Source organism: Rhizobacter fulvus (assembly GCF_964020785.1).
In genome coordinates this window covers 4,784,521-4,842,191 of record NZ_OZ224516.1, presented here as the reverse complement: position 1 = coordinate 4,842,191, position 57,671 = coordinate 4,784,521, and the positions used below count along the sequence as shown (strand labels likewise).

At 65.9% G+C, this 57,671-nt stretch carries 49 protein-coding genes and 1 riboswitch (2 of these 50 only partly in view); of the genes, 23 read left to right on the top strand and 26 right to left on the bottom strand.

Features of this window, described 5'->3' with window-relative positions; all coding sequences use genetic code 11:
- The 3 genes from ACWH49_RS22955 to ACWH49_RS22945 all read right to left on the bottom strand — a co-directional run.
- Nucleotides 1-541: the 5' portion of a hypothetical protein gene (locus ACWH49_RS22955; protein WP_448173555.1), read on the bottom strand. The gene continues 212 nt to the left of window position 1, outside the view; 541 of the gene's 753 nt are visible here — the first part of the coding sequence; its start codon is at nt 539-541; its stop codon lies beyond the left edge, outside the window.
- Nucleotides 542-951: 410 nt separating this feature from the next.
- Nucleotides 952-3,057, bottom strand: coding sequence for a UvrD-helicase domain-containing protein (locus ACWH49_RS22950; RefSeq protein WP_448173554.1), 2,106 nt, complete (start codon nt 3,055-3,057; stop codon nt 952-954).
- Nucleotides 3,054-4,943 carry a DUF1998 domain-containing protein gene (locus tag ACWH49_RS22945; RefSeq protein ID WP_448173553.1) on the bottom strand — a complete coding sequence of 630 codons (1,890 nt, stop codon included), beginning with the start codon at nt 4,941-4,943 and terminating at the stop codon, nt 3,054-3,056. Before ACWH49_RS22945 ends, ACWH49_RS22950 begins: the two co-directional genes overlap by 4 nt.
- Nucleotides 4,944-5,003: 60 nt before the next feature.
- Between ACWH49_RS22945 and istA the strand changes: the two genes are divergently transcribed.
- The 5 genes from istA to ACWH49_RS22920 all read left to right on the top strand — a co-directional run bounded on the left by istA (nt 5,004) and on the right by ACWH49_RS22920 (nt 10,595).
- A complete protein-coding gene (gene istA, locus ACWH49_RS22940) occupies nt 5,004-6,569 on the top strand; it encodes an IS21 family transposase (RefSeq protein WP_448170694.1) in 1,566 nt (521 codons plus the stop codon).
- Nucleotides 6,559-7,356, top strand: a complete 798-nt coding sequence (gene istB / locus ACWH49_RS22935; RefSeq protein ID WP_448170693.1) for an IS21-like element helper ATPase IstB — start codon at nt 6,559-6,561, stop codon at nt 7,354-7,356. The genes istA and istB overlap by 11 nt, the downstream gene beginning before the upstream one ends.
- 245 nt (nt 7,357-7,601) lie before the next feature.
- Complete coding sequence (locus ACWH49_RS22930; protein WP_448173552.1) at nt 7,602-7,883, top strand: hypothetical protein; 282 nt, start codon at nt 7,602-7,604, stop codon at nt 7,881-7,883.
- Nucleotides 7,884-8,109: 226 nt separating this feature from the next.
- Complete coding sequence (locus ACWH49_RS22925) at nt 8,110-9,081, top strand: TniB family NTP-binding protein (protein ID WP_448173551.1); 972 nt, start codon at nt 8,110-8,112, stop codon at nt 9,079-9,081.
- On the top strand, nt 9,078-10,595 hold the full coding sequence (locus ACWH49_RS22920) for a TniQ family protein (RefSeq protein WP_448173550.1): 1,518 nt from the start codon (nt 9,078-9,080) through the stop codon (nt 10,593-10,595). The genes ACWH49_RS22925 and ACWH49_RS22920 overlap by 4 nt, the downstream gene beginning before the upstream one ends.
- Nucleotides 10,596-10,869: 274 nt before the next feature.
- Here the strand turns inward: ACWH49_RS22920 and ACWH49_RS22915 are convergent, their stop codons facing one another.
- The gene (locus tag ACWH49_RS22915) at nt 10,870-11,451 is read right to left on the bottom strand and encodes a hypothetical protein (RefSeq protein WP_448173549.1); all 582 of its coding nucleotides are present in this window, start codon (nt 11,449-11,451) and stop codon (nt 10,870-10,872) included.
- A gap of 413 nt (nt 11,452-11,864) precedes the next feature.
- Nucleotides 11,865-11,947, top strand: a riboswitch (cyclic di-GMP riboswitch).
- Nucleotides 11,948-12,133: 186 nt separating this feature from the next.
- Here ACWH49_RS22915 and ACWH49_RS22910 point away from each other — a divergent pair.
- Nucleotides 12,134-15,049, top strand: a complete 2,916-nt coding sequence (locus tag ACWH49_RS22910) for a diguanylate cyclase (protein ID WP_448173548.1) — start codon at nt 12,134-12,136, stop codon at nt 15,047-15,049.
- A gap of 451 nt (nt 15,050-15,500) precedes the next feature.
- Nucleotides 15,501-15,773, top strand: a complete 273-nt coding sequence (locus ACWH49_RS22905; RefSeq protein WP_448173547.1) for a hypothetical protein — start codon at nt 15,501-15,503, stop codon at nt 15,771-15,773.
- Nucleotides 15,774-16,245: 472 nt separating this feature from the next.
- Here ACWH49_RS22905 and ACWH49_RS22900 read toward each other — a convergent pair whose 3' ends face one another.
- Complete coding sequence (locus ACWH49_RS22900; RefSeq protein ID WP_448173546.1) at nt 16,246-16,839, bottom strand: PEP-CTERM sorting domain-containing protein; 594 nt, start codon at nt 16,837-16,839, stop codon at nt 16,246-16,248.
- 148 nt (nt 16,840-16,987) lie between these two features.
- Entirely contained in the window at nt 16,988-17,398 is a 411-nt protein-coding gene (locus ACWH49_RS22895; protein ID WP_448173545.1) for an MAPEG family protein, read from the bottom strand.
- 139 nt (nt 17,399-17,537) lie between these two features.
- Here ACWH49_RS22895 and ACWH49_RS22890 point away from each other — a divergent pair, with 139 nt between their 5' ends.
- Nucleotides 17,538-18,707: a DUF3466 family protein gene (locus ACWH49_RS22890; protein ID WP_448173544.1), complete on the top strand. Its 1,170-nt coding sequence runs from the start codon at nt 17,538-17,540 to the stop codon at nt 18,705-18,707.
- A gap of 307 nt (nt 18,708-19,014) precedes the next feature.
- Here the strand turns inward: ACWH49_RS22890 and ACWH49_RS22885 are convergent, their stop codons facing one another.
- Both ACWH49_RS22885 and ACWH49_RS22880 read right to left on the bottom strand, forming a co-directional pair.
- A complete protein-coding gene (locus tag ACWH49_RS22885; RefSeq protein ID WP_448173543.1) occupies nt 19,015-19,140 on the bottom strand; it encodes a hypothetical protein in 126 nt (41 codons plus the stop codon).
- Nucleotides 19,141-19,146: 6 nt separating this feature from the next.
- Entirely contained in the window at nt 19,147-19,455 is a 309-nt protein-coding gene (locus ACWH49_RS22880; protein ID WP_448173542.1) for a hypothetical protein, read from the bottom strand.
- 154 nt (nt 19,456-19,609) lie between these two features.
- Between ACWH49_RS22880 and ACWH49_RS22875 the strand changes: the two genes are divergently transcribed.
- From ACWH49_RS22875 to ACWH49_RS22865, 3 genes are all read left to right on the top strand, one after another.
- The gene (locus tag ACWH49_RS22875) at nt 19,610-19,837 is read left to right on the top strand and encodes a DUF3606 domain-containing protein (protein ID WP_448173541.1); all 228 of its coding nucleotides are present in this window, start codon (nt 19,610-19,612) and stop codon (nt 19,835-19,837) included.
- A gap of 24 nt (nt 19,838-19,861) precedes the next feature.
- Nucleotides 19,862-20,044 (top strand): hypothetical protein, encoded by a 183-nt coding sequence (locus ACWH49_RS22870; protein WP_448173540.1) that lies wholly within the window; start codon nt 19,862-19,864, stop codon nt 20,042-20,044.
- A gap of 383 nt (nt 20,045-20,427) precedes the next feature.
- Nucleotides 20,428-20,703 (top strand): hypothetical protein, encoded by a 276-nt coding sequence (locus tag ACWH49_RS22865; protein ID WP_448173539.1) that lies wholly within the window; start codon nt 20,428-20,430, stop codon nt 20,701-20,703.
- A gap of 54 nt (nt 20,704-20,757) precedes the next feature.
- Here ACWH49_RS22865 and ACWH49_RS22860 read toward each other — a convergent pair whose 3' ends face one another.
- From ACWH49_RS22860 to ACWH49_RS22845, 4 genes are all read right to left on the bottom strand, one after another.
- Nucleotides 20,758-21,210 (bottom strand): hypothetical protein, encoded by a 453-nt coding sequence (locus ACWH49_RS22860; RefSeq protein ID WP_448173538.1) that lies wholly within the window; start codon nt 21,208-21,210, stop codon nt 20,758-20,760.
- Nucleotides 21,211-21,512: 302 nt separating this feature from the next.
- Nucleotides 21,513-22,421: a hypothetical protein gene (locus ACWH49_RS22855; protein WP_448173537.1), complete on the bottom strand. Its 909-nt coding sequence runs from the start codon at nt 22,419-22,421 to the stop codon at nt 21,513-21,515.
- Nucleotides 22,422-22,518: 97 nt separating this feature from the next.
- Nucleotides 22,519-22,698 (bottom strand): DUF3606 domain-containing protein, encoded by a 180-nt coding sequence (locus tag ACWH49_RS22850; protein WP_448173536.1) that lies wholly within the window; start codon nt 22,696-22,698, stop codon nt 22,519-22,521.
- 8 nt (nt 22,699-22,706) lie between these two features.
- Complete coding sequence (locus ACWH49_RS22845) at nt 22,707-22,949, bottom strand: hypothetical protein (protein WP_448173535.1); 243 nt, start codon at nt 22,947-22,949, stop codon at nt 22,707-22,709.
- A 21-nt stretch (nt 22,950-22,970) separates the two neighbouring features.
- On the opposite strand from ACWH49_RS22845, the gene ACWH49_RS22840 reads away from it, so the two are divergent.
- Nucleotides 22,971-23,276 carry a diguanylate cyclase domain-containing protein gene (locus ACWH49_RS22840; RefSeq protein ID WP_448173534.1) on the top strand — a complete coding sequence of 102 codons (306 nt, stop codon included), beginning with the start codon at nt 22,971-22,973 and terminating at the stop codon, nt 23,274-23,276.
- Here ACWH49_RS22840 and ACWH49_RS22835 read toward each other — a convergent pair.
- Together ACWH49_RS22835 and ACWH49_RS22830 are read right to left on the bottom strand one after the other, a co-directional pair.
- Nucleotides 23,221-23,583, bottom strand: coding sequence for a hypothetical protein (locus tag ACWH49_RS22835; protein WP_448173533.1), 363 nt, complete (start codon nt 23,581-23,583; stop codon nt 23,221-23,223). The genes ACWH49_RS22840 and ACWH49_RS22835 overlap by 56 nt on opposite strands.
- A 97-nt stretch (nt 23,584-23,680) precedes the next feature.
- A complete protein-coding gene (locus ACWH49_RS22830) occupies nt 23,681-24,040 on the bottom strand; it encodes a hypothetical protein (protein WP_448173532.1) in 360 nt (119 codons plus the stop codon).
- Between the two features lie 134 nt (nt 24,041-24,174).
- Between ACWH49_RS22830 and ACWH49_RS22825 the strand changes: the two genes are divergently transcribed.
- A complete protein-coding gene (locus tag ACWH49_RS22825) occupies nt 24,175-24,360 on the top strand; it encodes a hypothetical protein (protein WP_448173531.1) in 186 nt (61 codons plus the stop codon).
- Between the two features lie 45 nt (nt 24,361-24,405).
- Here ACWH49_RS22825 and ACWH49_RS22820 read toward each other — a convergent pair whose 3' ends face one another.
- The 7 genes from ACWH49_RS22820 to ACWH49_RS22790 form a co-directional block, all read right to left on the bottom strand.
- Nucleotides 24,406-24,753: a hypothetical protein gene (locus ACWH49_RS22820; RefSeq protein WP_448173530.1), complete on the bottom strand. Its 348-nt coding sequence runs from the start codon at nt 24,751-24,753 to the stop codon at nt 24,406-24,408.
- Nucleotides 24,754-24,896: 143 nt separating this feature from the next.
- Nucleotides 24,897-25,379 carry a membrane protein insertion efficiency factor YidD gene (gene yidD / locus ACWH49_RS22815; RefSeq protein ID WP_448173529.1) on the bottom strand — a complete coding sequence of 161 codons (483 nt, stop codon included), beginning with the start codon at nt 25,377-25,379 and terminating at the stop codon, nt 24,897-24,899.
- 107 nt (nt 25,380-25,486) lie between these two features.
- Nucleotides 25,487-25,693 (bottom strand): YkvA family protein, encoded by a 207-nt coding sequence (locus ACWH49_RS22810; protein WP_448173528.1) that lies wholly within the window; start codon nt 25,691-25,693, stop codon nt 25,487-25,489.
- Between the two features lie 217 nt (nt 25,694-25,910).
- Nucleotides 25,911-27,539 carry a hypothetical protein gene (locus tag ACWH49_RS22805; protein WP_448173527.1) on the bottom strand — a complete coding sequence of 543 codons (1,629 nt, stop codon included), beginning with the start codon at nt 27,537-27,539 and terminating at the stop codon, nt 25,911-25,913.
- 13 nt (nt 27,540-27,552) lie between these two features.
- On the bottom strand, nt 27,553-31,899 hold the full coding sequence (locus ACWH49_RS22800; RefSeq protein ID WP_448173526.1) for a hypothetical protein: 4,347 nt from the start codon (nt 31,897-31,899) through the stop codon (nt 27,553-27,555).
- Nucleotides 31,896-34,283 (bottom strand): hypothetical protein, encoded by a 2,388-nt coding sequence (locus ACWH49_RS22795; protein WP_448173525.1) that lies wholly within the window; start codon nt 34,281-34,283, stop codon nt 31,896-31,898. The genes ACWH49_RS22800 and ACWH49_RS22795 overlap by 4 nt, the downstream gene beginning before the upstream one ends.
- Nucleotides 34,280-40,765, bottom strand: a complete 6,486-nt coding sequence (locus ACWH49_RS22790) for a DUF6603 domain-containing protein (protein WP_448173524.1) — start codon at nt 40,763-40,765, stop codon at nt 34,280-34,282. Before ACWH49_RS22790 ends, ACWH49_RS22795 begins: the two co-directional genes overlap by 4 nt.
- A 606-nt stretch (nt 40,766-41,371) precedes the next feature.
- On the opposite strand from ACWH49_RS22790, the gene ACWH49_RS22785 reads away from it, so the two are divergent.
- The 10 genes from ACWH49_RS22785 to ACWH49_RS22740 all read left to right on the top strand — a co-directional run bounded on the left by ACWH49_RS22785 (nt 41,372) and on the right by ACWH49_RS22740 (nt 50,793).
- Entirely contained in the window at nt 41,372-42,844 is a 1,473-nt protein-coding gene (locus tag ACWH49_RS22785) for an aminotransferase-like domain-containing protein (RefSeq protein WP_448173523.1), read from the top strand.
- A gap of 114 nt (nt 42,845-42,958) precedes the next feature.
- Nucleotides 42,959-43,102 (top strand): hypothetical protein, encoded by a 144-nt coding sequence (locus ACWH49_RS22780; RefSeq protein WP_448173522.1) that lies wholly within the window; start codon nt 42,959-42,961, stop codon nt 43,100-43,102.
- Entirely contained in the window at nt 43,099-43,413 is a 315-nt protein-coding gene (locus ACWH49_RS22775) for a PAS domain-containing protein (protein WP_448173521.1), read from the top strand. The genes ACWH49_RS22780 and ACWH49_RS22775 overlap by 4 nt, the downstream gene beginning before the upstream one ends.
- Nucleotides 43,414-43,523: 110 nt before the next feature.
- Nucleotides 43,524-44,108 (top strand): sensor histidine kinase, encoded by a 585-nt coding sequence (locus tag ACWH49_RS22770; protein ID WP_448173520.1) that lies wholly within the window; start codon nt 43,524-43,526, stop codon nt 44,106-44,108.
- Nucleotides 44,109-44,171: 63 nt separating this feature from the next.
- Nucleotides 44,172-47,099 (top strand): EAL domain-containing protein, encoded by a 2,928-nt coding sequence (locus ACWH49_RS22765; protein ID WP_448173519.1) that lies wholly within the window; start codon nt 44,172-44,174, stop codon nt 47,097-47,099.
- Entirely contained in the window at nt 47,096-47,236 is a 141-nt protein-coding gene (locus ACWH49_RS22760; RefSeq protein WP_448173518.1) for a hypothetical protein, read from the top strand. Before ACWH49_RS22765 ends, ACWH49_RS22760 begins: the two co-directional genes overlap by 4 nt.
- Nucleotides 47,233-48,087 (top strand): HDOD domain-containing protein, encoded by an 855-nt coding sequence (locus ACWH49_RS22755; protein WP_448173517.1) that lies wholly within the window; start codon nt 47,233-47,235, stop codon nt 48,085-48,087. Before ACWH49_RS22760 ends, ACWH49_RS22755 begins: the two co-directional genes overlap by 4 nt.
- 5 nt (nt 48,088-48,092) lie before the next feature.
- Nucleotides 48,093-48,989 (top strand): ATP-binding protein, encoded by an 897-nt coding sequence (locus ACWH49_RS22750; protein WP_448173516.1) that lies wholly within the window; start codon nt 48,093-48,095, stop codon nt 48,987-48,989.
- Nucleotides 48,986-50,281, top strand: a complete 1,296-nt coding sequence (locus ACWH49_RS22745; protein WP_448173515.1) for an HD domain-containing phosphohydrolase — start codon at nt 48,986-48,988, stop codon at nt 50,279-50,281. The genes ACWH49_RS22750 and ACWH49_RS22745 overlap by 4 nt, the downstream gene beginning before the upstream one ends.
- Complete coding sequence (locus tag ACWH49_RS22740; protein WP_448173514.1) at nt 50,278-50,793, top strand: response regulator; 516 nt, start codon at nt 50,278-50,280, stop codon at nt 50,791-50,793. Before ACWH49_RS22745 ends, ACWH49_RS22740 begins: the two co-directional genes overlap by 4 nt.
- A 61-nt stretch (nt 50,794-50,854) precedes the next feature.
- Here the strand turns inward: ACWH49_RS22740 and ACWH49_RS22735 are convergent, their stop codons facing one another.
- The 5 genes in view from ACWH49_RS22735 to kaiC are tightly spaced (at most 8 nt apart) and all read right to left on the bottom strand, a layout consistent with a single transcriptional unit that may run on beyond the window.
- The gene (locus ACWH49_RS22735; RefSeq protein WP_448173513.1) at nt 50,855-51,835 is read right to left on the bottom strand and encodes a response regulator; all 981 of its coding nucleotides are present in this window, start codon (nt 51,833-51,835) and stop codon (nt 50,855-50,857) included.
- An 8-nt stretch (nt 51,836-51,843) separates the two neighbouring features.
- The gene (locus tag ACWH49_RS22730) at nt 51,844-53,142 is read right to left on the bottom strand and encodes an EAL domain-containing response regulator (RefSeq protein WP_448173512.1); all 1,299 of its coding nucleotides are present in this window, start codon (nt 53,140-53,142) and stop codon (nt 51,844-51,846) included.
- Nucleotides 53,143-53,149: 7 nt separating this feature from the next.
- Entirely contained in the window at nt 53,150-57,247 is a 4,098-nt protein-coding gene (locus tag ACWH49_RS22725; protein ID WP_448173511.1) for a PAS domain-containing protein, read from the bottom strand.
- Nucleotides 57,244-57,558, bottom strand: coding sequence for a circadian clock KaiB family protein (locus tag ACWH49_RS22720; RefSeq protein ID WP_448173510.1), 315 nt, complete (start codon nt 57,556-57,558; stop codon nt 57,244-57,246). Before ACWH49_RS22720 ends, ACWH49_RS22725 begins: the two co-directional genes overlap by 4 nt.
- Nucleotide 57,559: 1 nt before the next feature.
- Nucleotides 57,560-57,671, bottom strand: partial view of a circadian clock protein KaiC gene (kaiC, locus tag ACWH49_RS22715; protein ID WP_448173509.1) — the final stretch only. Its footprint extends 1,616 nt past the window's final position; 112 of the gene's 1,728 nt are visible here — the last part of the coding sequence; its start codon lies beyond the right edge, outside the window — the gene reads right to left on this strand; its stop codon occupies nt 57,560-57,562.

Sequence of the window (57,671 nt, the reverse complement as noted above, 5' to 3'; positions counted from 1 at the left end):
CCACTCTCGGAGAAATTGCTTTCAACGCCTGCTTGAAAAGGTCGAACAATTCGCGGGCGGGTGGCGCAAAAACTTCCGCTTTCCAATGTTTGCTGAGAACTTCGGACTGGCGGGTGTGCCGCATCAGGAACATGTCCAGATACTCGGGCTCAGCCCCAACTTCCTTAGCGAAGTCCTGAAGCGGCTTGTAGTACCGGGGGTACTCGAGGGGTGCCTTTTCCTCTTGAGCCACCAAAGAAGCTACATTGGCTTTGAGAGCCGCGTCGTCTCTCGTTGACTCCCACCGAAGCTCATCGGGGACCCGCCTGCCGGGCTTGGCCGCGGTCAGACCTGACGAGTCGTCGGGTTCCTCGTCATGGACCATGGACGGATTCATCCCGACAATCAGCAGTTGCGGCGCAATCCGAAACGCTCCTCGCACCATTGGCATGAGGTGCATGCCCGGTAAGGTTCGATGTTGGTCGGCATGCGCTTTCCAGATGGCGATGGCCTGAGCGTTGCAGACCTCATGCAGCGCGGCAGTAGGAACAAGTTGAGTCATGCAAGCTGCCCTGGAATTCTGGACACACGAGAATAGCGGACGGCGCCCCATTGATGCTTCGGATTGGCGGCAACCCTGGTTCAAAATCCATGGTCAACGGGTTCACGGTTGCTTTGCATTTACGGCCGCTGAAGCGGACTGCAGGGTGCCGTATCGCCGGCACATGCGAGCCTGCCACCGAATGCTGTCGCGGGCTTTTCTTATGGAAGTCGACAGTCCCAATGTCGGAAGCCGAACCTATGGGTTTCGATGTCGCTCATCTCCCATTGACTGTTTCACAGGTTCTGTCGGAGTCTCACAAAAATCATCAAGTTGCACGCCTTGCGACCAGGCTGCCTTCTCGGTGACCATAAGGGCTACTTTCCCCTTCTCACTGAGCACAGGGAGTGCAAAGCATTCTGCCCAGTTCTTTAGACAAGCCGAACCAGTGCAGCCGCGCGCTTCGCCCTCGTCAGCGCGACGTACATCAGCTTGCGCTGGTTCCCGGTCTCCTCCGGCGCCCCGAAAAAGGACTCCGGCGCCACCACAACAACTGCATCGAACTCCAGCCCCTTGGCTCGATGCATGGTCGCGAAATGCACCACATCACGGCTGTCGGAGTAGTTGGCCTGTGCGGTGATGGTCACGCACGAGAGGCCGGCACCCTGAACCTGCTTCGCGAATGCCTCGCGGTTCTTCTCGCTGGAAGCGATGACGCACACCGAGGGTGCTTCGCTATCGCCCTTGCCTTGACGGAAGTCCTTGATGAACGCGATGACTTGCACCGCAGCAGCCTCGAGGCCGTCCGCCGCAACAACACTTGGCTCAGGCCCGTGCGACAGCGACTTGTAGCGCCGGGTTTCGTCATGCCCATCGTCGAGGTCGTCCACCTCGCAGCCCTCCAGCAGAGCCACCGCCTGCCGGCGAATCTCGTCAGTCGTTCGGTAGTTCAGGTACAGCTTGCGAGCTCGGCCACGGATGTCGATGCCGCATTTGCTCATAGCGGCACGGTGCCGGCTGTAGATGCGCTGATGACCGTCGCCGACGAAGAACAGGTCGTTGGAGCCCGATGGAATCATCGCGCGGAGCAGGCGCAGCGCCTGTGGCCCGAAATCCTGCGTCTCGTCGATGACGATGGCGCTGTACTCTGCCGCCTGCTTGTCCTCGGCGAGCAGTAAGTCGGCGACCTCGCGGTAGGCGTCGTCGACCTCTTTGAGCTTGCGTGAGCTCAGCTGGCCCCGGTACTCCTCGAACACCGGCCAGACGGCATCGCGCTTGGCGCGGCTCAGCACACTTTCGCGGCCGGTGCGGCGCGCCGTGCGGTACTGGTCTCGCGTCGTGATGCCCTGCGCAAGAACGACTTGCTCCAACTCCAGCTCATAGAAGTTGTCCGGCAGGTCTAGCGTGGTGTCGCGCACGGCCATGGCGGCCTGCCAGGCCTGCAAGGCGGCGTCCTGCTTGCGGTCATAGACGATGCGATGCTCAAGCTTGCGGCTGCGCATGAATCCGTGGACCCAGGCATCCAGGTTTCGCACCTCCAGCTTGGCCAAGGTGGCACTACCGCATAACGTGCGCAGGTTCTGCTCGATGTCACTCGCCAGGTTCTTGGTGAAGGTCGTGAACAGCACCTTCTTACCGTCCGGCGTACGGTTCTCTGCCACCCACTTTGCGCGGTGCATGGCCAACACGGTCTTGCCCGTGCCCGCACCACCAAGCACACGTACCGGGCCGCTGCGGTCTCCGGAGGCGAGCTTGTGCTGGGTCGGGTGCAGGAACACCCGCCACTGGGCCAGCGGCGCGTTCATGATGGCCAGCATGGCCTCGTCGTCGCTCACGATGACAAAGCGCGACTGCGATTCAGGCGTCACCAGAGCCGCCGCGAAGTCTGCGGTGTCGACCTTGCGGTCCACCCGGGTCTCGCGCGCATTCAGCACTTGGCTGACGGTGTCGCCGGCCGCGACGAGGAACAGGCCCTCGTAGCCTTCGACTGGTAGGCGGCTCTGGAGACCGTCCAACTGCTGTTCGGAAGAAAGGACACGCACCTCGGGCAGCATCTCTTCGGGGACACCCAGGCTCAGCAGCTCGCGGTCCCCCAGCCCGCCGAATAGCGGCAGCTGTAGGTCGACCTTCTGCTCTTGACTGGATTGCCCCACCGGGGTAGGTGGCGCCGACGGAGCCTCAACCGCCGCCACGCTCTCGACGACCACCAGCTGCATCGCCCCCGTCACCGGGTTGATGGCCAGTTTGCGGTTCTCGGCCCAACGGTACGCATCGTCGTGGTGGTCCACGTACAGCAGCACGTAGACGTCCCCGCTGCTCGGCTTGAAGACGATGCCGCGCCAGTCGCGGTCGAGCCGCACCGACTTCAGGTTCGCGTCACGGGCGCCGTTGATGTTCTCGTAGTTGATGCCGGGGCTGGTCGGGTCCGACTGAAACTGGATGGCCCACTTCATCACTTTTGAGTGAACGCTGGCAGGAACCTTCGACAGCTGCAGGAGAAAGTCCTGCGACAGTGCCACTTTGGGTTTAAGGCTCACGCTGCCCCTCCTTCATTCAAGTTGAGTTCCAGCCCGAGGCTGGCTGCCGCAGCGGCGGCCCACGGTGCACCTGCGACCAAGTGCATGGTCTCATCCAGCAGAAAGACCTTCCAGTGCTCCGCACCCCACACTTCGGCGAGGTCGGCCTGGTCGGGCCGCAGGACCACGACCTTTTCCTGCACCCATGCCAACTCGCAGTCTGCCGAGACGCGTCCCTTGGCGTCCACCAGCTCTAGGCCTACCTCCGGCAGCGTGGAACCGGACTTGGCCAGTTGCTTAAGCCCAGGCACCAGCACTTCCAACGCCTGCTCAACGACCGCTTGCCAGGCCGCGTTAAGCGCAGCCTGCTCCGCCGGCTGCGCGGGCGCCATACCCGCTGTAACTGGGCCGAGTCCCTCGTAATCGTGCGCTGCCAAGCCATCGCCTGTCACGAGCAACGTGCCGCGCATGAACTGCAGCGCGTTGAACAACTGCAACCAGCGACGCCAAGCCCGATGCAGGGAGTCCTCGTCCGCGGCAGCTGACGCGTCGAGCAACACCACACCAGGGGCCGACCAATCTTGATGTGAAGGGAGACCCTTGGCGAGGAGCAGCGGCCACCACCCCAGCACCGATGCAGGGCCATTGGCCTTGGACATCACCGGAGCGAAGCCAGGCCCAGGTTCGCGGACGTGCAGTGGAAGCTGCGGAAGCCAAGGAGCCCGCTGTCCGTCAGCCGTTGCCTTGTCATCCAAGGTTGGCGGAACCATCAGGAACTCTAACCACGCCGCGCTGCGCTGTTGTGTTTCCACAGCGCCGTCCAGCTCTGCCGCGCCAGCAGGAACTGCCAGCCAGTGCAGTAGTCGCGCGACCGCATGCTGCGTGAAGGCCTTCTCCTGGGCCCTGGGCACGGTCGGCGAAGCCTTGCTGCCGTCGTGCCGGTTGAGCGCCACCGTCGCCGGGTCCAGGTCCGAGTCGCCATTGCCGTCGATGGCGGCCGAGACATCCTGATGCGTGACCGACCATGTCCAGAACTTCCCGCTGGCGACGATGGCGCTGCGCTTGCGCGCGTCCTCACGCATGCAGTCCTTGTGGTATGCCCAGCCGTCGCAAAAAACAGCCACCGGACGGCGTTTGGCTCCCGAAGCCCAGGGCCAGATGACGAAGTCAGGCTTGCTCGCCACAGGCACTCCAGCGTCGCCGTTTAGGTCGCACTGCGGCTCGATGCGGTACCGCTGGCTACCCACCTCCAGCACGTAGCCGGACTTGCCATGGACTACGTCCTGCACCAGCTTGACGGACGGGAGCCCAGCCACGCCACTCATCTTCTTCAAGCTCTCGATGAATCGGGCCTCGAGCACCGAATCGAAGTTCGGGTTGATGTAGATGTCCGAGATGGTCTTGACGCGCTCCAGCGAGGGCAAGGAACCGACCAGCTCAGTGAGAACGGCCCTGGCGTTGTCACGCGAGACCAGCTCCATGCTGCGCCCGAGCCGGTACTGGTACAGGCAGCGATAGCACCCGTCCTTCTCCGGGTCTTGGTTGCACGAGCAGTCGCTAAGCGCGTCCAGCGCCATGCGAAGTACATCGGCCAGCGTCTTGGCGTCGTGGGCCAACAGCTGATGCAAGTAGCCCGTGCCACCCGGCACCGAGTCGTAGAGCATCACGAAGTGCTTGCGCGGCCCGCCGTCCTTGCCAGGCTCGTCCTGCAGCACCATTCGCAGATGGTCCACCTTGCCGCCGAAGCGGCGCTTCAGACCGAGTTGCACGGCCGCCATGAACGACTGCACCACCCTCTCGTCAACGCCGTTCTTGGTGTACGGCACCAGGATGCGCAGCGCTTCTGATTCGAACTCGCGGTGTTGATTTCCATCCAGAAGTGATCCACTGACCCCGCTGATTTCCATTTAAAACTGACCCACGCAAGAACCCTAACCTGCTGCTTTGAGTGGCAGGGAGCAGTAGGAGTGATTGACGTGGCGACACTGAGTGTCATCAGGCGGTGGGCCCTGCGCGAGCAGCTGTCCATCCGCGAGATAGCCCGACGCACCGGCCTGTCTCGCAACACCATCAGGAAGTACCTTCGGGCCGGTACGGTCGAGCCCCGGTACGCGAAGCGCGCGAGCCCGAGCAAGCTCGACTCGTATGCCGACAAACTCTCGGGCTGGCTCAAGGCCGAGGCGACCAAGTCGCGCAAGCAGCGGCGAACGTTGAAGCAGATGCACGCCGACCTCGTCGTGCTCGGCTACGCGGGTTCCTACAACCGCGTCGCTGCCTTCGCCAGAGCTTGGACCGCGCAGCGGCACGAGGTCGAGCAGACCACTGGACGCGGCACCTTCGTGCCCCTGACCTTCGGCGCGGGTGAGGCCTTCCAGTTCGACTGGAGCGAGGACTGGGCCGTCATTGCCGGCGAGCGCACCAAGCTGCAGGTTGCGCACTTCAAGCTCAGCCACAGCCGGGCGTTCCTGCTGCGGGCCTACCCGCTGCAGACCCACGAGATGCTGTTCGACGCGCACAACCACGCCTTCGAGGTGCTGGGCGGCGTCCCGCGCCGCGGCATCTACGACAACATGCGCACCGCCGTCGACAAGGTTCGACGCGGCAAGGAGCGCGACATCAACGCGCGCTTCCAGGCCATGGTCAGCCACTACCTGTTCGAGGCCGAGTTCTGCAACCCCGCCTCCGGTTGGGAGAAGGGCCAGGTCGAGAAGAACGTGCGCGACGCTCGGCACAGGCTGTGGCAACCGACGCCTGCGTTCCCGACGCTGGACGCCTTGAACGACTGGCTCGAGCAACGCTGCAAGGCGCTGTGGGCCGAGATCAGCCACGGCAGGCTGCCCGGCACCGTTGCCGACGTGTGGGCGCAAGAGAAGGCGTTCCTGATGGAGCGGCCTCGCGCCTTCGACGGCTTCGTCGAGCACACCAAGCGTGTCTCGCCGACATGCCTCGTGCACTTTGAGCGCAACCGCTACAGCGTGCCGGCGTCGTATGCCAACCGCCCGGTGAGCCTGCGGGCCTATGCCGACCGGCTCGTGGTCGCGGCCGAGGGCCAGATCGTGTGCGAGCACGTTCGCATCATCGACCGGCGCCACGACACGAGCGGCCAGACCGTCTACGACTGGCGCCACTACCTGGCGGTGCTGCAGAGGAAGCCGGGAGCGCTGCGCAACGGCGCGCCGTTCGCCGAGCTGCCCGAGGGCTTCCGGCGGCTGCAAGGCTCGTTGCTCAGACAACCCGGCGGCGACCGGGAGATGGTGGAGATCCTGGCGCTGGTGCTGCACCATGACGAGCAGGCCGTGCTCGCCGCGGTGGAGCTGGCGCTGGAAGCCGGCGTGCCGACGAAGACGCATGTGCTCAACGTGCTTCACCGGCTGCTCGACGGCAAGCCGCCCGCGCCGCCGGTGACCGCGCCGCAGGCTCTGCGCCTGGTCAACGAGCCGCAGGCCAACGTGCTGCGCTACGACGCGCTGCGGGGCAAGGCCCAGGCCGCTGTGCACGCCTACGCGGCCAAGGAGAACTGCCATGCGTCATGACCCTGCGAGCGCGGCGATCGTGATCATGCTGCGCGAACTCAAGATGCACGGCATGGCGCACGCGGTAGCGGAACTGGCCGAACAAGGTGCACCCGCCTTCGAAGACGCGCAGCCGGTCCTGTCGCAGCTGCTCAAGGCGGAGACGGCGGAGCGCGAGGTGCGCTCGGTGGCCTACCAGTTGAAGCTGGCGCGCTTGCCCGTCTACCGCGACCTCGCAGGCTTCGACTTCGGGCAGAGCGAGGTCAACGAAGCACTGGTGCGTCAGCTGCACCGATGCGAGTTCCTAGAGGATGCGCAGAACGTGGTGCTCGTCGGCGGGCCGGGCACGGGCAAGACGCACCTGGCCACTGCGCTCGGGGTGCAGGCCGTCGAGCATCATCATCGGCGCGTAAGGTTCTTCTCCACGGTCGAGCTGGTCAATGCGCTGGAGCTCGAGAAGGCCACGGGCAAGGCCGGTCAGATCGCGCACCGGTTGATGTACGCCGACCTGGTCATCCTCGACGAGCTGGGCTACCTGCCGTTCAGCGCGTCAGGCGGGGCGTTGCTGTTCCATCTGCTGTCCAAGCTCTACGAGCGGACCAGCGTGGTGATAACGACCAACCTGAGCTTCAGCGAGTGGGCCAGCGTGTTCGGCGATGCGAAGATGACGACGGCGCTGCTGGACCGGCTCACGCATCATTGCCACATCCTGGAGACCGGCAACGACAGCTACCGCTTCAAGAACAGTTCAGCCCAACCAACCCAACCCAAGAAGGAGTCCAAGACCAAGAAGTTATCCACAACGTGAGCCCGCGGGGCTCAAATACGGGTGGGTCACTATTGAATGGAAAAGGCGGGTCAGGATTACGTGGAACTCAACACCTTGCATACCAGAACGAGCATCTGCAGCGGTTGTGGAATCGCGTTCCAGTCGGTACTCGTCTGACGCTGAAGATAAACCCGCTGAATCTTCAAACAGTCCGCGTGTTGCACCCCGCGACGTCTGAAGTCATCACAGTCGACTGCACGGCCGACCTGCGATGGCCATTGAGCATGAGCATGCACACCGCAGTACGCGGCCATGCACGCGAACTCAATCTCAATCCCGATGACATGAAGCAGTTGGTGAGAGCCGAAGAATCGTTCATGAAGAAGATGAACGAATTCGAGCTCGACAACAAGGCGGCACTCCGTCGCGTGCAGGCGACGTTCCTGCGTGAAGCTCAGACGCGGGATGCCAAGGAGGTGGAGGACGTTGGTAGCCGAGTCGCGTTCGACGCCACCGGGACAGAGACCCTCGATGCGGTGCTTGCTCAGCTGGGTGGTGAATCATGAGCGCACCCCTATTGCAACGCGAGCAGCACTCGCAAGATGCGCTCTTCGCAATGCCACTCCCACTGCATGAGTGCTTTGTGACGACGCCGCGGCACCGTGCAACCCTCGTTGTCTTCCAACGCCAGTTCATCGTTGCTTTAATTCCGACTGCACGCGGCGAAAGCCATCCGCGCATTGGGCAGCCTAGCTGCGGAAAGGCATGGCCGATGCATCTGGGAGATGAACTGTGAACGCGCCGTTGCCGCCGTACCCACAGTTCACGGAGGGTCCGCTGAGCAAGGCCTACAGAGCTCTACACAAGGTCTATGTCGAGACGAGCGTGCACCGCGAGGCGAACGATGCTATTCGACGCTTGTTCACATCGGCTGATGTCTTTGGCAGCCACCGTCGCCTCGCGCTCATCGGGCCGTCGGGTTCCGGAAAGACATCCGCGGTTCGCAACGCGGAGCGTTGGCTGAGAGCGCAGGCCTGCCTACAGCCGGAGGCGCCGACGCCGCTGCCGATGGCCGAAATCACTTCTGGAACCACCGCAAAGGGCCTGGCCGCCATGGTTCTCAGCATGGGCCATGACGCGTTTGCCGACCGCGGAACGCTAGACCAGCGCACGAACCGTATCGCGACGCTGGCACCGAATCTAAATTTCCTGGGAATCGCGTTCGACGAGTTTCATCACAGCTACGAACATCGGACCAAGAACGAAGCTGGAAAGATTAAGACGATGCTCAAAGCCATCGTCAACAACATCGCGCGTCCCATCATCCTGATGGGCACCGAGGGCGTCGACGCCTATCTCGACGACGAAACGGGCGAACTGCGCAGCAGGTTCAGGCGCATTTGCTACATGCGTAATCCCAGCATCACCAGCCTTGAGGACCTCAAGGACATTCAGGCGGTTCTGAATGCAATGAAAGCGGTCCTGCCCTGCGCGCCCGACTGTGACATCACCGGGCACGAAATGATGTTGCGGCTGCTGCTGGCCGCTGAGAGCCAGTTCGGCTTCTTGGTCGACCTCGTGCGTCGAGCGTGCGAGATTGGAGCCAACCAGGGAGCGCCATTTCTCCAACTGGCGCACCTTGTCGCAGCGTACCGGGAATCCGCGCGCCGAGCCGACAGAGTGGACGACCGGAACCCGTTTCTGATAGCCATCGAGATTGTCAAGAGCCGCCTGATGCAACTTCGGACGCCGGTGGTCGCATGACGCCATCTCCCCCGAAGCTGCTCGTGTGTCTACCGATTCTCCCGAACGAGAGCATCGCGAGTTTCGTGCAACGCCATTGCGCTGCCAACGCAGTCCTCAAGGTGGGTGACGTCCTGCGGCTAATGTCCGTCAGTGCGCGGAAGCCTGTTCGAAGCCTGTCTGCGTTGGTGCGCGATGACGTTGCCTTGTCTGCGCTTGAGGAACTTACCCGGTCAACCAAGGGCGCTCTGCAGGGCCGACTGCTGAGGCCCCTAGACGGCGCGCTCGGCCCCTTGGTCCGGCAAGATGAACACGAGTGGTCCGAAGACGCACGTATTTCTCCACATCAGGCCATTTGTCCGTTCTGCCTCGGCGACGAAGGCTACGGGCGCGAAGAATGGGAGTTCGTCCAGGCGCCTGTGTGCTCGGTGCACCGTGTCGCGTTGGTCGACCGGTGTCACATTTGCTCGTCCGGCATCAATGCGCTGAGAACTTCGCCTCTGCATTGCGGCGGGTGTGGTGCGTCGCTGGCAGAGGCTCCTACGTACGAGGTCACAGTTGCCACACTGCGCGCTGCGCAGCTCGTTCAGTCGACCATCACTTCGGGGCTCGGGCTGCCGGGCCATACATCGCCCATCACCCCTAGGGACTTGTCTGAACTGCTGCGGCTGTGTCTGCTGCCTCCCGAGGGCGCCAGAGCAACTTTTGGCCTACAGGGTGCGCTCCATCAGTTCCCGATAAAAATGCGGCTTGCCGCGCTTGAAGCGGTCGGGAACGCACTGACGGGCCGCAGCATCGATGCAATGGTCCTGCGCCGCTTTCTGTTGAAGCGTTGGCCGCACGCGCCGCTGCTGAGTCCAAGCCAGCAGCGGAGGCTGCTAGTTGTCGCGTGCCAAGAGGTTGGGATGTTGCGCGACGTCACCAACCTCGTTTGCGACGGACGGGACGACTTGGAGCCTGAGACGGCCGTTCGTCTCTTTGGCTTGCGCGTACCAAGCTTGCAAACCCGGCGGGAAGTAGCTGCGTTCCTGCGCGTCGCTGAGGCGGTTTTGACCCGTATGGAACAACTCGGCGTCTTCCTCACTCGTCCCTTGCCTGGATACGGCTACGACATGGACGAAATTCTCTCGCTGCGACGGGCGCTCGATGATGCGCATTTACCAAAGGACGTCGACGGAATACTGGGCATTCCCGGGCTAGCGGAAAGACTGATACACGCGGAGGTCTTGCAGTCCATTCGCATGGGTCAGGGGATGCGCATTCATGCGGATAGCGTCACTTCGCTCTTCAATGGCTTTTACCGGGCCGGTTCTGGCGTGGCCGCCGACACGGTGAAGGTTCGGTTCGGCGATTGGGCAGAGAGGTGCGGGTCGCTGGAACTGGTGACTGCCGCCGTCATTTGGTTGTTGGGCGGAAGCTTAGGCGTCGCCGCGTGGGATGCGCCATTCAGACTTGTCGACCTGTGGGTTGACCAAGCTCGGTTAGCCGAGCTCGACGCCAAAAGAGCAGCGAGTCACAAGCAGAATGCTGCGTAGGACGACGAGTCACTTGTGCCGCTATTCGAAACCATCGACTGGAGAAGGGCCTGATAGTGAGCACCAAAGTAACCATCAAATGGCGAAACCAGAGCTTCGGACGTCACGGATTTCACCTGTACGACGACGTGCTTGACAGTCTCGGCACTGACGATGAAACCGAACCCCTGTCTATCTTTGCTTGGACGGAGTTGCGGCCACGCTACAAACTCTGAACAGCGGCGGTGTCTCTGTGACTGTGGTCTTGCCGCGCGGAGTTGCTCGCGAACTCGGTCTACTGCCGACCGGACCTGGCACAAGCCGGACAGCAGATTCCGTTCGCTGACTTCGAACGAATTTTCCAATGAATCAAGGACTTCTCCCCTCGCAGCCCTTCGCCCTCGAACCGCCCCACGATAAGCCTTCCGCTCTGGGCCAAGACGATGCGCCCACCGTCGACCTCGGCCCACTCCCAGTTCGGCAAGGCGACGACGTCTTCCGTGCGCGCGTTGAAGAGCTGGTGCTCATCGAAGTAACACCCCTTACCCACCGGTTGATGCACCGTGACGTGAGCGAGCTTTCGCAGGCGCCAGTGCGTATTGATGCGTCGCTCGAACAGCGTCAGCATGCCGCCGGCGCTGTCGGGCGCCGTGTACTTCATCGTCCACCCATCGAGCCGCAGGCGCACGTAAGAGACCCCCGGGCACTCGCCGCCGTGCTGCTCGTGCCACGGATACGGCGCCGTGCGCTCAATGCCCCGTCCGTCCTTGAAAACTCCTTTTCCGTCGCTGTCGTTGACCCAGAGCTCCTTGCTCGACGCGAACGGGCCCCCACCATGCCAGCAGTCGCCCTTTGCAAGCAGCGTGAGCGCTTTCAAGTATGGAGCCTCCGAGACGGCCATCCAAGCGCCTCGCGCCCGAGAATCCCAGCGGCCATTCATGGCGAAGTAGACGCGGTGATTGCCGTCGGGCGACAGGTCGCAGCGTCGCTGGTAGATGCGTCTGTACTCCTTAGACCGAATCCGTGAAGTTCGTAGAGCGCAACTTCGCGATGATTCATCAGAACGGCAGCTAGGCCGGCAGCCTCTGGCCTTGCACGTGTTGTGTCGCGGCGCCATCACGCGCGCCAACGCGGACAACTGTCCGCGTCGCGAAACAATCCAGCCATAGAACAGCTACGGGTGACACCATCGAGCCCTGGTTGGCGTCTTCCGCTGATGCCTGACCTTGCTTCGATACGGAATACGTAGTGATTTGGCCAAGTTGAAAACCGCTACAAGTTGTAGACTGAAGGGAATCAGGGCACACCCGCGCGAAAGCCGGGGCCGCAAAGCCACCGACCAGCCCGACAGGGATGGCAGCGGGGCTGCCACCCACCTCATTTCGTGCGGACTGCACAGGAGGCGGTGTTAGTGACTATCGTTGTCACGCGGAACCGTTTCGTGTCGCGATTGCCCTCGCTCAGGAGCGCGCAGTGACACGTCTGAATTCGGTCCACCTTCCCTTCCCTCGCCGGTGTCTCGCCCCGTCCCAGGCCGCGTGCGGCTGTCGAGGCGCGCGATGAACCAACCCACCGATTGGCTACCGCCGTCAACGCCGTCAGGTTCATTCGACGAGATTGATGTGGCCTTGGCGTCTGGCGCGATACAGACTGCGCAACGCTTGGCAGAGGCGGTGGTCCGAGGTCAGGACATCGACGGCATGGTCGAGGGAGGCGCGTTGCTGCGCCTCGGGTACTGCGACTTAGCGATGTCAAAGGTTGAACGAGCCCGCCGCGGCGCCCGCCGTGCGGCGGGGCTATTTCGGGAGGCATGCGCGCTCACCGAAGAGGTCGAAGCGTTGGCGCTGTGGGCACGGGCCGCGAGCGTTCTTGGACGGAGCGTCGAGGCGGTGGAAACAGCGCTGTTGGCCACACAGTTGGTCCGCGACCTTCCTGAAGGAATCTGGACCGTTCGTGCTCACCTGAGTCTGGCCATTGCGCACAGTTGGGCGCAATCGTTCGTGCATTCCATGGCAGCGTTCGACGATGCCTTCGAGGTCGTTGCTCGGTTGGCCACACCGGGGGTGCAACTCGAACTCCATGCCGAACGCGCTTGGGTGCAGATTTTGCGCTGGGCCTTCGAACGCGAGGACGTTGGCGCGGCGACCGAGCTCTCGGATGTGGGCATGCTGTCCATAATTGCGCTCGACCCGCCCTCCGCCATTGAGTCGCTGACACCGGGTGCCGCGGCGAGTCTCCCCGACTTCGTCCGAACCGTGTGGGCACTCATGTCGTTGTGGGAAGGGTGCCGAGACGCTGCGCGTCGGATTCCGGTTCGGGCCGCCACCGAGCTGAACGCTCCGAGCACCGCGGGATGGCTGTTGGCCGCGCAATCTTGGGTTGCAGCCGAACTGGCCTACCGGGACGGTGACCTTGTCGCCGCGGGGATGCACGCCAGTCGCATGACCACTTGGGCCCGGGAGGTGGAGAACCTTCCGTTGACTGCGTTGGGCCACCGCATCGCTGGGGCCATCTACGAACATCAAGGTCGTGCGGACTTGGCTGTGATGGAGCTGCGCCGGCAACTTGCATGCGAAGGGACGATGCAAGCTCTTCATTTGGAAGGGCGAGCAGACCTGATGAAACAACTAATCGCAGCCCGTCAAGGCGCGCTGCACATCGAGGACCTGGCCGCCAAATCCATCAAGTTCGAGAAGTGGGCGCACGAAGACACACTGACGGGCATCCCGAATCTCAGACGATTCAACCAGTGCCTGAACGAGTGGTCCATCCTCGCGGCGAACACTGACAGGACGCTGTGCGTCGCATTGATTGATGTCGACCGGTTCCGTGACATCAACAACAATTTCTCGTACGAAATCGGCAATGAGGCGCTGCGCGGAATTGCCCAAGAGATGGTGGCGCACGTCCGACCTTCGGACCTTCCGGCGCGCTGGGGAGGCGATGAGTTCGCCATCCTCTTCAGGGACATCGACCTCGACGCCGCGCTCCAAATCGCGGTGCGCATCCAAGACGCGGTGCTCAAGCGGGATTGGTCCACGGTCGCGCCGGGCTTGAAGGTCAGCATCTCGGTCGGCGTCACGGCGGCACAACCCGGCGACGACAAGAACGCGCTTATCGCCCGCAGCGAACTGACGATGTACGAGCAAAAGCTCGCACGCAGACGCAAAGCGCTCGACGGTGTTGTCCAACCCGCCGTGCTCCGCAAGGTCGCGTCTTGGCTTCATTCGGCCAAGCGGGTCGTCATCTTTGTCGGTTCAGGCACCGGCGAGAGCGTCAACGCCATCGAGACCGGCAACCTGGGCGCCTGGAGCGCGACAGACCGGTTGGCTTTCGGACACGTGCAGGGCTTCCGAGAAAATCCAACCGCGTTTCGCCGTTTTTGGGCGAACTGGCGGGCTGCGAATGGCAACACCGCACCGTGTGCATTTCACACGGCGCTCGTCGCATTTTCCCGCCAGTTCCCCCAGGTCACGGTCGTCACCGAGCGAGTGGATGGAATCCTCCAGCGCGCAGGCGCCGACAACGTCGTGGAGCTCTACGGAAACGCTCATTTCGACCGATGCGATGCCTGCGGCAGCTTCCAGCAGCACTCGACGAGCAACTGCCTGTCCTGCAAGGCTTCTGCCGTGGCCATGCGTCCCGACATCGCACTGCTGGGCGCCGAATACAACTACCTCGAGTCGGCTGAGGTTGAGATGAAGTTCAAGCGAGCCGACGTGGTGCTGGTGGTCGACAGTGATGCGACCACCTACCCTGGCTCCGGCATGTTGGAAAAGGCCCGTTCCCGCGGGGGCCGAATCGTCATGTTGGGCGCGGGCGAGCGCACTCGCAGGTCAGCGGCCGACGTGCTGATTGATGCCCCGCCCGAGAGCGCGCTTATGCAACTCGGGCAAGCGCTGCAGTCCGCCGCCAGGGGCGAGACGGCCGAGGCCGAGCTCACCGACGACTGCTTCGACGTACTGTGCTTCCTGACCGGCCAGAGAACCGACAACTTCGGCTTCTCGTTTGAGCAGGCCATGACATGGAAGGATTGGGAAATCGAGCGTCACCTCGGCACGATTCCCTGGATTTTCCCTCTCACCACTGTCAGCAAAATGAATCCCGACGCGCCGATGCCGTCGCGGTCAGACTTCGAATTTTTGGCGCGTGATGAACGTGTTCGAAGCAAGGTGCACGAAGCCTACCTCCGCATGCTCGGGTTCTATGGTTTCGAGTGGCGTGATGGAAAGGTCCAACGGTCACCAAGCTGGCAAAACGGCTTCGCGACATGGGTGGTGACGGCGTCGCACCATGACTTGTTCATCTCGCGTATTCTGGGCTCGCTGAGATTGTTTGGCCTCAGGAGCGAAGCGCTCGCGTTCTTGGAGGCGGTCGAAGTCGAGGTTCGGGAGTACCGCGGCGGCAACGCGCAGCAGCCGCTGTGGCACTGGCGGCTCGCCGTCTACGGTAACGCTGGTTTCACTGGCCCCTAGCGACATGCACCACCACGGGGCTGGGGTATAACCTTCTCTCCGAAGCACGAAAACGACCGCACGATTGGGCGGCGTAGCGTCAAACGCCACAGGGAACCCGTCACCCAGTGCTTCGAAAGACCGTCATCGTTCGCCCGCAGGCCCTCGTTGTCCGGAAGCCGAGCCCGCCACCAGATTCTGGTCGCGGGCTTTTCTTATGTCTCCAATTACCGTCTTTCCGCGACGCGTTGCACCGAGCCCCCTTCGCGAGTTCAGGTCGAACGGATGGAGCTGACATCGCATGCAAAAGCTCTGCAACTCGCGCGGAGGTCAATAACCTCTTCAACTATCACCCTGAGTAACGGTGGGTGGTGGGTCCTCCAGATTTTGGCGCCTCTTTAGCCACTCCTGCTGTTGTGGCTTTATGTCCAGATTGGTGAAGCGCTCGTCGCCTGACGCCCCGGAACCCAGCATGTTTGCACTGCTGCTGGCAGCCATGCGATTGTCCGGACTTCTCCTGTCGACCCGCCCATCGGGTTCGAGCCGTCCGCTGCGCGTCCTCTTCGGGACGGTGCGGAACATTCGCATGAGGCTCCTCAAGATGCACCCGAACCGACGTCGTGCGCGCGACTTTGACCTTCGTCAAAATTCCGGCGAGTCGTCGCGCGACTGTCATGAGGCAGGCGTACAAACGCCGTCGGAGAACCCATGGTCGTGTGAGGTGAGCGATGACAGAAGAATCTGACGAGAACGCACGCTGGTGCGTTGCCTTCGCAGCAATTCTTGTGGACGAGACACACGTTCCCCCGTGCGATGCGGCCTTCTTGGCCGAGCAGGCGCGTGTGCTGTCACATGGCCTGCCGCCGAGCTATGCCGCGCGACGCGCCCTGTCGGACTCCCAATTGCGCGCTGAGCGCGTAGTGGCTGGACGCTTGTGGTCGCCCCCTCACCGCTCGCGACTACTCGCCACCGACGAAATAGGAGCAGTGGGCTGGTAGCAGACAGCCTTGGCCTGACGCCTCTCAGGAACTCAGTCGCGCCGACCGGCACGCGGCGACGGCCCTGTGGACCTGCAACCAGCGGCGACTCGGCTCTAGCCGGGACACACTGCGAGTGCGCCCTGCCGTAGCTCCGATAAAACGGGGAAGGCGGCATACGCCGAATTGCCCACTGGTATTCGAAGTGTTTGACATCGGCGCTCTCGCCCCGAAAGAGGGCTAGGTCGCGACTTTGTGTTGCACAACGAAAGTCGATGTGATGAGCCGCCGACGTGACAAGCCAGCACCAGCGAGCAGCCCCGCCGCCATCAACGCGTACGTGCTCGGCTCCGGCACTGCGCCGACGGCGCCGTCCGCGAAAATTCTCGGGCCGTGGTGACCGTCGGCGACAGAGTAGCTTGCCGCCAGGCCGTCGATGTGCAGCTTCTGCGTTGCGCCGACGAGCGAGTTGTCGAAGTAGCTGATGCTGGTGACTGCCCCACCCAAGATGGTGACCGAGGCCGGAAGGTAGGTGGGTACGCCGTTGTCCAAGTTGAACCCCGCGCTGAAGCTGCTGACCAGGTTCGACTCGAGGTCGATGGAGGCAAGGCCCGCGCCGCCAAGATAGGTGCCGTCGGCATCGCTGCTGGTGACCAATGTTAGCGTCCCGGTCCACAACACCGGCACCGGCGTGCAGTAGGGGTTGTCCACCGGGCACGTCGGGAAACCGTTCGGCTGGAATGTGCCTTGACCTTGCAAGCCGAGAACGAACGTGGACTGCGAAAAAGCGGCGCAGGGCAGCGCCAAGAGCAGAGCAGAGATGGGGACCTTCATGTACTACGGACCTCGAGTTACGACAGAGCGCCGCAGCTTAGGCGTGCGGCGTGTTGGTACAACCCCCTAACCCGATGTCAGGCGCCGCTAGGTCTGAAATATCGAGCGCGACGTGGTGCGCCAGCAGACGGTCGTTGTTCGTTATCGCTCACCGAGAAAGCAGTCGCGCCGACCAGTACACGGCGATGGCCATCTGAACGGCGAAGGCCGAGAAGCGCAGCATGACTGCGTTCGGACGCACCGACGTCAAGTGGATAGACGACTGAACTACGCGCGCGCCGAGCAGCACATAGGCGAGCCCATCCGTCACTGAATTCCGTCCAGTGGCCAGCGCGACGAGCATCAGGCCGCCGAAGACGGGCAATCCTTCCAGGCAGTTGGCGTGCGCGCGCGCGAGGCGCTGCATGAAGGGCGACAGCGTCGCATTGTCCGGCGTGAAGCCGTTCGCTGGGACGGCCTTCGTCAACACCAGCTTCGTCCGTATGGCCTCCATCAGGATGAGCAGGAGCAGTGTCCACGCAATGAAACCGGTCAAGGCGACCGCGGTCGAGCTAGGCATAGGATTCTCCTGAAGACCACGTCGCACACCGGCCCGGGCCCAGCCGGCGGAAAGCGACCCCCCTACTATGCAATGACAGCGCCAGTTGTCTCGATTTGTGAACTAGCCTCGAAGCGTCGCCAACTCAGAGAAGCAGTTCATGTCGAATCCATTCAACGCTCGAGCGGCAGCGCTCGCCACCGCGCTCGTTTGCATTTCCGCCTGCGCTTCCGCCCAGTCGTACCAGTTTCATGACCTCAACATCTTCGGCGGCACCCACAGCAGCGCATCCGCCATCAACAACCTGGGCCAAATCGTCGGACGCGCCAGCTTCGGGCCGGATGCAAGCACCTTGTCGACGCTCTGGGACAGCGCGACTGCGGGCCATGCCATCGTCTCGCCGCTGACCTTCAATGTGGCGGATATCAACGACCTTGGACAAATGGCCGGCTCGGCTCTCGCCGTGCCAGCCGATGGCAATGATGGCTGGAGGGCGGCACTGCTTGACAAGAGCGGCCTCACCCTCTTTCAAGGGCTCCAGCCGTTCCCGCGGGGCACTTCCGGCGTCGGCATCAACAACAAGGGCCAGGTGGTCGGCAACGTGTCGATGCCACTGGCCTTTCAATATGACCCGACTCGCTACACCAACCATGTCGCAATCTTCAGCGTGGGTAATGCGCCCGTTGATTTGGCACCGGTCGGAGGCAACAACAGCTACGCCTCCGCCATCAACAACCTCGGCCAAGTGGTGGGTCGCGCCACGTCGTCGGGAGACTTCGGCGGAGTGATGCCGACCGTGTGGTCGAACGGCACAAAGACCCAACTCGCGGGCTGGAACGTACTCGACATCAACGACAAAGGCCAAATCGTTGGCAGTAGCTTTCGTGACATCACGCAGCCATTTTGGGACCCGACGTACATCCAGCTGGCGACGTTGTTCGAACCGAACGGCGATGTGGTTCTGCTGGAGACCACGGATGACCAATACCGGATGAGTCTGGCGAAGGCGGTCAACGAGTCCGGTGTGGCCGTCGGTTACTCAAGCCAAGATGGCCTTCGCACGACCCGCGGAATGCTGTGGGTCGATGGCAAGAGCATCGACCTGAACGTTTACCTCGACGCGAACCTGAAGAATGGCGGGTGGTATATCAACGACGCTGTCGACATCAATGAAGCGGGCGACATCGTGGGCACCATGGTGAATGATGCGTCGAGGCAGCAGCATGCGTTCTTGCTGAGCGTGTCCGCCGTTCCCGAGCCCAGCACGTATGCGCTGCTGCTGGCGGGCGGCACTTTCGGCGCATGGCGGCTGCGCAGACGCCAGTCTTGACGTCGTCGAAGAGGCGTGAAGCGTGTAGGCGTGGGCAGTTCGAGCTGCCCGCACGAGCATCTGTTCAGTGAGCCACTGCGACGTCAGAAAGGCGGGGCCGCCTCGGCTGTACTGAGCGCGCGGTACCACTGGGCGTATGGCGTGTTGATGGCCATACGCTTCTTGTAGTCGGGCGCCCCGTCCTCCCACCACGCCGGACCGCGCTCGCCAAGGGCGCGCTTCGCGGAATCGACGAGCAGTTGAGCCGCCGCCCGCACCTCGGGCGAGGCGCGTCCTCTCAGCATGCGCCTTGCACCCATCAAGGCCTTCACATGACGCTGGCGGTCCGGTTCAGGAAGATTGGGATTGGCGCACCTCCAAAGTCGCCCGTGAACGACGAAGTCTCGGCGTCTGGTGTGGACGGATATCGGTCCGCCGCGAGGTCGTCGTCCATGGCGACTCAGAACTGGACGGTTACCGTGTAGCGCCCGTCGGCGGCCGAAGCCACTGTCGCCGGCCAGACGCCGTCAGCGGGCACCCAGCTGGTCAGCTGCAACGACCGCCTGGGCAGACCGAGCTTGCCGATGTCGAGTAGCCATTGCTTGCCGGCGCTGCGCAGCCCTGGATGCTTGATGAACAGGTCGGAAGGGACGTTCAGGACGAGCGTCCTGTCGTCGTCTGCGCCGGGCGCAGGCTGAAACCACTGCACATCGTGCTGACCCGAGAGCTTGCCAAGAAGAACCAGCATTCGTTGGCGGTAGAGCGACATCCAAGACTCAATCCTAGCGTCCCTCTGGCACTCAAGGGTGTGCGAGCCGCGCCGTGGGTGTAGGCGTACGCCGTCAAACGGGTACGAACGTCGCCGGCAGACGCCTTCCCGGAGAGGGCAACACTTGAGCATTTCTCAGGAAAAGGAGACCAGCATGTCTGACAGCAAGTCCAAGAGCGGCGGCAAGGACCGCACCCGCATCAACATTAACCAGGACTACGAGCTCCAAGATTGGGCGAAGAAGTTCAACGTCACTTCGGACCAGATTCGCGAAGCGGTCAAGGCGGTTGGCGACAGCGCGGCGGACGTTGAGATGCACTTGAAGGGAAGCCACGCGACGAGCAACGCGGATGCACAATCGCAGGCCAAGACCCGTGGCTGACGTTGCCACCTTAAAGGCTCGACCATGAGTGACTTGCCGAAATCCGACACTACCGACACGCGCGAGTTGGACCATGGTGAGCTGTTCCGTCCGGACACCCGACAACTCCCCACGGCGCCTCTGAAGCTGCCCAGTCGCAAGACCGTGGTCGTCGTGCTCACCGCTGTCGCTGCTCTAGCTGCCGCCATCATCGCAAGCGGTCGCTGACCCGTTCGGCCCCGGGAAAATCTCCGGGCCTCTCGTCCTCTCCTACGTGGAGAAGTGGTACGCGCTGGGCCGCGGGCAGCCCCACCGCAGGCACCATCGCTTGCACTATCCGCGATGGACACGAGACCCATTCATGTCGTTGGCATCTCCAGACCCGCTGACGCGCCTTCCGCGTCGCAGCAACTTCTTGATGGGTCTTGGATTGGCAGCGACCACGTGCGCAGCCAGCAGCGACCCGCTGTCTCTGGTGCTTGTGGAGGTCGCGCCCGACAATCATTCGTCAACGGGTCCCGAGCGCCGCGCCGCTGCCTGTTCAGACCGTCGCGAAGGTCATCCGGTTGGTCGCAATGCGGGACGGAACTGTCGGATATCTGTCGCACGGGGTGTCCGGCATCATGATGCAAGGGGCCGGCCTCGACGTCGCGGTGCAATCGTTGAGGTCGCTGCAGACGGCGTTGGCCCTTTACCTCGGCAAGCGCCCGATTCGTACCAGCATTGGCGTAGCGACCTCTCCAATCATCGAACCGTGGTTGCCCGCCGACCTGCTGACCTTGGCAGATTGGCGTCTGTCGGAAGCCCGGCGAGCCGGGCGAAGCGGGCTGAACTTCTGCAGCTACGATTTGCGGCGCCTGCACTTCGCATCGTGGCCCTGGCTCTAGCCACCACGCGGCCGCTCGTTGACGGCGGTACGGGCAACTCCCAGCGCTGCGGAGTCAGTTCGTGATGAGCACGTCGACCGTGGCAACGACCGCGGAGTCGTAGGTGGAGACCGCGGTCAGCGTGACCGCCACCGAGTTCGGCAGGATGAACTGCGTCGAGGTATCGAGCGCGATGCGCGATGAACTCAGCGTCGTCTCCGTGATGGTGACACCCTGGTAATAAACGCTGGTGTCGAACCCCTCGTAGTACGTCGAACCGACCTGCAGGGTCCAGACCACCGGTTCGTTTGCGTCCAGTTCGATGGACTGGCCAGCTCGCATCACGACGGTCTGGGTCGCTCCGGAGTAGACGTAGTCGCCTGACTGCCGTCCATCGACGAACACGCCGACTTGGAATTGCAAGTTGCTGTCGCCACCGCCGCCGCACGCCGACAAGGCCAGCGACGTGCCTATGGCGGCTGCGAGTGCAAGCGCGCGTATCGGGCGGCTTAATGAAAGTGCGCGCATGTTTGTCTCCAGATTGCGTCTGCGACGATTCTGAAAGCTGGCATCGCGTAACGCCAGCACCGCTCGGTTACCGAGCGTTTAACGCACGCACCCGGTCTGACGCCTTTGAAGCATCGCTTCCTACGAGCGCGTCCTGGAACAACGGACGCCCCTGCCGAACGATATGAAAAGTCTGATTGCGCGCAAGCTCAAGGACCTGACGCCGATGCCTGGGAAGGCTGACCAAGAGGTCTCAGGACCTCAAGTAGACGAGACTGCACAGTCCGTCGGACGTGTCCTCGACGAGTGCAGACTCAGTCGCCTCATCGCGACACACACCGCTCCCACTCTGGTGGTGGGCACGCGCCACACTGCATCGTTCCGGGGCGAGCACCGCCCATGCAGGCACCGCCGCATTCCATCACGAGCGCCCCCGTTCGGTTGTTGTGGAAGCTGACCGGGCCGTCCACTTCTTGGTGACAGCTGAACTGGACGAGGTCCCCGCAGAACGTGACTCTGTCGCAGCTTGGGGCGAAGTCGCCACCCCGGACGAGGTGCCTCAGAGATTCGTGGACCTGCTCGATGCCAGCGGTGTCGGCAATGCGATTGGCTCTCCACTCCCATACGACGAGGGCCGCGCTGGAGACCAAGGCCGCACCAAACGCCATCGTGAGCAATGGCCTATTCGCTGGCTGCGGATTTGCGCGCGTCGCGCGACTGTGCAGCATCACCACCAAGGCAAAGCCGGCGAGCGTAAGCAGCATCAGAGCAAGGACCAACGCCAAGAAGGTTGATTGGGAGCCCGAGTCGCGCAGCGCATTCGCGAGAAGACCGATGACGCCGACTGCCAATGCCGCTGACGTCAAGTACCAAAGGTAAACCGCCGACCGCAATTTGAGGAGCACGCCGGCACCGCTGAACGCCACCGCTATTGCGTACGCGCCGCCCCAGGGCTCGACAGGGCTGTAGGGTTGAACGGAGAGCCAGCCGCCATAGGCGAGCCATAGCAGTGCCAATCCCGCGGCCACGACGGACGTCCGACCAAACCGGCCGAGCAGGTAGACCGCCAGGGGGAACAGAAGGAGGCTGAACGACTTGGCAGGAGGAAGCCCAGATGTCTGGCTGGCCCCGCTGTTGACCAGCAGCGCGACGATTAGCAACAGCGAAACGCCAGTGAATGCGGCGGTAAGTCGAGCGCGACGTGTCGCCAGTGCAGACGCAATGAAGTCCATGCCTCACTCTACCCATAGCTCGGGACAGCTCTTATCCCTAGCGGGAGGTCACGGCGTCAGAAGTTTTTCTCGCCTGTCATGTCGACACGCTCTCGGGTCAGGCCAGGGCCTGCAAGTACGACTGCACCCGGCTGGCGCGGTCCCCCACGGCTGCAACCGCAGAAATCAACTGCGGGACTGAGACGCCGAAGGCCGCCGACCATCTCTCAAGGTCACTGGGCTCCTGCACGTCGATGCGCTCGCGGTCACACTGTTCGAAGTTCGTCGGCTCTGTCACGGTGGCTCCTAGCTGAGCCCGTGGCGGTCGTCATCGTCTTCGGGGTTGGCCGGCCAAGTGAGCTCGGAACGGATGACTGACTCCACTGCGGCGAAAGGCTCGACCGCGCCATGACGGGCATACGCGCGCGCTGCGGCACGCCGCGCGAGCGTCGAGTCACATCGCGTCTGGAACTTGAACAGGCTGGCGAACAGGGTGCACCAGACCAGCTCGCGCTGGTCCGGTACGGGGCGTGCGGTAGCGGTGTTCATGGGAATAAATTACCAAATTGCTTGGGGCAGTGGCTCTGGGCGACACGCTGGTCGGCTGTAGTCGACGTCCTACGCATTCCGCACCGAATGCAATTCGCAGGCCGACGTCCAACCGTGCGCGTCGGCTTCGCGCGCTTCACCGAAGCCGCTGACGATGTCGAGAACCTCGTGAGACTCGCCGACGTCAGGCTGTTCCAGGCCAAGCGCGCGGGCCGAAACCGGGTCGGCCCGAAAAGCTGCCCCCTACTGACCGGCGCCCAGCGGTGCCGGCCTATCGGCCACCGCCGCGTAGCTTGCCTCGCAGGAAGGACCAGTAGACCGTTGTGAGCAGCACGTACATGGCGACGTAGATGAGCGCCAAGCTGAGCACGATGGGAAGGAAGGGCGACGCCATGGACTCCGAGGCCTGTTCGACCTGCCAGAGCACACCACCGATTACGAGCCAACGTACCAAGTAAATCGGCATCCATCGGGCTTGCGCCTTGTTGTGCTGCAGCGCGAGCGCACGTTCGAGTTCCGAGCCGCGGTCCGCATCGCGGAACATCCAGCCGTAGAACAGGTATCGGTAGACGTTCTCGCGCAGCGAACGAAGTTCGCTCGACGCTTGGCTGACTGTCGCGGTCGTCTTGTCCATGTCCCAGCGTAGGGCAGCGGCGACGCGGGGAACTGGGAAAGCGAGGAGAGCCCTCACCGGCAGGATGGACGCGTTCGGAAAGCGGCGCGCTAGCGAATCACCCCGAAGCTTGCACCTGCCCTTGGTCCGGCCCGGTCTTGCCCGGAACCACGATATGCAGCTCCATGCGACGACCCTTGTCAGTGAACGTGGGCCTGGATGCGTTGAGCATGGCGCGCCGCTCGTACATGGACTCGGCCATGCACACCACGAGGCCAGCAGGCTGAGAGCCATGTGAGCGGTCCCATGCTCTCGGAACGACGTCGAACTTCAGATTCGACGGAATGTCCGACCGGTCCGGGACGGTCAGAAGAAAGGCGTCCTCGTTCGAGACGACCACAAGTGTCCAGCCGAACTCGGTGTTTACGATGCTCGCGGATTCGACAAATGCGTCTGACCCCTGGATGGAAACCTTCACCGGGCACTCCTCCACCGAAAGTCGGCTGGCCCGCATTTTGCCAGAGAGGAACGCACCGCAGGGTAGGCTCCGTCCGCCTTCTTGCGGCTCCGACCGGGACCACATTTGGGGACATACAGACCCCAGGAGACGACATGAACGAACTCGAGAAGGCACTGGACGACCTCGACGGATTGAATGAAGCGTACCGTGCGTTGTGGGATGTCGACCGGAGCCAGGTGGGCAAGGCCGAGTTGGCGAAATCGCTGCGCCAGAACCTGTCTTCCGGTGCGGACGCGTACGCCGCCACCTTGATGTCCTCGGCGCGGGCGCAACCGTGACGCAGTGCGCGGCGCCTTTCGGCCCGTGCGCAATACCCGTCCCGCTCAAGGGGTGGACTGCACGAACTCGACGCCGCCCCAATCCAAAACGCGAAGCCAGGTCGGCACCTTCTCGAACTCACCACCCACAGACATGGCGAAGTCGCGCATATGCGCGCAGCCCAGCGCCTCGAGCTCGCTTGCCGCCAAATCCGCATCGCTCGGGCCTTGGCCGGCGGGATAGGCGATGAGCGCCTCGTCCTCGAAGGGCGGCATGCCGGAGTGGTCGGGCGCGCGCTCCATGATTCGACGATTGACCGAGGTCACATGGGCACGGACTCCTTCCTCCCACGCGGCCGTCTTCTCGGACTTGAGGACCACGACGCAATACGAGCCAAAGAGGTGGATGGCCATCTGGGTTCCTGGTTCGTGGAGAGGCGTCTATTCTGGGGTGAGTTGATGACTCGCCGACTTCAATTGACGAGTGCGAGCGCCATCTGTCGAGCTACTGCATGCTCCATCAAACATTTGAGGCACGGCGTCGTTGGTCAGTTCGGTCAGCGCTCGTTGCGCCTTTCTCGACGCCTTCGGGCATCCCGTGCCGCACGGTTGGCGCGGTCGTTGCGACGCGCGTCTTCGGAGCGCAGGTCTAGGCAATCACACGGCGACATGCCGCAATCTCCAGCACTCAGGCAGTTGCAAGCGGCATCCATCGGCACGGCGTCACACGGAATGCAATCCAGCACCTCGCAGAAGCCGCGTTGGTCTCTGCGAATGGTCGGGGCCAAGCGTGCGACGGCCGGGGCTGGGGTCACTTGACGATACCCCTCGAACGCATCACGGCATCGGCCCAGGCGCCTGACCAACAACGACAGACCGTCGAGGAAGCCACGCCACCGGACGGCTCGGAAGCCGAGCCTTGAGCAGCTCGCGCACCCGGTGTGCAACGCGTAGGCGCACCGGTACCCCTTGTGCGGCGACAAGTAGCGCCGATAGAAGGAAATAGCTTGGAGCGCCAGGTCACGCAGAAGGTCGGTCATGAAAACCCACGTGTGGATGCGCTGCGCAAGCGCAAGGCGCCAGGATGGGGGCTCGACAATTGCTGCTGGACTCCTACACTGCCGGTTTGAACGCAGCGAAATAATCGTTAGTCGAGCGTTGAAAGCCTTCCTTGGCGCCTTCGCGCCGACCTCGCTAGAGTGCTCATTACTCGCGCGGGGCCCGGCAGTAGCGACGCATCGTCGACGTACCCAAGAATCGGGCTGAAGTCCGGAATGAGGTCGATGGGGCTCAACGTGATGTTGCCACGTGGAGTTGCGTGGTAGCTCGGTCTACTGCCGGCCGGGCCAGGCACAAGCCAGACAGCAGCCGTTCGCTGACTTCAACCTAATTGTTCAATAAAATCAATGACTTATCCGCGTTGCAACGAATGGCCTGCAAACTAGGCGTTTGGTCGCCTTTTCAAGCTTGCGACGCAGCAGTTCGAGCTGCTAAGTCATTGATATACCTAAAGATTGGTTGGCACGGCTGCCTTGGCACCACACTCCAGGTCCGGTTGCTCGCGAACAGACCTAGTTCCAATCGACGGTGTCGAATCGCACTCCTGGCGCGATGTCGGTGCGGCGCGGGGTCTTGCTTCGACCGACCCAGAAATGCAGCGACCCATCGAGGCCGCGAGCCGATTGCCAGCGGCGCACGACCTGCACACCTTCGGGCGGCACTTCCTCTTGGTGAAGCTGGCGAGGAATCTGTAAGTCGACAAGCACACGACCCGAAGGTCTTTGCTCCTGCGTGCTCCACAACGCGCCAAGCGCCAGTCGACCGATGGTTGACGGCAACAGCGGAAACCAGTTGCCCGGAAGCGGCGGCGGAGTCAGCCTCCAGATGAGCCCGGACGGCGTGGGAAGGCTCGCCTGAGCGCCCTCCTCCATGGGAATGCTTCCGTAGCCGAGAGGATGCGGGGTAATGCGCTCCACCGCCCAAGCCACGTTGGCGACTTCATCGCGCAGGAAGTGCACTTCCTCGAGCGCCGGGCCTTCGTTGGCGGCAATCGGCGCGGCGGCGAGAAACACGGTGGACAATCCCGGAGCCGGCGCGGCCGATTCCAGACGGAACATGTTCCAGCGCCCCGCCGGCGGCTGTGCCAGCGTCGTGTCCCCGAACACGTCGGTAATCGCCACCGCGGTGGTTTCGAACAAGCTCCAGGCCTCCAGCGCCAACGGCACCAGGAACCAGTCGTCGCTGTAGCTGAGCGCGAAGTCCAGAACCATCAGGGTAGCGGCAGATGGCGGGTTCGACGGGTCGGACAGAAGGTCTAGAGCCTCGAAGCGGACGCCGGAGTCTTCGAAGGTCCAGAAACGCGGGTTCGGCATGCCCGCGAAGTCCAGCGGTGCGGGAATGCGAAAGTGGCGCCGCGGCGTGGCCTGCCCGCTGGTGCCCAGAGTCCCTGCGACTTGTTCAAACGCATGCCAATCAAGTCGTCCCTCCACATATTCGGGGGCTGCCAGCACAACTTCACCGGTTGCGCCCATGCCGGCGACGCCGAAGGCGTATTCCACGTGTTCGGGGTCCCAGGTTGATGGACCCGAAGCAGGCGCATCGAAGCGTGAACTCGCCCAGGCGAGCCACGTGCGCAACACCGCTGCCTCGTCTTCGGCGATAGGCGGAGCGCTCCCCGCCGCAAGACGAGAGTGGATTGCCTCTTCCAGACCGCCGCCATCCGGCACGCGGCCCTCCACGAGGTCGAACCATCGGCGGGTGGGATCGTCCATGCCTGCGTCCGCGGGCGCGGCAAACGGACTCGCAGCGATCCAGAACGATGTCCGCCCATGCATCCCGGCCGCACGCAACAGGCGCAGCAAATGCTGCCCCGATTCGGTACGTAGCCGCAAGTCCTCCAGCGTCCTCTCTTTCACCGGCTCACGTTCGACCAACGCCTCGAGTGGCGCTGCACCAGTGGCAATCCCTGCTGCCAGATCCACGGCATCGACGGGACCGCCGCGAAGACGGCTCAGTGGCGACGACGTACCTTCGACGCGCACGTCGACAGGCGTAGCCCCGGCGTCATGTCGCAGTTCGTTGAACTGCCATTGCCGACCCAGCAACCACAGCGGATCGTGTATGCGCGCTTGCACTGCAATCGCGAGCGTGTCGTCGGAAGATTCAGGGTGCAGGCGCAGCCAGGTTGGATTGGTTTCCATGCAGCTTCTCTCGTCAAAGCTCGAACGACACGCCGCTGTTGCCGGGTCGTTGACCCAGCCATGCCGACGGCATGAGGCCGCCTGTACTCAGCGTGTTCGAAGGCTGAACGCGCAACCGCGCCAGCATCAATGTCTGCTGAAGGATCTCCACCAACGTGTCGGTCGTCCAGGCGTGCGAAGGATCGGGGTGAACGGCCAACAGCACCGTCTGAGGCGCGCGCGTTCCTGCGTTGTTGAAGCGCAGCGCCATGGCTGTGTCGCGTGTCGGGGACGGGATGGACTCGGTCCAGGCATCAATGAGGAGGCCACCCAACCGTTCGCCGGCGGCCAGGCCGACCGGCGCGTGAATCAGTACCGACATGCGGCCAGCGGGCGCGCCGCCCGTTGAGTTCGTGAAACCGGTGCCAATCCAACGGTCGCCGTTCTGCCTGGGGGCCTGAGCGATGAGAAGCGACCCCGACACCCCGCGCACGATGTCCTGGCGCAGCAGCACCTCGGCAAGCGCTGCAGCCTTGGGGTGCACGCGACCGGCCGCGTCAAGCCAGGCGGATGGCGAGAGCGTGTCGCCGTCGAGCAGACTGGTCGGCGCCGTTAGAGCTGTTGCCAACGCATCGTTGCCAGGGGGCATGAATGTCGAGATGCCTGGCAGCTCGCCGCCGAACAAGGAGCGCAGGCGCTCGCGCGGCGTCCCGCTCCCGGCCAGGCGAGACTCGATCGTGGCGAGCAACGCCTGCTGCTGTTCGTCTGTTGGCGCGGCACCGAGAACCAATCCGGGAACATGGATGCCAAAGGCTGAAGCACGGATCGCAGCGCCGACCGGATCGCCCTGCAGGTCGTCGCGCAAGGATGTGATCGCAGCGACCGTCTGCGCGACGCGTGTCGGCAGGTTACCGAAGTCCTCCACGATGATGGCCCCCAGTTCTGTCGGCGGGTCGAAGGCCTCGGGCCGCAGTGGCTGCGCGTGAGTCAGCATTCGCAAGATGGCGTCGCATTGACCTGTCAGGTCGCGCCAAGCGGTGTCGATGCGCACGTGTGCGCCGACGAGCTCACCGGTCTGCGCCGCCGCTCCACGCAACACGTGTTGCATCAATTCGCCGGCATCGCCACGACCGGCGAATACCACGTCGATGGCACAGAGCGGCAAGGTCGACAAATTCACTGTCTGCGCAAGACCGCCCTCACCTTCGACGGACAGGACGATGTCTGTGGCCGGCCCGAGTACCAGCCCGCACCATGCGTCGAGCAGCGGCTCTGCAGCCGCCCGGGGAGTGGTCGCGGCGCGCCATCCGGGTGCGACCGACCCTTGCGGCAGCGCGAGCACGACGCGATGCGTGAGTTGGATGCCGGAGCGTGGCGTCTCTGTCACACGCAATTCCGGTGGTGGTGCGCCGCCAGCCAGCGCCTCGAGGTTCACCAGCGCCCCGCCGGGGTTGCCGCGCACCAATTGGTAGACGGCTTCGGCGGTGAGCGCGTCGGCAACCGCGTCCACGCTGGCATCCATTTCCGCCGCGGCACCAGCGACATGGGGGTCCGTTGTCGTCAATTCGGCTTGCAGGCGCAGGCCATCCAGGACCCCCTTGCCGGCGAAGCCCGGGAAACGCGTGCGCAGCTGGGCGAGCTGCACTTCTGCCGGTGTGCCCTTGAGGGCGCGTTCAAAACGAGTGCCCAGAAGCTCAGACATCGAGCGGCCGTTGCGGATGCCTTCGAGTATCCAGCGCGCCAATCGCACGCGGCGCGACGACAGGTCAATGTCAGCGTGGCTGCTTCCGGCATTTTGCGCACGCAGGGCACCGCTGCGCAGGACTGCCGCAGCGGCGGCCTGGTCGAGAGACGGCGCGTGGATGAATTCGGCGCGCTGCGCCAACTGCTGCGAATCAGCGCGCCGGATATCTTGCAGGCACCCCCACCCGCCGAGGACGAGGCCGGTCGGTGAAGCTGTGCGCAGCGTGTCAAGACGCCGTGTCGCAAGCGACGTGAACCAGGCATCCAGGCGATGGTTGCAGAGGTCCAGTGCACGAAAGAACTCCGCTTCCAGTCCGACACCTGGAAAATGCGACAGCTGCAGAAGCGCGGCGCGAAACGACGCCAGTCGCGCTGCGCCTGGGCATGACGGCAGCGGCTCAGCGATGTCTCCGACCAACGCACGGATCTTGTCTCTCTCCGCCGGGCTGATCGCCGGGTCACCTACCGGCGGTGGCGGCGGGTGGGGATGTGGGTCGTGCACTGGCGGCTCGGGCGTCTCTGGTGGTCCCGACGTGTCACCGATGCGCCGCCGGGTCACTTCAGAGGGCGCCGAAGTGGGCGCACGGGTCGTTCCCAAGTCGTGCAAGGGCCCCAGCGGACCCGTCGGACTGACCGGGGGCCGGCGCCGAAATGCGTCGACGAGTACCCGGATGTAGATTTCGCTGCCGTCCCGCTGTGCCTTTGCGGCGAGGTCGCGACGCGAGGCGATGTCGACCGCGGATTCGATTGCGGTGCGGGCGAACCGGCTCCACTCCAGCAGCGTCGCGTGGCGAGCGATGCGGGCCAACAGCGAAGCGGGCGGCGTCGCCTGCAGCAGCGCGAGCGCGGATGCCGTGGCCAACGCGCCGAGTTCAGTGGCTGTGGTGTCATCGACGACGACCCGCTGAACCGGAACCGGCACGCCGTCCACCGTGCCAATGATGCGGGTGTTGCGCCAGTCATCCTTGATCGAGTTCCGCGACGAGACTGCAAGCGAACGTGCAAGCGTCTGCCACCGATTCGCCACGGTATTCCCCGCTACCTGCTGGGTGGTTTCCGCGAAGAGATGCACCGAGCGGCCGAGCTGGCGCAGAGCCGATTCGCTGGACCCCTCGAAAACCTGGCTTTGCCTTCGCATCGCGAACCAGGTGCGCGCTGCGCGCAACAACGGCAGCAGGCGCGGATCGAACGCCTCACCGGGCCGCGGGACGAAGCCGTCGATGGTGGTGACCGGCAGTACGCCATACGGTTGTCGTCCGACTCTGATGGCGCTCACCGGTCCGGCTGCGCGCAGCTGGCCGCAGAAGTGGTCTCGCACGGCATCTGCGCGGGAAGATGGCAGGAGCAGGAAGTCTTCCAGCGTCGCGCCAACAGTCACTGGCCACAGCAGCGTCTGCATCGCGTGGGCGGCTTCTTGCTCAAATCCAGCGGGCTCGAGGTCCAGCGCGGTCGCACCGGAGGACGCCACCCGCGCGAACGCGTCGGCACCGATGCCGAAAGCCCGTGCAGCGGTCAACCCGTTCGCGGCCAGGTCGTGGGTATAGACGCGGGGCCGTCGCTCCAGAGCGAACGCGGTGTCGATGCGCTCGGTGCGCGACGGCATGCCCGAACCGCCTGCGGCGCTGTTGTTCGTAGGCGTGTCCTGAGCCACGAAGGCGAGCCCACGACCGAAACGGTGGTCGGCGAACAACTGCTCGAGCGCGACGCTGTTTTGGGCCGGCGTTTGCGTCACTCGCACCCCAACGACGAAGAGTTCGTCCAGGCGATCGACGTCCGGCGCCAGGGTGATGTCGAAGGCCATGCCCGCCTGGACCGCGAGCGTGAAGTCGGTCATCCACCGCATCCGTGGCGGCAACTGGATGGGTTCGCCTTCGCTGTTGTTCAACCCCGCGCCTTCGGACGGCGTGGTGTCGAGACCGACCGCGAGGTCCAGGGGAATCGAGGCTCCGACCTGCGCGAACACGCGAGCACCGTCGCGCAACCCGATCGCGATCCAGCGATCGGGCAATACCGCCGCACGGGGCACAAAGGGGGCCGCGTCGTCGTGCATCGCCACGATCGGGAACTCCGGCTCCACGGATGGACCGATCGCAACTTCATTCAGGGGCGTCAGAACTTGCGCCGCCCAGGCGGCCCGGGTCACGCCAATGCTGTCGGCAAACTCGCGCCACGCGGCGACAGCATTCGACTCGCCGCCGGCCAACGCCACGGCGCGCCAGTAACCCTTCGACGCGGCGAGTTCAGCTTCCGTGAGGCGAGGATCATGCGTTGCCGTCGAGATCGCATCCGGCCAGACGCGAACCCGCAGCCTGCCAGGCTCAAGTCTGGCTTCCATGCCTACCGGAAACAAGCCGAGCACTTCACTGCCCCGAATGAAGCCGAGCAGGCTATCTGCCGATTCGAGCGTTGCCAACTCAGAAGCACGCACCAGATCCAGGTCGACACGCGCCCGGGAGAGGGATGTGCGCGCCGTTGCCAGCTCCGCATCCGCACGGCGCAGCGCCGTTGACGCCGCAGCATCGCCTCCGGTTGCGAGCGCGGCGCGTGTCGCTTCCGCATGGCGGCGCAAGGCGGCGTCGTAGGCCATCTGCGCCGCGGACAAGGCGCCAATGGATGAATCGAGTCGCGTGCGGTTCATGGCGATTCCGGCAGCCGCACCAGCAGCGACGAATGCAGGAACGCACGGAAGGGACGTTGCCGCACCAGGCCTGCCATCGCCGCTGCCGTCGCATTGGCCGGCGTGAAGTCTGCGTCCGGCACCGCAGGAAAGGCGCCGGCGACGGCATAGCGGGCGGTTGGCGGCACCGCGAGGTGGCTCCAGCTCAGGCTGCTCCGAGTGGGTGGCGCCGTGTTGCCAGGCGGGTCGAGTCCGAAGCGAGCATCCCCTGGGTTCTCGCTCAACATGAAGAACCAGCCTGGGTCGCCTGGCGGCGCAGTCGTTCCGATGGCATCCACCAGCGACACGCCCTCGAAACCTGCATACAACATGTCGGCCCCAATGCGGGCGCGGAACATCGGCAGCTTGACCTGCGCGGCGTCGCTCAGCGGCAGGCGCCCTCCGCTCTTCCATTGGGCGGGTATGAGCGCCACCAGCAACGAGGGGTAGCGGCGCACGAGTTCACTGCGCACCAGCAGAATCATCGAGGCGCCACTGATCACATGCTCCCCCATGCGGCTGCCTGCGGCCCACTCGGCGATGTCCCCGATGTCGTCCCCCCCGCCGGTGCGAGGCCAGAACCGGCGGAAGGCCGTGGCCTCGGGATCGGCAGGCAGGCCACGCCACAGCAGTTCATGCTGCAGTTCCTGATTCGCGCCGACCAGGTACGCCTCGACGAAGGCGTTGTCGCCTTCGACGAGCAAGGCGCTGTCCGGGCCGATCGCTCCCGCATTCGGCAACATCAATTCCGGGTTTCGCTCTGCAAGCGGCTCGCTCATGGGCCTTGCGAAGCGCGGCGAAAATGCGCCGGCAGGTATCGTCTGCGGTGGCGTCGGGACCGGCGGCGCCGGCGGTGCAGTAACTGGAACGCGTACCACGGCTGGCCGGTAGCGGACGGCGTCAATGAAGCGCAGTACGCCCCCGCTGGGCAATGGTGCGGCCGTCGGTGCGAGCGCCAAGTCGGGGAGGTTGCCGTGCAGGCCAGTCGTCGGTACGCGACCGGGCTGCCTGACGGTTTGCCAGGACTTGCGATCGATGCGGCGACCGGCGACGGTAAACGCGCCCACGTTCGACGCCGCTTGCTGAGTCAACACCGCCAGTGGCGCGAACACGCGCGCTGACTCTGACGCTGGCGCGCGCTGCAGGCGTTGCGCGACGCGCCCCATGCAACTGTCCATGAGCTGGCGCCGCCGTCCCTCGCGCTGTTGCGCGCGGAACGCTTCGAGTTGCTCTGACGCTGCGGCAACCAGCGCGTCTTGCTCGTTGCGCACCGCTTCGGCGCCCAAGCCTGCGGCGGCGCGCCACATGGGCGTCAGATTGAGTTCCACGCGCCAGTCCTCCATCGGAGCAAGCGGCTTGTCCGGGGTCCATGGCTCACCGAAAAAAGCGGGGCCCAGCACCGGCCGCGTGTCGCTGTCGGGCTGCAGGGCATCGGTCAAGGCGCTGACGGCCTCGGCAGGCCGCGGGTCGCGCAGCGCGGCTGCACGAGGCACCCGCAGAGGTGCTCGCCAATCGACTTCCAGGGAACCAGTGCCGACAGGCGGCGCAAGGTGCAGCGGCATCGGAGGAATCGCAGCGTCGAGCGGCGTGGCGCGCAGTCGCTGGGCCAGCGATTCGAAGTCGCCAGCCTCTCCGGTGCGGAAGCTCCATGTCCAGTACACAGGCAACTCGGTGGGCAAATCCGTTTCCGACCATGCCGGCTCATGGCCGGTGACCACAGCGGCATCCGCTGCGGGGTCTCCACCCAGGCCGGCAATCCGGCCCGTCAGATAGGCCGGCACGACACAAGCGTGATACGCAGTGAGGGGCAGCAAGCGACGTGGTGAGAGCAGACGGGACAGCGCCCGGTCCGGGCTCTGCACAAGCGTCCCGGCGATCTCCCCCTGCGTGCCGCATGCCACCTGCGCATGCGCCCACGCCCATGAGTCGCCAAGGTCGGGCAACTCGCGCGCCGCAACCTCGGCGGGCAGCTGCAACTTCCATCTGCTTTGTCCCTGCGCACCGGCCAGCACGTTGACGCTCCCGCTTGCCTCGACGACGACCAGTACCAACCATGGCGGCACGCGCCGGCCCTCGGGAAGCACGGGGCTGTACAGCCACGGCAGATCCGGTGCGTCGAACTCGATGGCGGGAAAGAACTCGGTCTCGGCGTCGTGCGTGCTCGCCGTCGGCGTGACGCGCAGCACTTGGCGCGGATCGACACCGAGCACGTCGCCGGGGCCAAGCAGCGGCATGTGCTTGCCAACGTCCCGCGATGCGTGGCCGGCTGCAGTGAGTTGAACGTCCAGGTGCACGCTGCTGCGTGCACCTGCGGCAGCGGTCGGCATGAAGCCTTCTCGCACGAAGGGCAGGAAGAACAGCTTCACGCTACCGCCTCCAGGCCGATGGCATGCCGCGACCATCGCCGCGACGGCGCGCGTGACGGGGAAGCCACCAACACGGCGTCGCCGATCGCCACCAGCACCGGCAGCCGCACGCGCCGCGGGCGCACGGGCAGACTGTCAAGCACCAGGTCTTCGGTCGCCTCTTCGTCGCTCGCCACAGCGGCAGACGCGGTAAAGGTCCAGGGCGTACCGGCCAATCGTGCGCCGCACAGGAGGCCGCTGCGGAATGGCGTTTCCTTCGGCGGGCGCCGCAGATAGCGACGCGTGGGAAAGACGTCGGTGAGGTCGGTCTCCTTCCGAAGACCGGCGGCCGGCACCAGGGTCCAGACGCCGGCATCGCTGAGATCATTGGCGTCATTCCTGTCGATGGCGACGCCCAGGGGCAGCCTGGACTGTCGAACGTCGATCCGGTCGCGTGGGTCGATCACACCATCCAGCCCAGGGCGCAGCCGAACCGCCATCACCGGCGCGCGCCGGATCGTCCAATTGGCCGCGTCGCTCAGTGCGTCTCCGATCAGCTGACGCGCCTCCTGAACGACCGTGGAAGTGCGCGAATCGTCGCCCCACTCGATCGGACCCAAATCCTTCGAGATGCTGACCCCGCAGACCTCCCAGTAGACCGAGCCTTCGAACTTCCAAGGACCCGGTCCGCTGACCGAGCCGCTGAACGAGGCGCTGATCAGATCGGCGCCGAACAGGAACGCGGTGACGCGCATCGACAGATCGGTATCGAATCGGAAGTCCGGCTCCGTCATGACCAGGAAATTGAACTCCGTGTCCGCACGAATCCCGCCCCAGCTGGCTCCCGCCTGCAGGTGCGCGGCGAAGCCGAACTGCAGGCTGGTATCCGTGATCGCGAAGTACAGCTGGACACTCATGTCCAACAGGCTGTGCGGCTTCCATTGCGCTCCCAGACGAGGCGGCTCGCGAATTTGCCCGGGGATGAACGGTCGATAGGCAGGATGGAAGCCGCCTACCGTGTACACCTTCGCTCCCGGGTCGCTCCACTTCCAGAGCAGCGCCACACCACCTGTCAAATGCACGCGCTCGAACAAGTAGGCGTCCAGCAGCGTGAGCGAGCCTCGCACGTAGCCACCCCGGACATCGACCAGCAGCTCTGCTGCGGAACTCAGGCGCAGAGCATGCGGATGATCCAGGCTTGGCAAGCCGAACCGAGCCGTGCCATACAGTCCGAACTGCAGCGACTCCAGGTCAGCGAGCAGCGCCAATCTGAATTCGGCGAACTTGGTGAACGAGGCGGCGGCGCCACCGCTTTGCGATGTCGAGCCCCACTCGATCAAAGCCATCAGGCCGATCACCTGGTGCCCCGGCGCCGAAGGGAAGAACCGGTCGATTTGGGGCATCAGCTCGAGGAAACGCTGCTCGGGCCGGTCCGGAAACATGAAGGAGTCGAGCTGTCCCTGCGTGCCGGTGGCTGCATCCCGCAACGCATCGACTTGCATTCCGCGATGCAGCCCGATCAGCCCGCCGAGTGCCACCAGTTGCAGGCCCGCGGACAGTTTGATCGCTGGCGAGAAGCGCGCGATGAGCAGTGCGAGCAGCGACCAGTGCCGGCCGCCTCCAGTCTCGACGATGCCAAAGCCGGTGAGCTCGACGCGTTCTCCCACCCGCAGGTCCAGCGCGCCTCGCCATGTGACGGCACCCCCCGGCCCTTCCACGCGCTCGATGAAGCCACCACCCGTCACGGCCGCGGTGTCGATCGACGCGACAAGGCCAGTGGGCATGCGCAGCCCGACGGAGAAATCGGTGAGCCGGTCGTCGTCGTCGAACGTGTTCAGCAGCGCGAACCGGCCCGTGACGCCGAGCCCTGACACGGCAAGCGCCACCGGGCCCAGACGCAGGGTTATCGAAGCAGCCGCCGACAGATTCAGCGCGATACCGGTGTCGTCAGCGGAGGTGGTGACTTCGACCCGCCGCTCGGTCAACGACAACAGGCCTAGGCGCAGATTCATCGGCGTGACGACCTCTGCCACGGGTCCCAGCGCAGAGCGCGGCGGCGGATCGTCGAGATCGGACGCCGGGTCATGCGCAGGCTCTTCGCTCGGCGCCACTGCCGGCGGGTTGACCAACGTCGTGTTCGCGGCCTGCGCCACGCCAGTCAAGCGCCAGCCCTTGTCGTTGCTCCACTCCAGTGCAGCATCGAACGGCAGGGCCAGTCCGTCGGTAGGCAACAGTTGCACCAGGAATGCGTCGTCCGGGACGATGGTGACCCGGTCTTCGCGGTCATTGAGCGCCAAGCGCAACACGAGTGCGGGCTCGATCGAACCCTCGTCCGGACCCCCGCTGACGCCGATCGCCAGGCTCAGCGCCGGCGTGATCTTCAGTTCCAGCCCGAGTGCGCCAAGCCTGGTGCGAATGGGTCGGAGCAGCGTCGTGCGCATCGAGGCCCCGCCAAGCCGCCCCTGCGGCACCGGCAGACCGCTCCACGCAAACTCGTGTGTCGCGCGCCCACCCAGCTCGAGGCGGGCCGTGAAGCCCGAACCGATCGGCTTCTCCCATTCAAAGTCGCCATCCCAGCCAATCACCAGGCTGCCCGGCGCATCGTCGTCGGTGAGGTTCGGATCCTCGGACGATGGCGGTGCCTCCCCGGGAGCCGGTGGGGGCCGCAGTGTTGCCGACACCTTCCGCGCCGGCACCACATAGCGCTGGGTTCCTTCGGGATGGACCATCAGGCTCAAAGTCTGGCGAGCCAGCACGTCGGGCGTGCGCACCCCGTTGCGGGTGCCGGGTGCTGTCGGCGCAGCGCGAGGCTCCCAGCCCGAAACCAGGGTGAAGCGGCGCGGCAACTTCAGCCCCAGCGGTACGCCTAGAGCGGTGAGCGCCAGCTCGGGCGTGAAGATGGGAGGACCACCGCCCGGCCGCGGTTGCCGATCCTGAATGATGTTGACGATGAGTTCCTGCAAGAGCCTGAGGACGAACGTGAAGGAGCGCGGAATCACAGCCAGCAGGCCGGCGACCAACAGCGGTGGCGCCTGATCGGTGAATATCTCCGCGCGCGTGCGGTTGCGCCATAAGTCCCACAAACCGGCGAGAAGGCCTGCAACCAATGGCACGTGCTTCGTGACGGGACTGCGGAAGGTGACCAGCACACCGCAAAGCACGGTGATGAGCCGAGCCCGCTCGTTGACCCACTGGGAGCAGCCCAGCAACAACACGTCGTCGACGAGCGTGGCCGGGTCGGCCAGAGACTGGTGGAAGGCCAGCAGGCGCTCGAGATCGGGGCGCACCAATGCACGCGCCTCGCGGTCAACTCGGAGCGGACCGACCGCGGGCGCGAGTGCCGTGACTGCTGCGGCGTCGACGGCATCGAGCTGCGCATCCGTCAGCAGGGCAAACGGACCGAGGTCGCGCAAGACTCGGCGGCGCATGGAGCCGCTGACGCGATCGGCCGCGTCGCTGAGAAAAGCCTCGCGCGCGATGTCGTCCAACACCGGCGGAACGTCGTTCCATACGGCACCGGCGAAACCGGCGGCGGCCGACCACCATTGGGGCAGCACTTCGAGCAGCGCTAACAGGGCCGGGTCCGTGCGGTCTACACCCCAGCCGCCATCGGCGGTGACCTTCGGCCGCACCGCGTTCCAACTCTCGGGCATGAGCGGGGACAGCGTGAAGCGGTGCACGATGTAGGGCTGAAGCCCCAACGGCACATTGCCCGTGTCGGCCAGCGCGGGAAGCTCGCCGGCCAACACATGGCGCACGCCGAAGCCGTCCCCTTCCGGTTCGAAGGTGACGATGCCGACGTTGGTGTTGACCGCAAACACGCGCCCGTAGGCCATCCGGCGCGCGGCGCTCGCATGCCAGCCGACGACGGAGGGGTCGATGGGGTTGCTCGGCAGGGTGACGGGCGTCCAGCGACGCTGGACGCTCGGCGGAGATGTCGCCTCCTCGCGGTCGTCACGTGCCATCACCGCGCGCCAGGCCCAGTTCGGTTCACGCGTTTCGGCGGCGCCCTCGGGCCAACCGTGTGTCGGCACCACGGGTGCCTGCATCTTCAGCCGCGCGCGATAGAAGGGGTGCGCGTGCTCGGCGTTGGTGATCAGCGACTCGAACAGGGGCACTGGCACGGGCAAGGTGCGCAGCGGCCTGCCCCAGCCCACGCGCTCGGCGTGCGTGGACGCAAGGGTCGTCGCGGCCTCGAAGACGTCGAGCGCAAGCGCATGGTTGCGCAATGGCGAAGCGAGGTCCCCCCAGTCCTTGGTGAGGCCGCTGGAGACGAGCTGAACGATGCGCGCGGTGCTGACCGTCTCGTTGTCGGGCCGACTCCAGTAGTCGAGCGCGGCGCTCCAACCGACGTGCACATCGCCGGACAAGATGACCACCGACCTGTAGCGCGAAAGCGCCGCCAGCAGCGCCTCGTACGTGGCGGGCTCGTAGGCCCACGACTCGGCATCGACGTCGCCAAGCAAGCGCGCGAAGCGTTGGAACGGCACCAGCACCTGCTCCATGCCTTCCGGGCCTATGACGGGTACGCCGGTGACGACAACGGTGAGCTTGGTGTCTCCGGGCGGGGGCGGTGGCAATGCCGCGGCCATCGGCGAATCACCGAACAGCCCTGCCGCGCCCTCCCCTGGGAGGCCTGTCGGCAGCTCGTCTGCAAGTGTCCCGCTGGGTCCCTCGAAATCGATGCCGCCAGCAATGGCGGTGCGGGTCGGAAATCGCCGCTTGGTTCGGCCGTCGATCGCCAGCACGCGATGGCGTGGGCCTTCCACCTGGAATGAATACTCGAGAAGTGGCCGGAACCGAGGCAGGCCGCTGTTCACCGCCGTGCGCGGCAGGCCCAGCAGCTCATGCATGCGGTCCAGTTGCGTTCGCGGCAGCGTCTGGCCGTCCGCTGCGGCCGCCGCCATGGCCGCGCCGTATCCCTTGATGCTCTCGAGCAGTTCGCGCTCCGGACCGCCGGCCCAGCGGCGGGGATCGTTGCCCCACGACTGCATGACCGAGATGGCCAGCATGCCGTTGCGAACGATGTCCACGCCAAGCGGACGCGTGAATACCTGCTCTCGCCACTGGCGACTGAAATTCCAGTCGTCGGAGATGTCGTGATCGTCCGCCACCATGTAGGTGGGTACGTTGGCCAGCGCACGGCGCACGCGACCCAACCCGTTTCGAAAGCGCCGCGACCACCACTCGAAGAGTTGAGGCGACCAGTACCGATCGGCTGCCCAGTTGCGCTGTTGTTCGAAGTACCACGCGGCGTGCTCGTCGGGGCTCGCCTCCCGCGGCGGCGAATCGGCCACCGGGAGCTGCGCCAACAGGGTCTCGTAGGACGGGCTGAATGCGCCACTGGCCCGGTCGTCTTCGAAGAGGAAACGAACGCGCCAGTCCTCGGGCATCTCGACCTGCGTCCGGTCGAACAGCGTCTGTGCCTGATCCTCGGAGACGAAGCTGCCCTCAGGATCGAAGTCGCGCATGCGCGGCCAAAGATCAAGACTCCACAGCGACGGTGACCATGTCAGCAAGTAGTACGCGACGAATTCGCCGAAAGACAGCAGGTGCGATTCGCCCGAAGACGTGGTGAAGCCCGCGCTGCGGCGCACCAGGTCAGCGCGGAATGCCGGTGGAAAGTTCTTGAGCGTCGCTCGCCGGAACTGCGTGCCGGCGGCATCGGCGCCGAGATCCTCTTCGCCGAAGAGCAGCCTGCCAAGCACGTTGATGGCAGGCAGCACGGCGGCCGGCGGCTGGTCGGCATAGATCTGGTCGCCGGTGAGGAACAGTTGGTGTGGCCGTTCGGCTATTCGCGAAGGGCCGAGCGACTCCACCAGCGTGTCCACCCACAACAAGCCATCGCGCTTGGGCAGTTGCGGGTATTCGTCTTCGGGGAAAGCGTCTTCGTCGGGATTGCGCGCGTACGCCGGCTCCTCGGGGGTGGGACGCCTGCCTGGCCATCCACCGGGTGGTTCGAAGGGCGCCTCATCGAGCGCGGGGTCGTCTTCAACGGGCGGCACCGCGAACAACTGGCGGCACGACCCGTGCACAAGCACGAGCTGCCCCAAGTCCGCGGGGCAGGTCTTGAAGGACGGCAGTTCGTCCGGGTCGTATCCCAGCGGCACCGGCCCATCAAGCATACCCAGGGACAGCAGCGACTGCGCGACGCTCGGGTTCTGTCGATCGAAAATGCGCAGGTCGTATGAGAAGACGCGGTTCGCCTCCAACGTTGCGCCATGGGTGCGCACCGCATTGCCGCCAGGAGTGCGCAGGTCGAGCACGACGGTCAACACATACAGGTTCGCGCCGACCTGCAGCGCCGGCTGAACGTCCGACACCCATCCGGCGCGAGAATCATCGGCGCTGTGGGTGGCGGAGATGTCGGCGCCGTCGAACAGCAGCATCGACACGTCGCAGGGACGCGACGTGGCGATCCACACCGACACCAGATCGACTTCGACCCTTCGCAGGATCGGCCCTGCAAGCAGCAGCGGCAGCGCTGACGAATCGAGCGGCATAGCGACTCCGGTGAATGACTTCGACCCGAGTGAACTGCGGCAATGTAGCGACCTCAATGAGGCGGTGACATCCCCAGAACGTTGCCGCTACTTATGGATACAACGACGACGCTCCGCCACCGAAAGCGATGACTCCAACACCTCGACCGCTGCGGCGTCGCGGCCTTGGTCGTGAGCCGAGTCCAATCGAGCTGGATGATGCCGGCCTCGATCTTGGAGACGTCCATCACGTCGTTGGTCAGCCCCAGATGGTGCCCGCCGGCTTTTTGAACGTTCTCGATGTAGCGCGTGTTCTTGGGATTGGACCGGATGTCGGGGCCCGATGGCCGTCGCCAGCGCCGCGCGCGCTTAGGCGTGCACGCTCCCACTCGAGGTTGTCGATCGCGCACGAGGCCTGGCCTGCGATGCCACCGCGCCGTCGAGGGATCGGTCGCGTGGTCGCGCGCTCACGATGCTGATCCTGCCCTCGGTGATCGCGCGGTGCGTCGAAGCGCCGGCAGGAGCGGCCCATGCCAAAGCCTGCTTGCATCGGAACGCTCAACCTGTAGACTTCGACAACGCTCCCCTACGCTGCCAGCGGATGGACTGAAGCGCGGTGCCCCCACCATGCCTGCTCCTCCTACCGCCGCCTCCGTCGCGAGATACGAACTGCTGGCTCGAGAACTCGAGCAACAGATCGCTGCGGGGGTGCTGCGACCCGGGGATCGCCTGCCCTCCGTGCGCCAGGCGCGTTCGAGTCGAGGCGTCAGCGCCAGTACGGTGTTCCAGGCCTATTACCTGCTCGAGTCCCGTGGCCTGGTCCGCGCGGCGCCCAGGTCAGGCTACTTCGTCGCTGCCCGCCCCGGCGGCGTCCTGCTGGCCGAGCCGCAAACCACGGCGCCGCAGTCCGGATCACGGCCCGTCGAGGTCAACGACCTCATCTACGCGTGTCTCGGTGCCGCGCGCGCTCGCGACATCGTGCCCTTCGGCTCCGCATTCCCGAGCCCCACGCTGTTTCTTCTCGATCGACTGCGCCGCGCGCTGGTGTCGAGTACACGACGGCTCGAACCCTGGAACATGGTCGAGGACCTGCCGCCGGGCAACCTGCGCCTCAAGCGTGAGATCGCGAAGCGCTATCTGCGTCAGGGCCTGGCCGTGCCCACCGACGAGATCGTGCTGACGCACGGCGCGATGGAAGCGCTGAACCTGTGCCTGAACGCGGTGGCGAGACCGGGGGATGCGGTGGTGGTCGAGTCGCCGACCTTCTACGTGGCGCTGCAGGCGCTGCAGCGCTTGGGCCTTCGCGCGATCGAAGTACCGACCCATGTGCGCGAGGGCATCGATCTCGGGCGTCTTGCGCAGGTCATCGAGCTCTATCGCCCGAAGGCCTGCTGGCTGATGACGACGTTCCAGAACCCGCTCGGCAGCCTGATGCCCGAGACCAAGAAGCGCGACCTGGTCGAACTGCTCGCGCGCCACGACCTGCCGCTGATCGAAGACGACGTCTATGCCGAGCTCTACGAAGGTCAGGTGGCCCCGCTGCCCGCCAAGGCCTACGACCGCCGCGGTCTGGTCATGCACTGCTCGTCGTTCTCGAAGTGCCTGGCGCCGGGCTACCGCGTCGGCTGGGCCGCGCCCGGACGACTGGCGCGCGAGGTCGAACGGCTGAAGCTGATGACGAGCCTGTCCGGGTCGATTCCGGTGCAGGCGGCGATCGCCGAGTACTTGCAGGAAGGCGGCTACGACCGCCACCTGCGCAGCTTGCGCCTGTCGCTTCAGGCGCAGCGCGACAGCCTGTTCGACGCGGTGAACCGGAACTTTCCGGACGGGACGAAAGTAGTGCGGCCGGCCGGCGGTTACTTCGTCTGGGTCGAGCTGCCCGCCGGGGTCGACGCGATGGCGTTGCACCGCGCCGCGCTGGCCCAACGCATCAGCCTGGCCCCCGGGCCGATGTTCTCGGCCCGCGCGGAGTTCCGGCACCACATCCGGCTGACCTGCGGCCAGCCCTGGGACGAGACGCTGGAGCGCGCCATGCGCACCCTGGCCCGGCTGGTCGACGACGCACCGCGCTCGGACACCGCTGCGCAGCCGTCGATCTGATCTGATCGCCCCGGCCTGCAACTGCTCACGCCGCCGGCGCAGGCTGCCCGGCAGACTGCGGGCAGCCAAAACCCACCCCGGCAAGCCTGCGAGCTGTCGCAGCGGCGGCTGCAGGTGGCGCTGGCAAGCGCGGCGCGCGGCCAGGCCTCGCGCTTCGACGTGCGCATCGCCGCAGGCGGCGGCGACACGCTGACGATGGACTTTTCGCTGCTGCCGCTCCACGGGCCCGATGGGCGCCTGGCCTGTCGTTCGACGTGAGCGAGCGGGAGCAGGCGCAACGCCAGTTGCGGCTGACCCGCCACGCTGTCGAACAGGCCAGCGACGCGCTGTTCCAGGTCGGTCCCGACGGTGCCTTTCGCGACGCCAACGCAGCGGGCTGCCGGCTGCTGGGGCTGGAGCGCGAGCAGCTGCTGCGGCTGGGCGTGCCGGACATCGACACCCGGATCGACGGGACGCAGTGGCCACAGCGCTGGCGCGAGATGTGCGAACGCGGTTCCCTGCGTTTCGAGACCAGGGTTCGCCATCGAGAGGCCATGAGATTCCGGTCGATGTCTCCGTCAGCATGGTGACGAGTGACGAGGAGACCTTCGCCCACGTCTGCGTCGACGACCTGCGCGAGCGCCGTACCGCGGCACAGCACATCCGGCAACGGAACGACGAGTTGCGTCGCACCCTCACGTTGGTCACCGATCTGCTCGATCTGACCAAGATCGAAGCCGGGCGCTTGGACGTCCTGCACGTCGACTTCGAGCCGGACCGGTTCTTCCAGATGATCAACGCGATGATCCGCGTGCGCACCGAACAGAAAGCGGATCTCGAGTTCATCTGCGACCTGCCGGCCGAATGGCCGCCATCGATTCGGGCCGACCAGACGCGCCTGCGCCAGGTGCTGATCAACCTGCTCGACAACGCCCTCAAGTTCACTCGCTGCGGCCAGGTCACGCTGCGCGCGCGGTTCCAGTCGCCGTCCAGGCTGCGCAGGGAAATCGAGGACACCGGTGCGGCCATGAGCGAGCAGCAACTGGCACGCCTGTTCCGCCGCTTCGAGCAGGTCGGCAACGCGCAGCAACGCGCCCTGGGCACGGGTCTCGGCCTGGTGATCAGCCGGCGCCTGGCACGCCTCATGGGCAGCGAGATTCTGGTCGCGAGCCGGCAGGGGAAGGGCAACCTGTTCTGGTTCGACCTGGATGTCGGGATTCCCGCCGCTGCGCCATCGGAGCCCTCGCCTGCTGACATCGCGCTCGAGCGGCTGGCGTCGATCTGATCCGGTCGGTCGGGCCCGCAACTGCTCATGCCGCCAGCGCAGGCTGCCCGGCAGACTGCGGGCATGTCGAACCCCCAACCTTCCCGCTCCTGCCGCACCGGCCACGCCGAGTTGATGCTGGCGGCAAACGGGCCCGTGCCGCCAGACGCCGAAACCGCCCTGCATGGGCTTCTGGACCGGCTGGGACCTTCCATTTTCGCCGGCCTGCTCGACACCGACGGTGTGCTGCGCTACGCCAACCAGGCGGCGCTGCAGGCCATCGGCAGCACGCTGGATCAGGTGATCGGCCAGCGCTTCGAGACCACGCCCTGGTGGCAGAACTGCGAGCTGTCGCAGCGGCGGCTTCAGCAGGCGCTGGCGAGCGCCTTGCGCGGCGGTGCTCCGCGCTTCGACGTACGCGTCGCCACGAGCAGTGGGGCGATGTTGTCGATGGACTTCTCGCTGCTGCCGCTCTATGGCGCAGACGGCCGGGTAGCCTGGCTGATCCCGTCTGCACGCGACGTGACCGAACGCGAGCAGGCACAGCAGCAGCTGTTGCTGACCCGCCATGCCGTCGAACAGGCCAACGATGCGCTGCTGCAAGTCGGGCCGGACGGCGCCTTTCGCGACGCCAACGCAGCGGCCTGCCGGCTGCTGGGCCTGGAGCGCGAGCAATTGCTGCGGCTGCGGGTGCCCGACATCGACACCCACGTCGACGCGACCCAGTGGCCGCAGCGCTGGCGCGAGTTGTGCGAAGGTCGCTCGCTGCGTTTCGAGACCAACGTGCGCCATCGCGAAGGCCATGAGATACCGGTCGATGTTTCCGTCAGTCTGGTGACCAGCGACGGAACGTCCTTTGCCCATGTCTGCATCGACGACCTGCGCGATCGTCGCGCCGCCGAACGCCGCATTCGCCAGTTGCTGCAGTTCGACGAGCTGACCGGGCTGCCGAACCGTCAGCTGCTGTTCGAGCGCCTGGCCGCGACCTTGCAGACCCGCACCGAGACCGCGGTGCTGGTGCTGGAACTCGATCGCTTCAAGCGCATCAACGACGGCCTCGGCTCGCAGATTGGCGACGAGGTCCTGCGCGAAGCGGCCCGGCGCATCGCCGCCACCGTGCGCAGCGCCGATCTGGTGGCGCGGCGCGGGGGCGACGAGTTCGTGATCGTGATGCCCTCCCCGTCCGGGTCAGTGCTGGACACGGCGCAGTCGCTGCGCGAGGACATCGCCCGGCCGATGTCGATCGAGGGGCACGAGATCCACGTCACCTGCAGCATCGGCATCGCCACGGCACCCACCGATGGCGACAACTCCGATACCCTGCTGCGCCGCGCCAACGCCGCGCTGCACCAAGCCAAGCTGCTCGGCCGCAACCAGGTCAGCGTCTATGCCGGCGCGCCGCACGACGACGACCCCGAACGGCTCGCCCTGGAGACCGCGCTGCGCCACGCGTTGCGCGACGAGCAGTTCGATCTCCACTACCAGCCGCAAATCGAGCTCATGCACGGCCGCGTCGTCGGCGTCGAGGCCCTGCTGCGCTGGCAGCACCCGACGCTGGGCCGCATCGCGCCGGATCGCTTCATCCCGATCGCCGAAGCGACCGACCTGATCGTCCCCATCGGCGACTGGGTGCTCCGCCGCGCGGTCGAGCAGGCGGCCGCATGGCAGCGGGCCGGGCTGCCGCCGCTGCGCATGGCAGTCAACCTGTCGGCGCGCCAGCTGTTGCAGCCCGACCTGGCGCGCCGCATCGAAGCCCTGCTCGCGGCGTCCGGCCTCGACCCGCACCTGTTCGGTGTGGAGGTCACCGAAAGCATGCTGATCGCCAATTTCGATCAGGCGGTGCAGCACCTGCAGGCGTTGCGTGCGCTCGGCGTCGAGGTCTCGCTCGACGACTTCGGTACCGGCTACTCCAGCCTGAGCTACCTGCGCCGGCTGCCGGTGGACGTGGTCAAGATCGACCGCTCGCTGGTGCCCGACGTCACCGCCCCGGCAGAAGACGTCTCGATCACGCGCGCCATCATCACGATGGCGCACAGCCTGCGGATGAAAGTGCTTGCCGAGGGCGTCGAGAGCGAGGGCCAGGCCGCACTGCTGGTGGCCAACCAGTGCGACCAGATGCAGGGCTACTGGTTCAGCGCGGCGCTGCCGGCGGCAGGGGTCGAGACGATGCTGCGCGACGGCCGCCAGGTCGATCCGGCACTGCTCGGCCGGCGCTCGCGGCAGCGCACGTTGCTGCTGGTCGACGACGAAGAGAACATCGTCGCCGCGCTGCGCCGGCTGCTGCGCGTCGAGGGCTGGCTGGTGCTCAGCGCCTCCAGCGCCGAGCAGGCGCTGCAGCTGATGGCACGGCACGAGGTCGACGTGATCCTGTCCGATCAGCGCATGCCGGGCATGACGGGCGTCGAACTGCTGCGACGGGCCAGGCAGCTCTACCCGAACACGATCCGGCTGGTGCTCTCCGGCTATACGGAGCTGCAGTCGATCACCGACGCGATCAACGAGGGAGCGATCTACAAGTTCCTCGCCAAGCCCTGGGACGACGAGCAGTTGCGGGCCCATCTGCGCGAGGCCTTCGCGTTGAAAGAGATGGCGGACCAGAATCGCCGCCTCGACCAGGAGGTGCAAACCGCCAACCGGGAACTGGCCGGGCTGAACGAGCGGTTGCAGTCGCTGTTGAGTGCACAGCGCGAACAGAACAAGCGCGAGGTCGGCAGCCGCGAGGCCGCGCAGGAACTGCTGGATGCGGTGCCGGTGCCCGTGTTCGGCATCGACGACGAGGGCCTGCTGGTGTTCGCCAACGCGCACGCCCAGGCGCTGTGCGGACTGGGTGCCGACTTGCTGGGCACCTCTGCCGCCGAGCAACTGCCGCAGGCCCTGCGGCAGGCACTGGAGGGCGATCCGATGCTCGTCACGCTGGCGCAGCGCCGCTGGTGGGCCATGAGCCGGGGCTTGAACGGCAACGCCCGCGGCCGTCTGTTGGTGCTGCTGCCGGAAGCCGGGGCCCCGACGTGAGCGCCCCGGTCATTCCCGACCAGCCGCCGGTGGTGCCGGTGGCGCTGACACACCTGTTTCGCCACAGCCTGCGCGACGGACGCGTGCACCCGCTGCTGCACGTCGTGCAGCGCTATCGCCAGGAGGCGCCGCGATGACCATGACCGCCCTTCGGCCGATTGCCCGCGAAGAGTTGCTCGCCGCACTGCGCGACCTTCCGGCGCTGCCTTCGGTGGTGCTCGAGCTGGTCGAGTCGCTCGGCCACGAGGAGCTCAGCGGCGCGCAGTACGCGGCCAAGATCTCGCGCGACCAGGCTCTTGCAGCCAAGACGCTGCGTCTGGCCAACTCCTCGTTTTACGGGCGCGGCCGACAGGTGCGCTCGGTGGCCGAGGCGATCGACGTGCTGGGCCTGCGCACGGTGCGCGCTGTCGTCACCGCAGCCGGGCTGGCCGGCAGCTTTCGGCGCCACGCGGGATTCGACCACGACGCCTTCTGGCGCCATTCGATCGGCAGTGCCCTGTGTGCGCAGGGGCTGGCCGGCGAGCTGCGGCGCGACGACGCCGACCTGGCGTTCACGGTCGGGCTGCTGCACGACATCGGCCGGCTGGCACTGGCCAGTGCGTTTGCGCCGGCCTACGCCGAGGCCGAGCGGTGGCGGCGCGACAAGGACTGCCCCACCTCCGAGGCCGAGCGCGCCGTGCTGGGCATTGATCACGCCGAGGTCGGCGGGCTGATCGCACGGCAGTGGAACTTCGCGCCGGCCATCGTCGATGCCATCCGCGAACACCACGCACCGCCGGCCGACGCCGGGCTCACGCTGACGGGCATCGCCCATGTGGCCGATGCCATCGCCCACGCGCTCGGGCTGGCCGGGGACGCCGACGAGGCGGTGCCGACGCTGGTGCTGCCGGTCTGGGCCAGCTGCTGCCTGGACGATGCGGCCTGCATGCGGCTGTTTGCCCACACCGAGGCGCAGTTCCAGACCCTGTGCGAAGCGCTTTTTCACTGAAGGCCATGACCGAATCCGAACTCATCTCGCTGCAGCGCGCGAACGACGAGCTTCGCGCGCTGAATCAAAGCCTGCGCAGCGCGCAGGCCCAGTTGCTGCAAGCCGAACGGCTGGCGTCGATCGGCCAGCTCGCCGCCGGCGTGGCGCATGAAATCAACAACCCGATCGGCTACGTGTTCTCGAACTTCGGCACGCTGGAAGCCTATCTCGAGCGCCTGTTCGAGATGCTCGAAGCCTACGAGCAGGCCGAAGCGGCGTTGGCCGACAGCGCCATCGCGGCCCGACTCGCGGCGCTTCGCACCCGCGTCGAACTCGACTACCTGAAGCAGGACATCCCGATGCTGATGGGCGAGTCCAAGGAAGGCCTGTCGCGCGTGCGCAAGATCGTGCAGGACCTGAAGGACTTCTCGCGTGTGGACACGGCCCAGGAGTGGGTCTGGGCCTCGCTGCATCAGGGCATCGACTCGACGCTGAACATCGTCGCGAACGAGATCAAGTACCGCGCCGACGTGAAGCGCGAGTACGGCGCCCTGCCCGACATCGAATGCCTCCCGTCGGAGCTGAACCAGGTGTTCCTGAACCTGCTCGTGAACGCGGCGCATGCGATCGGCCCGCAGCGCGGGCTGATCGTGGTTCGCAGCGGCGTTGCAGGGGACCAGGTCTGGGTCGAGGTGGAGGACAACGGCAGTGGCATCCCGGCCGGACACATGGCGCGAATCTTCGACCCCTTTTTCACCACCAAGCCGGTCGGTCGCGGCACCGGCCTGGGCTTGTCGTTGGCCTATGGCATCGTGCAGAAGCATCATGGCCGCATCGATGTGCGCAGCGAACCGGGCCACGGCACCTGCTTCCGCGTCACGCTGCCGGTGCGACGCCCGGCCGTCGAAGGCGTCGCGACATGACGGCCGCGAACCCGTCCTGGACGCTGCTCGCCGTCGATGACGAGCCCAACATCCTGGCCGCGCTGCGGCGGCTGTTCCGTGCCACGGGCTGGCGCGTCCTGACCGCCGGACACGCCGAAGAGGCCCTGGCGATGCTCGCCACGGAACCCGTCGATGCCGTGCTGTCGGACATGCGCATGCCGGGCATGGACGGTGTGCAGCTGCTCGAACGCGTCAGCCAGGGCTGGCCGCGCACGGCGCGGCTGTTGCTGACCGGCCAGGCCGAACTGGGCTCGACGATCGCCGCCATCAACCGCGGCCGGCTGCATCGCTACATCGTCAAACCCTGGAACGATGCCGAACTGGTCTTGACGCTCCGCCAGGTCGCGCAAGGTCAGCAACTCGAGGCGGAGAAGCAGGCGCTGGAGCGGCTGACGAGACAGCAGAACGACGAGTTGAAGGCACTGAATGCGGGCTTGGAGGCGCGGGTCGCGCTGCGCACCGAAGAGCTGGCAGGCGCCAACGACCGGCTCAGGCGCAACTACCTGACCTCGATCAAGGCCTTCACCGCCCTGATCGAGCTGCGCGGCAGTGCCCAGGTCGGACACGCGCGGCAGGTCGCCGACCTGACCCGGCGCATTGCGCAGGCGATGACGTTGGAGCCCGGCGTCGTCCACGATCTGCCGATCGCCGCGCTGCTGCACGACATCGGCCACATCGGCCTCAGCGATGCGGTGCTGGCGCGACCCGTGAACCGGCTCGACCGCGACGAACTGCAGCGCTACCGGCTGCACCCCATCCTCGGCGAGCAGGCCTTGCTGGCCAGTGACGACATGCAGGGCGTCGCGCCGCTGATCCGCGCCCACCACGAGCGCTGGGACGGGCAAGGTTTCCCGGATGGATTGCGCGGCGCGGCGATCCCGATCGGGGCGCGCATCCTCGCGGTGGCCGACGCCTTCGAGGACCTGCGCAGCAGCCGGATCGACGGCCAGGCGTTGAGCCCGCTCGATGCCCGCCGCGCCGTGCTCGCCGGGCGCGGCAGCCAGTTCGACCCGACCGTCGTCGACGCCTTCGCGAGCCTGTTCTCGGCCGCACCCCCCAAGCCGACCGTGTCGACGCTGCGGCTGCGCACGGCGGACCTGCGCGCCGGCCAGACGCTGGCGCAGGATTTCGTATCGGCCGAAGGCGTGCTGCTGCTGTCGGCCGGCCAGCGGCTGAACGACGACCTGATCGGCCGCATCCGCGCCTTCGAGCGCAAGCACGGCCTGGCGCTGATGCTGGCCGTCCAGTTGTCCCCGGAGACCGGACGGTGAAGCGCCTGCTGGTCGTCGATGACGAGCTGCCAGTGCTGCACGCCCTGCGGCGCCTGCTGAAGCGGCACTTCGAGCCGCAGCAACTTGGTGTGGAAGTCTGCGTCGATCCGCTGCACGCCCTGCAGCGCCTGCAGCAGGCGCGCTTCGACGTCCTGATCAGCGACTACCGCATGCCGCGCATGGACGGCGTGACGCTGCTCGCCCGGGCCCGCGACTTGGACCCGCGGATCGTGCGCTTGATGCTGAGCGCCGCTGCCGAGTTCAGCACCGTGGTGGCGGCCGTGAATCGTGCCGGGGTCTTCCGCTACATCCCGAAGCCATGGAGCGAACCCCATTTGCTGGCCGATCTGCGTGCTGCGCTGGAGTTCGACCCTTGTGCCACGCTGGGCCCCGGCGAACTGGAACGACGCCGGCTCGAGGCGCTGGAGCCCGGCATCACGCGGGTCGATTGGGGCCCCAATGGCGAGGTGCTGATGCCGGGCCACCTGGCGACGCGACCGAGCCGGCTCTGAGCCCGCTGTCGTCAAGGCCAACCGAAAGCACCGCACGGCGAATCCCAACCGCCGCCAGGCGCTAGGACGACAAGACCGCGTGCAGCTTGCCGGTGAGCGACTGTCGCGTAAAGGGCTTGACCACGAAGGCAGCCGCGCCGGCCTCCAGGCTGTTCAGCAACGCCACCTTGCTGGCGTCCCCGGTCATCATGACGATGGGGATGTGGGCCAGGTCGGGCGACGCCTTCAGCCGCTGCGTGAATGCCACCCCGTCGAGACCCGGCAGGTGAATGTCCATCAGGATCACGTCCGGCGGTTGCCGCCGGAGTTGTGTCAGTGCGGCGGCGCTGTCGACTGCGAAGACCGTTTCCCAGTCGCCGGGGTCGAGCGCCCGGTCGACCAATGTGCGTGCAAATTCGTCGTCCTCCACCACCATGACCAGTGGCCGCATTCGCGCAATCTGCTCCACCAGGATGCGCGTCGCCGCCAGCGACGGCTCGATGACGCCCTTCAGTCGTCGTGCCCAGGAATCGACGGCCGCGCCACCCGCCCCGGCGGTTGCCAGCCGCTCGGTCGCGCCGATTTCGCGGCCGATCAGCCGATCCAGCTCGCCCACATGGCGCGCATGTGCATACAGCTCCGCCGGCCGCGGCACGTCCGCACGAACCGCGGTCACGGCGCGACAGGCGTTCCACACGCTCATCGCCAGGCGCGGTCCGTCGTGGCTGTGCGGCCAATAGAGCACGTAGTCGTCGAAGTACGCTTGCTTGCACAGTGCGAAGACGGCCTGGACCTCGTCCTTGCTGCACAGGATGATCGTTCGATGCGGGTGGAGTTGCGGCGCACCTCCCAGGCGATACAAGCCGAGGTAATAGCGCTGCGCCTTGTCGAGGCGGTCGAAGGCGAGCACCAGGACATCGGGGCGGTTCTTCTCGAAATCCTGCAGGAACCTGTCGCCGTCGGTCGACAGCTCGACGTTCGCGAAGTCGGCCGCCAGCTGGCGCGCGATCTGCTGCGCGTCATCGACGCTGTCCGAAGCCACCAACACCTGGGCGGTGCTCATCGCGTGCTTCACGCCATCAGCCTCGGTCGCTTGGCCTCCCAGTCCGTCAGCCAGTCCTGCAGCCGCTCGGCCGGCATCGGCCGGCCGATGAAGTAGCCCTGCGCGACATCGCAGCCGATCTCGCGCAGGAAGCTCCAGTCGTCTTCGGTTTCGACGCCTTCGGCCACCGTCTGCAGGCCGAGCCGCTGGGCAATGCCGACGCTGCCTTCGAGCATCGGACGAATCAGCAGGTTCTCGCGCGCGCCGTGCACGAAGCCGCGATCGATCTTCAGCTCGGTGAACGGCACATCGCGCAATTGCGCCAGTGACGAATGGCCGGTGCCGAAGTCGTCGATCGACAGCCCGAACCGCTGCATGCGCAAGCGCACCAGCGTCTCGAGGGGTGCCGACGCCAGTGCCATCACGCGGCTCTCGGTGACCTCCAGCGTCAGGTCCTGCGGCGACAGGCAGCTGTGTCGCACCAGCCGGCCCACCTTGCCCGCGAAGTCCGGCGCGCGCAGGTTCTCCATCGACACGTTGACGGCCATGTGAATGTGCAGCGCATCCTGGTGCCACAGCCCGAGCTGCGCGAGCGCGGCCGCCAGCACCCAGTCGGTCAGCGCGTCGATGACGCCGCAGTCCTCGGCCAGGCCGATGAATCTGTCCGGGAACACCAGTCCGTGTACCGGGTGATTCCAGCGCACCAGGGCCTCGGCGCCGACGAGCGCGCCGGTGCGCAGGTCGACCTTGGGCTGGTAATGCAGGACCCATTGCTCGGCGCGCTGCGCCGCACGCAGTTCGGTGGCCGTGTAGGCCGGTGGTGGCGCGGCGTCGGGCGGCAACGGCTGCCAGCGGCTCAGCAGGCCGTGCAACGCGGTGCGATTCGCGGGCTTCTGCAGGGCACCGAGGATCAGCAGTCGGCGCCCGGCAAGGAGCTTCTGCACGGCGTGGATGATGCGGGGCCCCTCGCCGCTCAGCAGGATGATGTTGCCGCAGAAGCCGTCGTCGCTGAGGCGTCGCAGGAACTCGATGCCGTCGACGTCTGGCATGTTGAGGTCGCAGACGACCACGTCGACGCAGGCCGGGCGTTCGCTCAGCAACTGCAGCGCGGCGTGGGCGTTCGAGGCGGTGCCGATCATCTCGTAGCCCATGCTGCGCAGCATGCGCGACTGCATCCCGAGCATGAAGGGATCGTCGTCGACGAGCAGCAGGCTGGGCTGGCGGCGCGGGGCGGCGATGCCCTCCGGCCACGTGAGTGCTTCGGGCGGACCCAGCGCGAGCGGCAGGGTCGCGACGAACGGCGGCCAGATGTCGGACAGGTCTTCCATGGCGGCCCTATGTCGTGGCAAGGTAGGCGTGGACGGCGCGCAGTTCGCTCGCGAAGCTCACGAGCAGGTCGGGCAGCGTCGGCGCCCGCGGCGCGCTTACGGCGGCCTCCTCGATGTCTGCACACAGCTGCCCCAGATGAAGCGCGCCGATCGCGCGTGCGGCCGACTTCAGCTTGTGGGCCAGATCGGCCAGGGTGTCCATCGTGCCAAGGGCGTGCGCCCGCGCGAACTCGGCAGCCGAGTCGTTCGTGGTGGCCCGAAAGGCGCTCAGCACTTCACGGATCACCTGCGGGTCGTTGCCGATCAGGTCGACGAGCACCTGCAGGTCCGCGGGCGGGTGCGCGCCGCCGGGGGCCGCTGCGTCCGCGCCCTCGCGCGTACGCGCCGGCGCCGGAGCGAGCATCGATTCGATCGCTGCCTTCAACTGCGCCAGCCGCACCGGCTTGCTGAGGTACCCGTCCATGCCCGCCTGCCGGCAGCGCAACTCCTCGTCGCGAAGCGCGTTGGCGCTCAACGCGATGATCGGCAGGTGCGCGTCGCCCGCCTCTTCGGCGCGCACCGCCGCCGCCAGCGTGTAGCCGTCCATCTCCGGCATGTGCAGATCGGTCAGCAGCAAGGCATGCCCGCCGCGGCGCCAGCAGGCCAGCGCGTGCAGGCCGTTGGCCGCCATCTCGGCGCGGTAGCCGAGCAGGTCGAGCTGCTTCGCGAGGACCTTCTGGTTGATCTCGTTGTCCTCCGCCACCAGGATCGTCACGTTGGACGCGGGGCGGTGAACGCGGTCCGCAGGGGCTGCATCGCGCTCGGGGCAAGCACCCGCCTCCGCCAATTCCGCGGTCGGCGGCAGACCGGCTGCCAGCGCCACGCTGCGCAGGAAGACGGCGCGGTGCAGGCATTCGCCGTCCAGGCTGACCTGGTCCGCCTTCTGCCGGCGCGGGCGGCGGCGCCGACCGGTCTCGATCAGGATGTACGCGGGCGTTTTCGTGAGCGGGTTTCCCGCGACGGCGCGGCAAAGCGCCAGCACCGCGTCGGCCCGGTCGGCGGGTTCGGCGATGACCACGACGCACGGGCCGGCGGCGATGCCGCGCAGCCAGGCCTCGGCGCCTGCCGGCGTCTCGGTGCAGCGCACGACGCCACCGGCGTGAACGAGGTAGTCGGCCAGGTCGGCGACCCGCGACGCGGCGCCGATCAGCAGGCACGTCAGCCCCGCCAGGCCCTGCGCCGGCGGCGCCCATGCCGCCGCGTCGTCGACCGGCAGCACCATCGGCAGCCGCACCGTGAACGTCGACCCCTGGCCCGGTTCGCTGCGCACCGCGATGTGGCCGCCCATCAGTGCGACGAGACGGTGCGAGATGCTCAGGCCCAGCCCGGTGCCTCCGAAGCGCCGCGTCGTGCTGGCGTCGGCCTGCGTGAAAGGCGAGAAGAGGCGCTCCAGCGTCTCGCCTTCCATGCCGATGCCGTTGTCCTGCACGACCAGCTCGAGCGAATCGGCGCCATCGGACGCGACGCGCACGGCCCGCAGCGAGATCACCCCCGGCCGCCCCTGACCGTGGCTGAACTTGATCGCGTTGCCGACCAGGTTCAACAGGATCTGGCGCAGCCGCGGCGCGTCGCCGAGCATCCGCGCCGGCAGGCGCGGGTCGGTGTAGAGGTACAGGCCGACGCCCTGGTTGTCGGCGAGCAGGCCGAGCGCATCGCAGACGCTTTCGACCACCATCGCCACGTCCATCGGCTCGCTGTCGATGACGAACTGGCCGGCCTCGATCTTCGAGAAGTCGAGCACGTCGTCGACGATCGCCAGCAGCGCACAGGCCGACTCGCGCACCGTCTTCACCATGTCGCGCTGGTCCGGCCGCAACCGGCTTTCTTCCAGCACGTCGATCATGCCGATGACGCCGTTCATCGGCGTGCGGATCTCGTGGCTCATCGTCGCCAGGAACGACGACTTGGCGCGGTTCGCCTGCTCCGCCAGCTCGCGCGCCTTCTCGAGTTCGAGCGTGCGGTGACGCACCCGGTCCTCCAGCCCGGCGTTCAGCTGGCGCAGGGCTTCCTCGTTCTGGCGGCGCGCACCGATGTCGCGCTTGATCGAGACGAAGTGCGTGCGGCCCTCGCCCGTCAACGCGACCGGGGTGACGTCGATTTCGACCCAGTGCGGCACGACCAGGCGCGTGTACTGCTGCAGCTCGGCATGCACCGGTTCGCGCCGGGCGATCGCCGCATGGACCCGCGCGAGTTCGGCGCTGTCGGTGAGCGGGCCGTTCAGTAAGTCCGGCGACCGGCCGAGCACCTCGTCACGTGCGTAGCCGCTCGCCCGCTCGAACGCGTCGTTCACGAACACGATGCGCATGCCGCGCGCCAGTTCCGGGGCGGCTTCGCAGACGATGACGATGTCGTTCAGCTGCGCGACGCTGGCCTCGAGCAACTGCAGCTGCCGGCGCGCGGAGCGGCGCTCGGTGACGTCGCGGAAGTAGACCGACAGGCCGTCGCTCGACGGGTGGCAGTCGATGCCGACCCACATCTGCAGCGGCGCATAGTGGGCCTCGAAACTGACGCCGCTCTGCCCGCTCATCGCGCGCTGGTAGTTCTGTTCGAAGACGGAGCCGCGGGCATCCGGGAAGACGTCCCACATGCCCTGGCCCACCAGCGCATCCCGGTCCCGGCCCAGCAGGCGGCCGGCCTCGCGGTTCATGTAGGTGATGCGCCATTCCCGATCGAGCGTCAGAAAGCCGTCGGTGATGCTCTCGAGCGTGTTGGTCAGGCGCTGCGCCAGCTGCTGGGTCTCCAGCAGCGCGCGCTTGCGCTCGGTGATGTCCTGCAGCGCGCCCTGGATGCGCACGATCTCGCCGCTGGCGTCGCGCACCGCCTCGCCCATCGTGCGCACCCAGAAGCGCCGCCCGGTTCGCGAGATCTTCTCCGCCTCGATGTCGTACGGCACGCCGGCCGTGGCGCAGCGCTCGACCACCTCGCGCATGCCGGCCTGGTATTCGGCCACGAAGGAGGAGATGCCGTCCTCGAGCGTCGGCGAGAAGCCCGCCGGCTCGTCGTGCAGCGCCGCGACGATGTCGGACCAATAGAGATGCCGGGTGCGCATGTCCAGCATCCAGCCGCCGACCTTGGCGATCCGACCGGCCAGGTCCAGCATCGCCTGGCTGTCGCGAAGCGCCTCCTGCGCACGCCGCGCCTCGGTCACGTCGCGCGCGATGCCGATGACGCCGATCACCGCGCCGCGCGAATCGCGATACGGCGCACGCGTCGCGTGGAAGATGCGGCGCCCCGGCACGCCGGTCAGCCACTTCTCGGTGACCTGGACGGCGCCCTCGGCGAAGAGCGCACGGTCCTTGTCGACGAGCGTCGCGGCCTCCGACGCGCCGTACAGCGCCAGGTCGTCGCAGCCGAGGATCTGGTCGATCGGCCGCCCGATGAACTGCGCCAGCGCGTTGTTGCACAGCAGGTAGCGGCCGGACGTGTCCTTGATGTAGACGACGTCGGGCGTGCCGTCGGCCACCGCCTGCAGCAGCTCGGTGCTGCGCCGGCTGGCCCGCTCGGCGCGGGCGCGGTCGCTGACGTTGATGTGCATGACCACCGCACCGGCCTGGCGACCGGCCTCGAGCCGCGTGGCCGTCAACAGGAACGATCGCTGCTCGTCGGGCGAATCGCACGGGTATTCGGTCGAGTAGCCGCTGCGCTCGCCGGCCAGCACGGCGCGCAGCCCGGTGGCCACGGCCTGCGCCTGGGCCGCGTTCGGGTCCCGGGCGTCGTTGCAAACGTCCAGGTAGTTGCGACCGATGCCGTGGTTGAGATCCCGCAGGCCGTTCTGATCGGCGAAGCGGCGCCACGCGTCGTTGACCGCGGTGATCACGCCGTCGGCGTCGAGCAGCGCGACATGTGCCGGCAGCGCGTTGAGCAGCGCCGCCTGCTTGCTCGCCTCCTGGTAGCGCAGCTGCTCCTGGGCACCGCGCAGCACGAGGACGCGGCCGTTCGAATCGGCCACCGTGTCGAGCTGGCCGGCGGTGAGCGCCTCGAGCTGCTGCTCGGTGTCGTGCAGGGTCTGGATCAGCGCGGCAATCCGGGCGGGTCGGCCCGGGTCCACGACGGGCGGGGCGGTCACGGGTCGATCCGCGCGGCGGCCGCGGGCTCCGGCAGGTTGAGCGCCCGGAGCAGGGTCGCGGTGTCGCTGAGGGTGCCGATCACCTTGCGCACCGGCAGCGGGCTCAGCCGGACCAGCGTGGGCGTCATGAAGATGCCGTCGGCCGCCGCCCGCTCGGGCTCGCTGAACACGTCGACGACCTCGATCGCGTGGCGCCGCTCCAGGTGCGTGCGGCACAGCGCCTGCAGGTTGGCCAGCGCACAGGCGGAGTTCACGGCCTCGCCGGCCACGTAGAGCCTGAAGCGGTGGACGGCCTCGTCGGCGACGGACATGTCAGTTGGGGGCCGCGAACGGGGTCTCGTCGGCACCGCGCAGCTCTCGCAGCTGGGTATTCCCGTCGGACGCTTCGCCCACGCGCGACTCGGTGGCGCGCGCCAGCAGCGAC

Excerpts from the sequence above, each read along its gene's own strand:
- ACWH49_RS22945 (WP_448173553.1), bottom strand. The coding sequence starts at position 4,943 with ATGGAAATCAGCGGGGTCAGTGGATCACTTCTGGATGGAAATCAACAC.
- istB (WP_448170693.1), top strand. The coding sequence starts at position 6,559 with ATGCGTCATGACCCTGCGAGCGCGGCGATCGTGATCATGCTGCGCGAA.
- ACWH49_RS22930 (WP_448173552.1), top strand. The coding sequence starts at position 7,602 with ATGAGCATGCACACCGCAGTACGCGGCCATGCACGCGAACTCAATCTC.
- ACWH49_RS22920 (WP_448173550.1), top strand. The coding sequence starts at position 9,078 with ATGACGCCATCTCCCCCGAAGCTGCTCGTGTGTCTACCGATTCTCCCG.
- ACWH49_RS22910 (WP_448173548.1), top strand. The coding sequence starts at position 12,134 with ATGAACCAACCCACCGATTGGCTACCGCCGTCAACGCCGTCAGGTTCA.
- ACWH49_RS22905 (WP_448173547.1), top strand. The coding sequence starts at position 15,501 with ATGTTTGCACTGCTGCTGGCAGCCATGCGATTGTCCGGACTTCTCCTG.
- ACWH49_RS22900 (WP_448173546.1), bottom strand. The coding sequence starts at position 16,839 with ATGAAGGTCCCCATCTCTGCTCTGCTCTTGGCGCTGCCCTGCGCCGCT.
- ACWH49_RS22895 (WP_448173545.1), bottom strand. The coding sequence starts at position 17,398 with ATGCCTAGCTCGACCGCGGTCGCCTTGACCGGTTTCATTGCGTGGACA.
- ACWH49_RS22890 (WP_448173544.1), top strand. The coding sequence starts at position 17,538 with ATGTCGAATCCATTCAACGCTCGAGCGGCAGCGCTCGCCACCGCGCTC.
- ACWH49_RS22885 (WP_448173543.1), bottom strand. The coding sequence starts at position 19,140 with ATGGACGACGACCTCGCGGCGGACCGATATCCGTCCACACCAGACGCC.
- ACWH49_RS22880 (WP_448173542.1), bottom strand. The coding sequence starts at position 19,455 with ATGTCGCTCTACCGCCAACGAATGCTGGTTCTTCTTGGCAAGCTCTCG.
- ACWH49_RS22875 (WP_448173541.1), top strand. The coding sequence starts at position 19,610 with ATGTCTGACAGCAAGTCCAAGAGCGGCGGCAAGGACCGCACCCGCATC.
- ACWH49_RS22870 (WP_448173540.1), top strand. The coding sequence starts at position 19,862 with ATGAGTGACTTGCCGAAATCCGACACTACCGACACGCGCGAGTTGGAC.
- ACWH49_RS22860 (WP_448173538.1), bottom strand. The coding sequence starts at position 21,210 with ATGCGCGCACTTTCATTAAGCCGCCCGATACGCGCGCTTGCACTCGCA.
- ACWH49_RS22855 (WP_448173537.1), bottom strand. The coding sequence starts at position 22,421 with ATGGACTTCATTGCGTCTGCACTGGCGACACGTCGCGCTCGACTTACC.
- ACWH49_RS22845 (WP_448173535.1), bottom strand. The coding sequence starts at position 22,949 with ATGAACACCGCTACCGCACGCCCCGTACCGGACCAGCGCGAGCTGGTC.
- ACWH49_RS22835 (WP_448173533.1), bottom strand. The coding sequence starts at position 23,583 with ATGGACAAGACGACCGCGACAGTCAGCCAAGCGTCGAGCGAACTTCGT.
- ACWH49_RS22825 (WP_448173531.1), top strand. The coding sequence starts at position 24,175 with ATGAACGAACTCGAGAAGGCACTGGACGACCTCGACGGATTGAATGAA.
- ACWH49_RS22820 (WP_448173530.1), bottom strand. The coding sequence starts at position 24,753 with ATGGCCATCCACCTCTTTGGCTCGTATTGCGTCGTGGTCCTCAAGTCC.
- yidD (WP_448173529.1), bottom strand. The coding sequence starts at position 25,379 with ATGACCGACCTTCTGCGTGACCTGGCGCTCCAAGCTATTTCCTTCTAT.
- ACWH49_RS22805 (WP_448173527.1), bottom strand. The coding sequence starts at position 27,539 with ATGGAAACCAATCCAACCTGGCTGCGCCTGCACCCTGAATCTTCCGAC.
- ACWH49_RS22800 (WP_448173526.1), bottom strand. The coding sequence starts at position 31,899 with ATGAACCGCACGCGACTCGATTCATCCATTGGCGCCTTGTCCGCGGCG.
- ACWH49_RS22790 (WP_448173524.1), bottom strand. The coding sequence starts at position 40,765 with ATGCCGCTCGATTCGTCAGCGCTGCCGCTGCTGCTTGCAGGGCCGATC.
- ACWH49_RS22785 (WP_448173523.1), top strand. The coding sequence starts at position 41,372 with ATGCCTGCTCCTCCTACCGCCGCCTCCGTCGCGAGATACGAACTGCTG.
- ACWH49_RS22765 (WP_448173519.1), top strand. The coding sequence starts at position 44,172 with ATGTCGAACCCCCAACCTTCCCGCTCCTGCCGCACCGGCCACGCCGAG.
- ACWH49_RS22755 (WP_448173517.1), top strand. The coding sequence starts at position 47,233 with ATGACCATGACCGCCCTTCGGCCGATTGCCCGCGAAGAGTTGCTCGCC.
- ACWH49_RS22750 (WP_448173516.1), top strand. The coding sequence starts at position 48,093 with ATGACCGAATCCGAACTCATCTCGCTGCAGCGCGCGAACGACGAGCTT.
- ACWH49_RS22745 (WP_448173515.1), top strand. The coding sequence starts at position 48,986 with ATGACGGCCGCGAACCCGTCCTGGACGCTGCTCGCCGTCGATGACGAG.
- ACWH49_RS22735 (WP_448173513.1), bottom strand. The coding sequence starts at position 51,835 with ATGAGCACCGCCCAGGTGTTGGTGGCTTCGGACAGCGTCGATGACGCG.
- ACWH49_RS22730 (WP_448173512.1), bottom strand. The coding sequence starts at position 53,142 with ATGGAAGACCTGTCCGACATCTGGCCGCCGTTCGTCGCGACCCTGCCG.
- ACWH49_RS22720 (WP_448173510.1), bottom strand. The coding sequence starts at position 57,558 with ATGTCCGTCGCCGACGAGGCCGTCCACCGCTTCAGGCTCTACGTGGCC.